The 54,379-nt window shown below is 71.6% G+C and carries 45 protein-coding genes and 1 pseudogene; 28 read left to right on the top strand and 18 right to left on the bottom strand.

Going from position 1 to position 54,379, the window contains the following annotated elements; translation table 11 throughout:
• Window positions 1–182 precede the first annotated feature (182 nt).
• Window positions 183–731, bottom strand: a complete 549-nt coding sequence (locus IEJ02_RS42105; RefSeq protein WP_191069606.1) for a dihydrofolate reductase family protein — start codon at window positions 729–731, stop codon at window positions 183–185.
• A gap of 236 nt (window positions 732–967) precedes the next feature.
• Here IEJ02_RS42105 and IEJ02_RS42100 point away from each other — a divergent pair, with 236 nt between their 5' ends.
• Entirely contained in the window at window positions 968–1,975 is a 1,008-nt protein-coding gene (locus IEJ02_RS42100) for a hypothetical protein (protein ID WP_191069605.1), read from the top strand.
• A gap of 95 nt (window positions 1,976–2,070) precedes the next feature.
• A complete protein-coding gene (locus tag IEJ02_RS42095) occupies window positions 2,071–3,621 on the top strand; it encodes a CoA transferase (protein WP_191069604.1) in 1,551 nt (516 codons plus the stop codon).
• A gap of 97 nt (window positions 3,622–3,718) precedes the next feature.
• Here the strand turns inward: IEJ02_RS42095 and IEJ02_RS42090 are convergent, their stop codons facing one another.
• Both IEJ02_RS42090 and IEJ02_RS42085 read right to left on the bottom strand, forming a co-directional pair.
• Complete coding sequence (locus tag IEJ02_RS42090; protein ID WP_191069603.1) at window positions 3,719–3,868, bottom strand: hypothetical protein; 150 nt, start codon at window positions 3,866–3,868, stop codon at window positions 3,719–3,721.
• A 127-nt stretch (window positions 3,869–3,995) separates the two neighbouring features.
• Window positions 3,996–4,391 carry a hypothetical protein gene (locus IEJ02_RS42085; protein WP_191069602.1) on the bottom strand — a complete coding sequence of 132 codons (396 nt, stop codon included), beginning with the start codon at window positions 4,389–4,391 and terminating at the stop codon, window positions 3,996–3,998.
• Window positions 4,392–4,820: 429 nt separating this feature from the next.
• Between IEJ02_RS42085 and IEJ02_RS42080 the strand changes: the two genes are divergently transcribed.
• Window positions 4,821–7,652, top strand: coding sequence for a non-ribosomal peptide synthetase (locus tag IEJ02_RS42080; RefSeq protein ID WP_223865342.1), 2,832 nt, complete (start codon window positions 4,821–4,823; stop codon window positions 7,650–7,652).
• An 11-nt stretch (window positions 7,653–7,663) separates the two neighbouring features.
• Window positions 7,664–8,608 carry an NAD-dependent epimerase/dehydratase family protein gene (locus IEJ02_RS42075; protein WP_191069600.1) on the top strand — a complete coding sequence of 315 codons (945 nt, stop codon included), beginning with the start codon at window positions 7,664–7,666 and terminating at the stop codon, window positions 8,606–8,608.
• Between the two features lie 48 nt (window positions 8,609–8,656).
• Here the strand turns inward: IEJ02_RS42075 and IEJ02_RS42070 are convergent, their stop codons facing one another.
• From IEJ02_RS42070 to IEJ02_RS42060, 3 genes are read right to left on the bottom strand one after another with little or no spacing between them, the layout of a single operon-like run.
• A complete protein-coding gene (locus IEJ02_RS42070) occupies window positions 8,657–9,904 on the bottom strand; it encodes an acyltransferase family protein (protein WP_191069599.1) in 1,248 nt (415 codons plus the stop codon).
• Window positions 9,901–11,310, bottom strand: a complete 1,410-nt coding sequence (locus IEJ02_RS42065) for a polysialyltransferase family glycosyltransferase (RefSeq protein WP_191069598.1) — start codon at window positions 11,308–11,310, stop codon at window positions 9,901–9,903. The genes IEJ02_RS42070 and IEJ02_RS42065 overlap by 4 nt, the downstream gene beginning before the upstream one ends.
• Window positions 11,310–12,287 (bottom strand): glycosyltransferase family 2 protein, encoded by a 978-nt coding sequence (locus IEJ02_RS42060; RefSeq protein WP_191069597.1) that lies wholly within the window; start codon window positions 12,285–12,287, stop codon window positions 11,310–11,312. Before IEJ02_RS42060 ends, IEJ02_RS42065 begins: the two co-directional genes overlap by 1 nt.
• A gap of 187 nt (window positions 12,288–12,474) precedes the next feature.
• Here IEJ02_RS42060 and IEJ02_RS42055 point away from each other — a divergent pair, with 187 nt between their 5' ends.
• The 19 genes and pseudogenes from IEJ02_RS42055 (at window position 12,475) to IEJ02_RS41965 (ending at window position 33,350) form a co-directional block, all read left to right on the top strand.
• Window positions 12,475–13,836, top strand: coding sequence for a DUF6716 putative glycosyltransferase (locus IEJ02_RS42055; protein ID WP_370467218.1), 1,362 nt, complete (start codon window positions 12,475–12,477; stop codon window positions 13,834–13,836).
• A 194-nt stretch (window positions 13,837–14,030) separates the two neighbouring features.
• Entirely contained in the window at window positions 14,031–15,230 is a 1,200-nt protein-coding gene (locus tag IEJ02_RS42050; RefSeq protein WP_191069596.1) for an acylneuraminate cytidylyltransferase, read from the top strand.
• Window positions 15,231–16,169, top strand: a complete 939-nt coding sequence (locus IEJ02_RS42045) for an N-acetylneuraminate synthase family protein (RefSeq protein WP_191069595.1) — start codon at window positions 15,231–15,233, stop codon at window positions 16,167–16,169.
• 116 nt (window positions 16,170–16,285) lie between these two features.
• Window positions 16,286–17,497, top strand: a complete 1,212-nt coding sequence (locus IEJ02_RS42040; RefSeq protein ID WP_191069594.1) for a hypothetical protein — start codon at window positions 16,286–16,288, stop codon at window positions 17,495–17,497.
• A gap of 253 nt (window positions 17,498–17,750) precedes the next feature.
• Window positions 17,751–18,971 carry an amidohydrolase gene (locus IEJ02_RS42035; protein ID WP_191069611.1) on the top strand — a complete coding sequence of 407 codons (1,221 nt, stop codon included), beginning with the start codon at window positions 17,751–17,753 and terminating at the stop codon, window positions 18,969–18,971.
• A gap of 95 nt (window positions 18,972–19,066) precedes the next feature.
• Window positions 19,067–19,201, top strand: a pseudogene (locus IEJ02_RS42030) (transcriptional regulator); the annotation flags it as partial.
• A gap of 110 nt (window positions 19,202–19,311) precedes the next feature.
• Window positions 19,312–20,508 (top strand): helix-turn-helix domain-containing protein, encoded by a 1,197-nt coding sequence (locus IEJ02_RS42025; RefSeq protein WP_191069593.1) that lies wholly within the window; start codon window positions 19,312–19,314, stop codon window positions 20,506–20,508.
• Window positions 20,509–20,610: 102 nt separating this feature from the next.
• A complete protein-coding gene (locus IEJ02_RS42020) occupies window positions 20,611–21,204 on the top strand; it encodes a hypothetical protein (RefSeq protein WP_191069592.1) in 594 nt (197 codons plus the stop codon).
• Window positions 21,201–21,392 (top strand): hypothetical protein, encoded by a 192-nt coding sequence (locus IEJ02_RS42015; RefSeq protein WP_191069591.1) that lies wholly within the window; start codon window positions 21,201–21,203, stop codon window positions 21,390–21,392. Before IEJ02_RS42020 ends, IEJ02_RS42015 begins: the two co-directional genes overlap by 4 nt.
• A 445-nt stretch (window positions 21,393–21,837) precedes the next feature.
• Window positions 21,838–22,926 (top strand): methyltransferase domain-containing protein, encoded by a 1,089-nt coding sequence (locus IEJ02_RS42010; RefSeq protein ID WP_191069590.1) that lies wholly within the window; start codon window positions 21,838–21,840, stop codon window positions 22,924–22,926.
• Between the two features lie 201 nt (window positions 22,927–23,127).
• Window positions 23,128–24,363, top strand: a complete 1,236-nt coding sequence (locus IEJ02_RS42005) for a cytochrome P450 (protein WP_191069589.1) — start codon at window positions 23,128–23,130, stop codon at window positions 24,361–24,363.
• Between the two features lie 7 nt (window positions 24,364–24,370).
• Entirely contained in the window at window positions 24,371–25,222 is an 852-nt protein-coding gene (locus IEJ02_RS42000; protein ID WP_191069588.1) for an SDR family NAD(P)-dependent oxidoreductase, read from the top strand.
• A gap of 219 nt (window positions 25,223–25,441) precedes the next feature.
• Window positions 25,442–26,152, top strand: a complete 711-nt coding sequence (locus tag IEJ02_RS41995) for a TetR/AcrR family transcriptional regulator (RefSeq protein ID WP_223865340.1) — start codon at window positions 25,442–25,444, stop codon at window positions 26,150–26,152.
• A 136-nt stretch (window positions 26,153–26,288) separates the two neighbouring features.
• Window positions 26,289–27,323: a BMP family lipoprotein gene (locus tag IEJ02_RS41990; protein WP_191069586.1), complete on the top strand. Its 1,035-nt coding sequence runs from the start codon at window positions 26,289–26,291 to the stop codon at window positions 27,321–27,323.
• Between the two features lie 128 nt (window positions 27,324–27,451).
• Window positions 27,452–29,140, top strand: coding sequence for an ABC transporter ATP-binding protein (locus IEJ02_RS41985; RefSeq protein ID WP_191069609.1), 1,689 nt, complete (start codon window positions 27,452–27,454; stop codon window positions 29,138–29,140).
• Window positions 29,137–30,270, top strand: coding sequence for an ABC transporter permease (locus IEJ02_RS41980; RefSeq protein ID WP_137978326.1), 1,134 nt, complete (start codon window positions 29,137–29,139; stop codon window positions 30,268–30,270). Before IEJ02_RS41985 ends, IEJ02_RS41980 begins: the two co-directional genes overlap by 4 nt.
• Window positions 30,267–31,562, top strand: a complete 1,296-nt coding sequence (locus IEJ02_RS41975) for an ABC transporter permease (RefSeq protein ID WP_137978325.1) — start codon at window positions 30,267–30,269, stop codon at window positions 31,560–31,562. Before IEJ02_RS41980 ends, IEJ02_RS41975 begins: the two co-directional genes overlap by 4 nt.
• Window positions 31,559–31,981 carry a cytidine deaminase gene (locus tag IEJ02_RS41970; RefSeq protein WP_191069585.1) on the top strand — a complete coding sequence of 141 codons (423 nt, stop codon included), beginning with the start codon at window positions 31,559–31,561 and terminating at the stop codon, window positions 31,979–31,981. The genes IEJ02_RS41975 and IEJ02_RS41970 overlap by 4 nt, the downstream gene beginning before the upstream one ends.
• Window positions 31,982–32,072: 91 nt before the next feature.
• On the top strand, window positions 32,073–33,350 hold the full coding sequence (locus tag IEJ02_RS41965; RefSeq protein ID WP_191069584.1) for a thymidine phosphorylase: 1,278 nt from the start codon (window positions 32,073–32,075) through the stop codon (window positions 33,348–33,350).
• A 340-nt stretch (window positions 33,351–33,690) separates the two neighbouring features.
• Here the strand turns inward: IEJ02_RS41965 and IEJ02_RS41960 are convergent, their stop codons facing one another.
• Window positions 33,691–34,644: a LysR family transcriptional regulator gene (locus IEJ02_RS41960; protein WP_191069583.1), complete on the bottom strand. Its 954-nt coding sequence runs from the start codon at window positions 34,642–34,644 to the stop codon at window positions 33,691–33,693.
• 92 nt (window positions 34,645–34,736) lie between these two features.
• Between IEJ02_RS41960 and IEJ02_RS41955 the strand changes: the two genes are divergently transcribed.
• Window positions 34,737–36,098: an MFS transporter gene (locus IEJ02_RS41955; protein WP_191069582.1), complete on the top strand. Its 1,362-nt coding sequence runs from the start codon at window positions 34,737–34,739 to the stop codon at window positions 36,096–36,098.
• A 990-nt stretch (window positions 36,099–37,088) separates the two neighbouring features.
• On the opposite strand, the gene IEJ02_RS41950 is transcribed toward IEJ02_RS41955, so the two are convergent.
• Window positions 37,089–37,853: an alpha/beta hydrolase gene (locus tag IEJ02_RS41950; protein WP_137978320.1), complete on the bottom strand. Its 765-nt coding sequence runs from the start codon at window positions 37,851–37,853 to the stop codon at window positions 37,089–37,091.
• 103 nt (window positions 37,854–37,956) lie between these two features.
• On the opposite strand from IEJ02_RS41950, the gene IEJ02_RS41945 reads away from it, so the two are divergent.
• Complete coding sequence (locus IEJ02_RS41945) at window positions 37,957–39,123, top strand: adenosine deaminase (RefSeq protein WP_191069581.1); 1,167 nt, start codon at window positions 37,957–37,959, stop codon at window positions 39,121–39,123.
• Between the two features lie 124 nt (window positions 39,124–39,247).
• Complete coding sequence (locus tag IEJ02_RS41940; protein WP_137978318.1) at window positions 39,248–39,499, top strand: ATP-binding protein; 252 nt, start codon at window positions 39,248–39,250, stop codon at window positions 39,497–39,499.
• A 106-nt stretch (window positions 39,500–39,605) separates the two neighbouring features.
• Here the strand turns inward: IEJ02_RS41940 and IEJ02_RS41935 are convergent, their stop codons facing one another.
• From IEJ02_RS41935 to afsQ1, 4 genes are all read right to left on the bottom strand, one after another.
• A complete protein-coding gene (locus IEJ02_RS41935; RefSeq protein ID WP_191069580.1) occupies window positions 39,606–40,181 on the bottom strand; it encodes a VanZ family protein in 576 nt (191 codons plus the stop codon).
• 113 nt (window positions 40,182–40,294) lie between these two features.
• Window positions 40,295–40,909 carry a hypothetical protein gene (locus IEJ02_RS41930; RefSeq protein ID WP_191069579.1) on the bottom strand — a complete coding sequence of 205 codons (615 nt, stop codon included), beginning with the start codon at window positions 40,907–40,909 and terminating at the stop codon, window positions 40,295–40,297.
• Window positions 40,906–42,489 (bottom strand): sensor histidine kinase, encoded by a 1,584-nt coding sequence (locus IEJ02_RS41925; protein ID WP_223865345.1) that lies wholly within the window; start codon window positions 42,487–42,489, stop codon window positions 40,906–40,908. Before IEJ02_RS41925 ends, IEJ02_RS41930 begins: the two co-directional genes overlap by 4 nt.
• A 232-nt stretch (window positions 42,490–42,721) precedes the next feature.
• Window positions 42,722–43,399 (bottom strand): two-component system response regulator AfsQ1, encoded by a 678-nt coding sequence (gene afsQ1 / locus IEJ02_RS41920; RefSeq protein WP_173963281.1) that lies wholly within the window; start codon window positions 43,397–43,399, stop codon window positions 42,722–42,724.
• Between the two features lie 202 nt (window positions 43,400–43,601).
• Between afsQ1 and IEJ02_RS41915 the strand changes: the two genes are divergently transcribed.
• The gene (locus IEJ02_RS41915; RefSeq protein ID WP_191069578.1) at window positions 43,602–44,384 is read left to right on the top strand and encodes a SigE family RNA polymerase sigma factor; all 783 of its coding nucleotides are present in this window, start codon (window positions 43,602–43,604) and stop codon (window positions 44,382–44,384) included.
• A gap of 238 nt (window positions 44,385–44,622) precedes the next feature.
• Here the strand turns inward: IEJ02_RS41915 and IEJ02_RS41910 are convergent, their stop codons facing one another.
• From IEJ02_RS41910 to deoC, 4 genes are all read right to left on the bottom strand, one after another.
• On the bottom strand, window positions 44,623–45,264 hold the full coding sequence (locus IEJ02_RS41910) for an ATP-binding protein (protein ID WP_191069577.1): 642 nt from the start codon (window positions 45,262–45,264) through the stop codon (window positions 44,623–44,625).
• A gap of 165 nt (window positions 45,265–45,429) precedes the next feature.
• Complete coding sequence (locus tag IEJ02_RS41905) at window positions 45,430–46,299, bottom strand: aldehyde dehydrogenase family protein (RefSeq protein ID WP_191069576.1); 870 nt, start codon at window positions 46,297–46,299, stop codon at window positions 45,430–45,432.
• The gene (locus tag IEJ02_RS41900; protein WP_191069575.1) at window positions 46,292–47,725 is read right to left on the bottom strand and encodes an aldehyde dehydrogenase family protein; all 1,434 of its coding nucleotides are present in this window, start codon (window positions 47,723–47,725) and stop codon (window positions 46,292–46,294) included. Before IEJ02_RS41900 ends, IEJ02_RS41905 begins: the two co-directional genes overlap by 8 nt.
• A gap of 6 nt (window positions 47,726–47,731) precedes the next feature.
• Window positions 47,732–48,727, bottom strand: a complete 996-nt coding sequence (gene deoC, locus IEJ02_RS41895; protein ID WP_191069607.1) for a deoxyribose-phosphate aldolase — start codon at window positions 48,725–48,727, stop codon at window positions 47,732–47,734.
• A 138-nt stretch (window positions 48,728–48,865) separates the two neighbouring features.
• On the opposite strand from deoC, the gene IEJ02_RS41890 reads away from it, so the two are divergent.
• Window positions 48,866–49,564 (top strand): PH domain-containing protein, encoded by a 699-nt coding sequence (locus tag IEJ02_RS41890; protein WP_191069574.1) that lies wholly within the window; start codon window positions 48,866–48,868, stop codon window positions 49,562–49,564.
• A gap of 666 nt (window positions 49,565–50,230) precedes the next feature.
• Here the strand turns inward: IEJ02_RS41890 and IEJ02_RS41885 are convergent.
• Window positions 50,231–52,072, bottom strand: a complete 1,842-nt coding sequence (locus IEJ02_RS41885; RefSeq protein WP_498067127.1) for a phospho-sugar mutase — start codon at window positions 52,070–52,072, stop codon at window positions 50,231–50,233.
• A gap of 1,215 nt (window positions 52,073–53,287) precedes the next feature.
• Window positions 53,288–54,115, bottom strand: a complete 828-nt coding sequence (locus IEJ02_RS41880) for a purine-nucleoside phosphorylase (protein WP_370467220.1) — start codon at window positions 54,113–54,115, stop codon at window positions 53,288–53,290.
• Between the last annotated feature and the right edge of the window lie 264 nt (window positions 54,116–54,379).

Here is a 54,379-nt window from a genome sequence, read left to right as displayed (position 1 = left end):
CCGCCCGCGCCCGCGCCGCCCGCGCCCGCGCTGAGCGCGTCGGGCGAAGTCCGCTCTGGTTCGGCAGCGCCCAGAAGGGGCGCGGGGCTGTGTCGATGTGCGGCTCCGCCGCGCGGGCGCGAACCAGCCACGACGGCGCCGCAGACGGCCGACGACGCATCGCGGCGCTTCCAGCGGAGCGCTTAGCCTCTCGGTTCGTACCGCATCGCCACTGCCCCCGAGCCGAGCTCCACTCGGCTCACGAGCTTCAAGTCGACATGCTTCGACAGTCCGGCGAACAACGTCGGCCCGTGGCCCGCGAGCTTGGGGTGAACCATGAACTCGTACTCATCGATCAATCGCAGCTCCGTCAACGCCAGCGCGAGCTTCACGCCTCCTACGAACAGGCCCTTGCCCGGCTCCCGCTTGAGCTGTTGAACGGCCTCGGCCAGATCCCCGCGCACGAGTTCCGCGTTCCAGTCGACCCGCTCCAGGGTGCTCGACACGACGTACTTCTTCGCCGCGTTGATCGTCTGGGCGAAGGGTTCCATCCACTCAGGTCTCGCTCCGGTCGGCGCCGGCGGCCGCCACGCCTCCTCCATCATTTCGTACGTCACCCGGCCGAAGAGAAGCGCATCGGCCTGGGCGAGATTCCCGGCGTGGTGACGATGCATCTCTTCGTCCGGGGCGATGACGCGGTGATCGCAACACCCGTCCAAGGTGACGTTGATGGAGTACCGAAGAGGCCGCATCGCGCAAGAGTACCGCCGAGGGGTAGAGGTCAACGGGTTGTTGTGGGCGGCGGACGGTGTTTCGAATGCCGGGATCGCTCGTCGCTGTTCGACGAGACACCACTAGGGGGATCCCTAATGGTGGCGTCCGGCCTTATGGCAGGTCTGGACCAGTCGTGGCACCCTACCGGCGACAAAGCGTCAGACAACGTTGTCCGACGCTCTCGGGCACCTCCAACGGACTTGGAGTCGACCGCATGAGACGTGTCGCCACCTTATTCAGCGCCCTCACCCTCGCCACCCTCAGCTGGACCGCCGGAACCGCCGCCCACGCCGCCACCCCCGCCCCGTCCCACCCTGCTCAGGGAACCTCCGCGCAGGGAACCTCCGTCTCCACCGAGGAGCAGCGCGCCGCCGTCCGCTTCTGGACGGCGGAACGGCTGCGCACCGCAAGGGACGTCACCACCCTGCCCGCCGCTCGCACCGCGAAGCTCGCGGCGCCCGCGCCCACCACGGGGGAGCGGATGACCGTGCCCCCGCTCCCGGGTCCCGCCGCCCCCGTCTCCGCGACCTCGCCCCGGGCCACGTCCCCCACCGCCTGGACCGGCGGCGGCCTGATCAGCACCACGGCGGGCAAGGTCTTCTTCCAGAACGCCTCCGGCGGCACCTTCGCCTGCTCCGCCACCGTCGCCAACAGCGACAACAAGTCCGTCGTGCTCACCGCCGGCCACTGCACCGTGGACGCGGCCACCGGCACCGGCTACCGCAACTGGGTCTTCATCCCGGGCTACAACAATGGCAACCGCCCCTACGGCACCTTCCCCGCCCGCCGCCTCTTCTGGGAAGGCCAGTACGTCTCCACCAGGGGCAACGCCAACTGGGACTACGCCTTCGCCGTGATGAACACGCTGAACGGCCGCACCCTGGCCGACACCGTGGGCGCCCAGGGCATCGCCTTCAACTCGCAGACCGGCCGCCACGTCCACTCCTTCGGCTACGGAGGCTCCGCCGCCGAGGGCAACGGCGAGCGGCTGAACCACTGCGAGGGCAATGAGTTCGCCGACGCGGGCCGCCCCGGCTCCACGATGTGGGGCATCGACTGCGTCCAGACCGGAGGGTCGAGCGGCGGCGGCTTCCTCGCCGACTTCTCCGGCGGCGCGGGCTATCTGATCGGCAACATCAGCGTCAGCGCGGGCACGAACGAATACCACCCGACGCTGGGCAACGAGGCCCTTGACCTCTACCGCCGGGCGGGCGCCGAGTAGGCCCGCCACCCACCTCGCACGGCCCGTCCCCTCCGTCCCCGACCAGGAGGAGGGGGCGGGGCTCGACGTCATGCGCCTCGGCGCACAATGAGCGCATGACGAGGAGCGATGTATCACCTGGGGACACGCGGGACGCGGCCACCGCCCATGCGTGGGCCGCCCTCGGCGGCGACCCCGCGCTGCTGGAGCGGGTGACGTACCGCTCGGTGAGCGGCGGACTGCCCGCCCGGCTGCCCGTGGCCGAGCTGGCCCGCGCCACCGTGGGCGCGTGCTCGCTGGCCGCCGCCGAACTGGGCGCGCGGCGCTCCGGCGGGGCCGTTCCGGCGGTACGGGTCGACGAGGGCGCCGTCGCCACCGCGTTCGTCAGCGAACGGCACCTGCGGATCGACGGCCGGAAGCCCACCAACTTCGCCCCGCTGTCCGGCTTCTGGCGTGCGGCCGACGGATGGGTCCGTACGCACGCCAACTACCCGCACCACCGCGCCCGGCTGCTCACCGCCCTCGGCCTGCCCGGCGACAGCGGGCCGGACGAACTCGCGGCGGCGCTCGCGGCCCGCCCCGCGCGCGCGATCCAGGAGACCGTCTACGCGGCGGGCGGTCTGGCCGTGGCCGTGGCGGAGCCCGGCGAGAGCGAGATCCCGCTGGCCGCGCTGCCGTTGATCGAGTCACGGCACGTCGGCGAGGGCGAGCTGCCCGCGAACGGGGCGCTGCCCGGGGATGCCGAATTGCCCGCCGGCGCGGGGCCCGCGAGTGAAAGGGTGCCCGGGGGTGGCGGGTTGCCCGTGAGCGCAGGGTCCGCGAACGGCGGGGTGCCCGCGAACGGCGGGGTGCCCGCGAGCGGTGGGTTGCTCACAGGCACCGTGCTGCCCGCGAGCGGCGTGCGCGTGCTTGATCTGACCCGGGTCATCGCCGGGCCGGTGGCCACCCGCACCCTGGCGCTGCTTGGCGCCGACGTGCTGCGCATCGACTCCGCCCGGCTGTCCGAGGACCCGGACGCCCACGCCGACACCGGCTTCGGGAAGCGCTCGGCCGCGCTCGACCTCGCCGCGCTCGAGGACCGCCGGACCTTCGAGGCGCTGCTCGCGGACGCCGATGTGGTGTTCACCGGCTACCGCCCCGGTGCGCTCGACCGCTTCGGACTCGCCCCGGACGCCGTGCTGGAGCGCCACCCCGGGCTGGTCGTGGCCCAGCTCTGCGCATGGGGCTGGTCCGGGCCCTGGGCCGGGCGGCGCGGTTTCGACAGCCTGGTCCAGGCGGCCACCGGCATCGCCGCGATTGAGGCGCAGGGCGATGGCGACGGCCGCCCGGGTGTGCTGCCCGCCCAGGCGCTCGACCACGGCACCGGCTATCTGCTGGCGGCAGCCGTACTACGGGCGCTGACCGAGCGCCTGGAGACCGGCGGCGGACACCATCTGCGGCTCTCCCTCGCGGGCACCGCGTCCTGGCTGATCCACGGCATCGCCCCCGCCGCCCTGGCGGACGGCCCCGCCCATGACCCGGCGCCGTGGCTGACCGAGACCGCCTCCGACCTGGGCACGCTGCACCACGCCCGCTCACCGGTCGCTTCCCCGGACGGCTCCCCGGACCCACTCGACTGGTCCCGTCCCCCCGGCCGTCTGGGCGCCGACGCCCCGCGCTGGCTCTGACGGTCCGGTCCGTCTTCCCGGACGAGCGGCGGCGGGACACCGGAATATGTCGCACTCCGCGCGTGCTCGGCCCTGACAAGGCTGACGCGCGGAGGAGTCACATGAAGTCGCGAACGGCTCGCTGGAGATGTTCCGGGAAATTGCTGCCTTTATCGGTGACCACGGTGTCACTACCGTGATCGATTCCGTCTACCTCGTCGAGCAGCTCCAGGAGGCATTGCGCCACCTTGAACTCGGCAAGAAACATGCGGGGAGTATGGCCGCGTTTCGGCTCGCTCGTCAGGTTTTCCCCGTCGGCGGGCCCGGGGTGTCGATCCGAATTCCCGGGTCCCGCCGACGCCGCAGCCGGTTTCCCCGCCACGCCTGGGGAGAGCTCAGCCGCCGAGGGCCTCGGTGGCTGCCCCGACGACCGGAGACAGGGTGTCGTCCAGCATCTTCCCGTGGACCTTGAGGTTTCCGGAGGGGTCGGTGAGCATGCTGGTCACCTCCCACGACGGGTCACTCAGGTGGTACATCTCCACGTGCTGCCACAGCGCGCCCACCGACTCGCCCACGGGGCTGGTGAGGCTGGACTCGGGCGCCGGCGCGTGGCTTGCCTCCGCGCTCGTCTCCGTTGCCGCGGAAGCCGTCCCGGTCCCGGCGATGCCCATGACCGCCACAGCGGCCACCAGTGTCCCGGCAAAGCCGACCCACCGCCGGCGCCCGGCCGGGCCCGATGCGGTGTCAGAGCCCTGAACCGCTTCTGCGTTCTTGCGGCGGTAAGCACTCATAAAATTGCCCCTTCCGTGCAGCGCGTCAACAGCCTGACGCTTCTGGATTGCGAGAGAATCCCAGCACGCTGTCAACTCGAGTGGGTTTCCCGGTCGTTGCGGCGAAAAGAAGGATGACTCACCGTCAAATTCCTTACGAATGCGGCCGATTTAACGCTCAAGTGACTCACGAGAAAAGGCGTGGCAACCGGCGGGACGTCTGATCCACATGCGGCGCTGCAATTCCCTCATCGCCCACCGGTAACGCTTTCGATCCAGGAATCCCGACAAAGCGCCGAGGAAACCGACAAAGCGCCGAGGAAACCGACGAAGCAGACTTCGCGGTTTTTGCCGCCGCTCAGTGCCTGCCCATCCTGGGGTGCATCAGCCCGGCTCGCCCCGCCCGGTGCAGGCTTTCCCGTGATGTCCCGTGTACTCAGGAAAGGGACGATGATGACGATTCAGGCATCCGCGATTCAGGCATCCGCGCCTTCTGCCACCCTGGCGGCTCCCCGGTCCCAGGAGGACGCCCCGCACCTGGCTGACCTGCTCCTCCAGGCTGCCGAGCACTATCCAGGCAACGGACTGCGGTACTGCCTGACGGACGATGTGGGGGAGAGTCGGCTCCAACCGTATCCCGAACTGCTGGACGAGGCTCGCCGGATCCTGGCGGGACTGCGCGCCCGTGGCGCGGAAGCCGGCCGCAAGATCGTACTGCTGCTGGAGCGGCCGGACGACTTCCTGCCCGCCTTCTGGGCCTGTCTGCTCGGTGGCATGACCGCCTGCCCCCTCGTTCCCCTACGCAACGACCACGAGAGGTGGAGCGCCCAACTCGCACACGTCAACACCCTGCTCGACGGGCCGCTGGTGGTCACCACGGCGCGGTTGTGTGACGAAATGCCCGAGGTCCCGGGCCTGGAGGCGGCGGTCCTCAAGGACCTCACCGCTCATGCGGGCGATATCGCGCCCGGGGACGTGACCCTCTTCGAGGCCCGTCCCACGGATGTCGCCCTGCTGGTCCTCACCTCGGGGTCCACGGGCAACTCCAAGGCGGTGATGCTCACCCATGCCAACCTGCTGGCCTCCATGGCGGCCAAAGCCGAAACGCAGGGCCTCACCTCGTCGGACATCACGCTCAACTGGATCTCGTACGATCACGTCGCGGCCCTGCTGGAGGCGCATCTGCTGCCGTTGTCGGTCGGTGCGACCCAGGTGCAGACCACGCCGGACACGATTCTCGGTGACCCGGTGCGCTTCCTTCAGCTCATCGACGCGCACCGCGTCACGATGACCTTCACGCCCAACTTCCTGCTCGGCTTGATCAACCAGGCCCTGGCGCAGCTGCCCGGCGAGTTGTCCCTGGACCTGTCCAGTCTGCGGCACATCGTCTCCGGCGGCGAGGCCAACCTCGTGACCACCGGCGTGACCTTCCTGCACAATCTCGCCCCGTACGGACTCGACCGCGGCGTGCTGTGGCCGGCGTTCGGCATGACGGAGACCTGCGCCGGCAGCATCTACAACCGTGACTTCCCCGACCAGGACCTCGACGCGGAGTTCGCGGCGGTCGGCCGCCCGGTGCCGGGACTCACCATCCGGATAGCCGCCGAGGACGGCGGGGACCGGACGCCGGCCGACGGCGAGGTCGGCGAGGTCGAGCTGAACGGGCCGATGGTCACCGGCGGATACTTCAACAACGCGCAGGCCAGCGAGGACGCCTTCACCGCCGACGGCTGGTTCCGCACGGGCGACCTGGGCCGCCTCGTCGACGGCAGGCTCACCCTCGTCGGGCGCAGCAAGGACAGCGTCATCGTCAACGGCGTGAACTACTTCAGCCACGAGCTGGAGTCGTGCCTGGAGGATCTCGACGGGGTACGGACGTCGTACGTCGCGGCCTTCCCGACCCGACCCGAGGGGAGCGACACCGAGCAGTTGGTGGTGGCTTTCGCGACCACCCTCGACGGGGACGACGAGGCCGGTCTGCACCGCCTGCTCATCGCGGTACGCAACAGCATCGTCATGACCTGGGGGTTCCGCCCGGCGCTGCTGCTGCCGCTGCCCGCGGACGCCTTCCCCAAGACCAGCCTGGGAAAGATCCAGCGTTCACTCATGCGAAAGCGCCTGGAGGCCGGCGACTATGCCGCGCACCGGGCGGCCGTCGACGACCTGGTCACCCGCCACCTCGGTGGATACGTCGCTCCCGAGGGCGAGATCGAGCGGGCCCTGGCCGGGATCTACGCGGAGCTGTTCGACATGGCGCCCGAGACGGTGAGCGCCACGGCCGGCTTCTTCGACCTGGGCGGCACATCGCTGGACATCCTGCGGATGAAGCGGCTGGCGGGCAGTCGGCTCGGCGCCGTGGACCTGCCGGTCCTCGCCATCCTCACCGCGCCGAGCGTCCGGGAGCTGGCCAAGCGGCTCGCGGTGGGCGAGGACGCCGGTCCGGCCGTGTACGACCCGATCGTGCCTCTGCAGACCAGTGGCGACAGGACGCCGCTCTTCTGCGTCCACCCGGGCGTCGGTGAGGTTCTCGTCTTCGTCAACCTGGCCAAGTACTTCGTACACGAGCGCCCGTTCTACGCGTTGCGGGCGCGCGGCTTCAACCCCGGCGAGAGGCCCTTCGAGTCCTTCGACGAGATGGCCCGTACGTACGCCGCCGCCATCCGCGAGAAGCAGCCGCACGGCCCGTACGCGCTGGCAGGGTACTCCTTCGGCTCAGCGGTGGCCTTCGAGATCGCCAAGATCCTGGAGGCCGAGGGCGAGCGGGTGGACTTCCTCGGCAGCTTCAACCTCCCGCCGCACATCAAGTACCGCATGGACGAACTCGACTACATCGAGACCGCCGTCAACCTGGCGATGTTCCTGGAGCTGGTCTCCAAGCAACAGGCCGCCGAGCTGCCTGCCCTGCTGCGTCCGCTCACCAAGGACGAGCAGCTCAAGCGCCTGATCGAGATCGCCCCGCCGGAGCGGCTGAGCGAACTGGACCTGGATCTGGCCCGGTTCACGGCCTGGGCCGACCTCGCCGACGGCCTGACCGGACTCGGCCGCACATACCACCCGAGTGGGACCGTGCGCTCGATGAGCGTCTTCTACGCCATCCCGCTGCGGGGGACCAAGGAGGACTGGCTCACCAACGAGCTGCGCCGCTGGGACGAGCACACCCGAGAAGCGAATCGCTACCTCGACGTGCCCGGCGAGCACTACACGCTGATGGGTCCCCAGCACGTCCCCACCTTCCAGACCATCCTCCGGTCCGAGCTCGACCGGGCCCTCCACGGCAAGTGAACCCAGGAGACATGGCTGTGACGCGTGGTAAGAAGATCCTGATCACCGGTGGCACGGGGCAGGCGGCCCGCCCGGTCGCCGAGGCCCTCGCCGCCGACAACGAGGTCTGGTGCCTCGGCCGCTTCACCACTCCCGGCGTCGAGAACGAGCTTCGCGCCCAGGGCATCACGACGTATCGCTGGGACATGGGCGAGGACACCCTGGACGCGCTGCCCGACGACTTCACCCACGTCATGCACTCCGCGGTGCACCGAGGCCACGACGGCGACTTCGACACCGCCATCGAGATCAACTCGGTCGCCGTAGGACGGCTCATGGCGCACTGCCGCACGGCTGAGGCCTTCCTGCACGTGTCGACCGGTGCCTTTTACAAGCGCCAGACGCTCGACCACCAGTACAAGGAGACCGACCCACTGGATGGCGTGGCCGAATGGCTGCCGGCCTACCCCGTCTGCAAGATCGCGGCGGAGGGTGCCGCCCGCGCGTACGCCCGTACGCTCGGCGTGCCCACCACCATCGCGCGCCTCAACATCTCGTACGGCCCCGCCTCCTACGGCGGCGTGCCCGTCATGTACTTCAAGAAGATGCTCGCCGGCGAGCCCATCCCGATCCCGCTGGAAGGCCAGAACTGGGCATCGCTGATCCACACCGATGACCTCGTGCACCAGGTCCCGCTGCTGTGGGGCATCGCGAGCGCGCCCGCGACGGTCGTCAACTGGGGCGGTGACGAGCCGGTCGGGATGACCGACTGCGCCGAGTACATGTCCGCGATCACGGGTGTCGAGGCAAAGCTCGAGAGGACCGCCGTCACCCGTGAGACGTATGCCTTCGACAGCACCAAGCGGCGGTCGCTGATCGGCGACTGCACCGTCGAATGGCACGACGGCATCCGCCGCACGCTGCGCGCCCACTTCCCCGACATCCCCCTGAAGGATCCGAAGGGGGTCTCCGCGTGAACGATTCCCGCGCTGCGGCAGGACGGCGGACGCCGCGGCGACGCGTTTTCAGCGCACGCGAGCCGCCGAGAGGGACCGTTTCAGCACCGGCGTGAGGCGCTGTTCCACGAAGCGGTAGAGGAGCCAGGCGAGGCCCAGCATCACCAGCACGGTCAGGGCGAACGTCCCGTAGGAGGGGATGCCCAGCTTCTGGTGGAGCACCCAGACGACCACCCAGCCCAGATGCTCATGGACCAGGTAGAACGGGTAGGTCAGGGCGCCCGCCACGGTGAGCCAGCGCCAGTCGGCCCAGTTCAGCTTGCCGAGCGCGATCAGCGTCACCGCCACATAGCCGAAGGCGACGACGGCGATGATGCCGGTGGCCGACCGGTAGGAGAAGGCGTCGACGTTGGCCGGGTGCCACAGCTCGCGGATCGCGTAGTGCTGGCCGATCAGGAAGCTGATCCCGATGATGCCCCAGGCCAGGGCGTCATGGCCGAAGCGGTGGAGCAGATAGATGCCCATGCCTCCGATGAAGTACGAGGAGTACTCCGGCATCAGGACCACGTCCAGCAGCGGCAGGTCCGACGCCTCGGCGAACGCCGACCCCAGCGTCCAGACGGCGCAGAAGAGCACCACGCGGTGCCGGGTCGCGCCCGGGAGCACCACGAACAGCGCGAAGAGGGCGTAGAAGCGCAGCTCCGCCCACAGCGTCCAGCACACGCCCAGCACCCGGTCCACCCCGAGTGGCTGCTGGAGCATGGTGAGGTTGACCAGCGCGTCGCTGGGCGACACCGCCTTGTAGGCGACCCAGGGCAGTGCGAAGACGCCGGTCACCAGGATGATCGCGACCCAGTAGGCGGGGTAGAGGCGGGAGACGCGGGAGGCGAAGAACGAGCGCAGCGGCCGTCCCCATCCGCTCATGCAGATGACGAAGCCGCTGATGACGAAGAAGATCTGGACGCCCAGACAGCCATAGGCGAAGTAGCTGGAGAGGGTGGGGAACTGGGCGCGGGGCGAGGAGCCCCACGCCTGGGTTATCTCGCCGTCGCGGCCGCCGTAGTGGTACGCGGCCACCATGAGCGCGGCGAGCAGACGCAGCCCGTCCAGCGCCCGCAGCCGCACCGGATGGCCACCGCCGCGCGCCGCCGCCTTGGCGGTGCGCTCGGCGGATCGCTCCAGGTCGGCGGATCGCTCCAGGGACAGGTCGGGGGCGCGCGGCGGCGTCGGCGTGGGAGCCGTCGCCGCCGCGTTGGATATCGGCCCGGTGTCGGCGTTGGATATCGGCCCGGTGTCGGGGGCGGGCGGCGCGCTCATCCGGTGACCGTCCGCTTGAGGGCGGCCCGCTTCAGGGCCCGGGCCCGGCGTGCCACCTTGCGCACCGTCTCATTGCGCGGGATGAACGCCAGCTGCGAGGGCACCGCCCCGGGCAGGGCGAGCGCGGTCAGCCGGCGCTTCTTGAAGTAGCGCCAGGTGTTGTTGTCCAGGTGGGCGGCCAGATAGCGCTCGGCCGCCGGCCGCAGATCCGGGTAAATCTTGGCCTGCATGCAGAAGCCGACCGCGGTGACCAGCCCGGTGAGCCGCTTGCCCGCCCGCTCGTCCACCGGCTGGGCGGCGGCCACCGCCTTGTGGTCCTCGAGGTCGGGCAGCAGCGCGTCTACGATCGTCACCGGCATCCGGTTGCTGTTCTGGTACGGGGTGAGCCGCTCCAGCAGCGTGTCGGTGCCGATCCGGGCCACCGGCAGCCCGTAGAAGACGTCGGCGGTGAGCAGCGCGGTGGAGAAGCAGCCGATGACCAGGGCCGGGCTCATCCGCTGGTACAGCACCTCGGCGAGGACCGGGGTGTCCATGACGGTCAGCTCCGCGCCCAGCTCCGCGGCCTTCTTCTCCAGCATCCGCGACCAGCGGGCCGGGGCGGTGGGGTGCGGCTTGAAGACGACGGTGCGGTGGCCCAGCGCCACGGCGCCGCGCAGCATCCGCAGATGCAGCTCTTCCTCCTCCTGCGGGGAGAGGATGTCCAGCGCGGACAGGTACTGGCCGAGCAACAGCGCCGGGCCGTTCCCGACCGCGATCCGCTCGCTGGCGGAGGCGACACCGCGCGGGGCGGCGTCGGCGACCTCGGTGAGCACCTTGGTGAACACCTCGGTCGGCAGGATCTCCGGCTCGACGCCGAACTCGGTCAGCAGCAGCGGCCGCAGCCCGGGCACCAGGTCGAGGTGGAGCAGCCGGCGGATGCGGGTGCCGATCAGCGGGTCCAGCTTGTTGCGGGTCGGGCCGTAGCTCATCAGCCCGTCCGCGTAGACGTCGATGGGCGCGCCCTGGAACACATTGGCGACCGCCATCGCCGGGTTGACCTGGATGGACTCCAGGATCAGCTCGACCTTGTCGTCGCCGAGGTTCCACAGCAGCCGCAGATGGCGCTCCCACAGCGGGGCGTCGTCGATGCGCGGGGCCCAGCCGCCGGGGTGGAACGGCGAGATCGTCTCGTTCCAGGACAGCACCCGGTCGAAGCGGCCGCGCAGCCGCTCGAAGCCGGGCATCTCGTCCACCCGCGGGGTGGTCTCGGGCGTCGCGGCGTTGTTGCTGATCAGCAGCAGCCGGCGGTCGGCCGGGCCGACGCTGCCCGCGTCGATCGCGGCCGCGAGGGTCGCCGCCCCGTAGAGGGTCGAGGCGAGGAAGATCTGGGTGCGCTTGCGCTCCGCCAGGGGCTTGTAGGCGGACATCAGGCCGCCACCTCCGCCCCCGCGGACCGGCGCTTGACTCGCCGCAGTCGTGCGGCGCGCTCGTAGTCCATGGAATCCAGTGCGTCCTTCAATACGTCCTGGGGCATGCGTTTCATCGCCGCCGCCGACATGGAACGGAGTTTGCGTGCCACTTGTGGTTCGAATCTCTCGATGTTGCCGAGGTGGTGGGAAATGATCGCGCAATAGGTGCGGACGGCCTTCGGCAGCAGGGTGTCGGCGTCGCGGTCCCGTGCGGTTTCCTCGATCACCTGGTCGAACGCGCGGATGAAGTCCAGCTGCCGCACATCGCCGATCTGGGTGAGCGAGGAGGAGACCCCGCGCCGGTAGAACACCCCGGCCAGGCCGAGGACGGCGAAGCTGCGGGCCTCGCGGTGCAGCCGCCAGATCCAGGGCCGGTCCTCGGCGGTGCGCAGCCCGTGGGTGAAGTGCAGCAACCCCTCGTCGACCAGGCGGCGGTGGTACATGCCCGCCCAGGCGTAGGGGTAGTCGACGGAGGTGGAGCGGTCGGCCGGGAGGATCACGTCCCGCGGGTTCATCACCTCATTGCGGCGGCCGTGCGGCACCCGGGTGATGGAGCGCGCCCGGGCGGTGCACTGGACATGGTCGGTACGGACGAAGTCGCACCCCAAGTCCTCGATCGCCGCGAGCAGTTGGGCGTAGTAGCCGGGGGCCAGCCAGTCGTCGCCGTCGAGGAAGGCGATGTACTCCCCCGTGGCGTTGTCCAGGCCGGTGTTCCGGGCGGTGGCCAGCCCACCGTTCTTCTCGTGCCGCACGTAGACGGCCCCCGGGAGGTCGCGTTCTGCCCGCTCCAGGATCTCCGGCGTCCCGTCGGTGGCACAGTCGTCGACGAGAATGAATTCGAAGTCCTCGCGCGCGTTCGCGCGCAGACTTCTGAGCGTGTCGGGGGCATAGGTCTGCACGTTGTAGAACGGCACGATGACGGAGAGCTTAACCACGCGGGTGACGCTAGGTCGCCGGTCGGCATTCGTCTTGACCTAGGGTGTACGTAAAGGTGAACGAAGAACGTCGGAACGGTTAACCCGCCGCTCCAGCCAGCCGATTCTCCAATCGTCGACGTTCTGTTAACCCTTTGTTGCTCTTGCGTTGGGCCGTGAATCGACAACGCTTCCTAGCGTCTGCGACGTGTCCTCACGTACCAAATCCCCTGTGCGAGTCGCCGTGCTCGCCGACTCCGACACCCGGTGGAAATGGGGCGCGCTCACCGCGCATCGCCTCGTACCGGACGGGTCGGGTTCTGCCTCGGAGCGCCGCCTCGACGGCTTCCTGCTGCGCGGCCGCGCCACGCCGACCGCCCGGCAGCTCACCGAGGTCGGGGTGCGCGCCGACGCGATGCGCGAGGTCACGGGCGTGGAATTCGTACGGGCGATGGACCGTGAGCGCTATGACGTGATCGTCCTCTCCCTGGTCGGCGGCGCCGTCCAGGCCATGCTGCACGGACTGCGCCACGCCTGGGAGGGCGCCGACCGCCGCCCCGTGGTCGTCACCGGCTACGTCGGTGTCGTCTACGAGAAGCTGGCCGACGGGCTGCTGCTGCGCCACGGCGCCGATGTGGTGCTGGCCAACTCCCGCCATGACGCCGAGCGCTTCCGTGACGTCTACCGGGGCGTCGGCGCCGACGCGGAGAGCGTCGTGGAGTGCGCGCTGCCCTTCCTCGGCGGCGACCGCTACGACGAGAAGGCGCGGCTGGGCCGGAAGTACCCCGGCGGCACGGTCGTCTTCGCCGTCCAGCCGTCCGTCCCGGACAACCGCGCCGACCGCACCTATCTGCTGCGCCGCGCGGTGGAGCACGCGCGCCGCCACCCGGACCGCGAGGTCGTGGTCAAGCTGCGCTCCAAGCCGGGCGAGCACACCACCCATATCGAGGAGCTTCCCTACCAGAAGCTGATCGCGAAGTTCGGCGACAACCCGCCCGCCAACTTCCGGCTCGCCTACGGCAACATGGGCGAGGTCCTGGACACCGCGGACCTGCTGGTCACGGTCAGCTCCACGGCCGCCCTGGAGTCGCTGCACCGCTCCATACCGACCGCTGTGCTCACCGACCTCGGGGTGCGGGAGACGCTCGGCAACCACCACTTCCTCGGCTCCGGCTGCCTGGCCTCCTGGGACCAGCTGGACGCCGGGCACCTGCCCGAGCCGGACGCCGAGTGGCTCAGCCGCCAGGGCGTGGCCGCCGACGGGCCGTACGAGACCTGGTTCGACGCCGCGCGGGAGCGGGTGGCCGAGCTGGCCGCCGCACCGGCCCTGCCGCCGCTCGCCCCCTTCTACACCCCCGTCACCGCACCCGGCTATCTGCCCGGCCGGCTCGCCCGGTACGGCTTCGAGCCGGACGGCTCACCACGCCCCGGGGCCTTGGCCGAGGACGAGGCGCAGGTCTCCGCGTTGCGGCGGGTGGTGCGCAACACGATGCGGGAAGCGGCCCGCGGCGCCTATCGCCACGGCGTCCAGCGCGTGGCTCCCGTCATCCGGCGGATGGGGGAGCTGTGAGCAGGGGGCACCGCCCAGCGGTAGCTGGGGGAGCACGCGCGGCCGCCGGGTCGCAGCCGACGACGATGCCCGCACCTCTGCGCCGCGCGGGCGGAGAAGCGAACAAAAAGACGGCAGTGAGCGGCGACCCGCGCGCGAACCAAGAGGAGGCCGGGACGGCCTCGATCACCTCCGCAACCCCTGAAGGAGCCGCCATGACCGCCTCGAGCCCGTGCGTGCTCGCCGTGATCCCCGCCCGTGGCGGGTCGAAGGGCGTCCCCGCGAAGAACCTCGCCGCCGTCGGCGGCGTGCCGCTGGTCGCTCGCGCGGTCATGGAGTGCCGGGCGAGCCGCCTGGTGACGGACGTGGTCGTCTCCACCGACGACACCGGCATCGCGGCCGCGGCGCGCGGTGCGGGCGCGGTGGTCATCCAGCGGCCCACCGACATCGCGGGCGACACCGCCACCAGCGAGGCCGCGGTCATCCACGCGATGGACGCGTACGAGGCGTCGCACGGCACCACCGTGGACGTGGTGCTCCTGGTCCAGTGCACCAGCCCCTTCATCATCAGCGAGGACATCGACGGGGTGGCCGCGGCGGTCGCCGAGAAGGGCGCCGACACCGCCCTGACCGTCGCCCCCTTCCACGGCTTCGTCTGGCGCGAGGGCGAGAACCCCGAGACGGACGGCGGCGACGGGGTCAACCACGACAAGTCGTACCGCCCGCGCCGCCAGGACCGCCCCCAGGACTTCCTGGAGACCGGCGCCGCCTACGCGATGGACGCGCGCGGCTTCCGCAAGGCCGGGCACCGCTTCTTCGGCCGCACCGACCTGGTGCGCACCGACCCCGCCCGGGTGCTGGAGATCGACGATCCGCACGATCTGGCCCGCGCCCGCGCGCTCGCCCCGCTGTTCGACGCCGAGCGGCCGGGCGCCCTCCCCACCCGCGACGACATCGACGCGGTGGTACTCGATTTCGACGGCACCCAGACCGACGACAGGGTGCTCGTCGACTCCGAAGGACGCGAACTCGTGGCCGTGCACCGCGGCGACGGGCTCGGGATCGCCGCCCTGCGCCGCGCTGAGCTGGCGCTGCTGATCCTGTCCACGGAAAAGAACCCGGTCGTCGCCGCACGGGCCCGCAAACTCCAGGTCCCCGTGCTCCACGGCATCGACCGAAAAGATCTCGCACTGAAGCAGTGGTGCGAGGAGCAGGGCATCGCGCCGGAGCGCGTGCTCTACGTCGGCAACGACGTCAACGACCTCCCGTGCTTCGGCCTCGTCGGCTGGCCCGTGGCGGTCGCAGGTGCGCACGACGTCGTGCGCGGCGCCGCACGTGCGGTCACCTCCACCCCCGGAGGTGACGGCGCGATCCGCGAGATCGCCTCGTGGATTCTCGGAAAGGAACTGTCTTAAGTGAGCTCCAACTCTCGCCTCCGCACCCTCGGTGACAAGATCGCCGGACCCGGCCACCCGGTCTACGTCACCGGTGAGATCGGCATCAACCACAACGGCGACCTGGAGAACGCGTTCAAGCTGATCGACGTCGCCGCCGAGGCCGGCTGTGACGCGGTCAAGTTCCAGAAGCGAACCCCGGAGATCTGCACCCCCCGCGACCAGTGGGACATCGAGCGTGACACCCCCTGGGGCCGGATGACCTACATCGACTACCGCCACCGCGTGGAGTTCGGCGAGGACGAGTACCGCGCCATCTCCGAGCACTGCGCCAAGCGCGGCATCGACTGGTTCGCCTCCCCGTGGGACACCGAGGCCGTCGCCTTCCTGGAGAAGTTCGACGTCCCGGCGCACAAGGTGGCCTCCGCCTCGCTGACCGACGACGAGCTGCTGCGCGCCCTGCGGGCGACCGGCCGCACGATCATCCTGTCGACGGGCATGTCCACCCCCAAGCAGATCCGCCACGCGGTGGAGGTGCTCGGCAGCGACAACGTCCTGCTGTGCCACGCCACCTCCACGTACCCGGCCAAGGCCGAGGAGCTCAACCTGCGCGTGATCAACACGCTGCAGGCCGAGTACCCCAACGTGCCGATCGGCTACTCCGGCCACGAGACCGGTCTGCAGACCACCCTGGCCGCCGTGGCGCTGGGCGCCGCGTTCGTCGAGCGCCACATCACCCTCGACCGCGCCATGTGGGGCTCGGACCAGGCCGCCTCGGTCGAGCCGCAGGGCCTGCAGCGCCTGGTGCGGGACATCCGCATCATCGAGGAGTCCCTCGGTGACGGCGTCAAGAAGGTCTACGAGAGCGAGCTCGGCCCGATGAAGAAGCTCCGCCGCGTCGCGGGCGTCGTCGCCGAGTCCGAGTCCGAGTCCGCCGACCGCGAGCCCGCCGCGGTCTGAGGCACTCTGCCGTGAATCCACCGGCCGGTGAGCCCGGCCCTCGCCCGGAAGCGGCGGGCACCCCTGACTCGTCGGGGGCTGCCCGCCGCTTCCGGGCCCTGCCTTTGGACGGTGCGATGGTCTCCGCTGCCCCCCTTGCTCCTCCTGCCACGCTCGCCTTCGTCGAGAGCCCGGTTCAGCTGCTGAACGTACTGGAGTGGGCGTACGCCGACGCCCAGCGCGCCGGGGGCCCCAAGGCCACGGCGCCCCAGGACCTCACCGTGGTGGTGCTCTCCCCGCACGATCCGATGACCCGCGGCCAGCTGCGCCGGATGGCCGAGCTGGCGCGGGACGAGGGCTTCACCGTGCGCTGGGAGGACGCGCGCGGCGGGGCCGGTGCGCCGATCAAGACCATCGGCGGACTGCGCGGACCGCTGCGCCGGGCCGGGCGGATCGTCATAGGCGATCCGTTCTCCCGCTATGTCCAGCTGCTGCTGACCCTCACCCGGGCCAAGGACCTGGTCGTGGTGGACGACGGCACGGCCACCATGGAGTTCATCTCCCAGCTGGCCAACGGCGAGCCCCTGGTGCGCTGGCACCGGCGCGGCAGCAAGGGGCCGCGCGACATGGTCTTCGCGCCGGTCTCCGCCACCGCGCGCCGCCGGCTCACCCCGGGCACCAAGCGCCGGGTCGAGGTCTTCAGCTCGATGCCGGTGGAGCCGCCCGCCGGGATCACCATCACCGCCAACGACTTCGCCTGGACCCGCGCCCGGTTCGGCCCGCCCCGGCTCACCGGGGGCACCGACCTGGTGGGCACGTCCCTGGTCGAGACGGGCGTGGTGGACCTGGAGCGCTATCTGGAGGCGGTCGGCTCGCTGGCCCGCGCCCACGGCGCCACCCGCTACTTCGCCCACCGCCGGGAGAGCGCCGAGAAGCTGCACCGGGTCTCGGCCGAGGTGGGTCTGGAGATCGTACGGCCCGATCTGCCGCTCGAGCTGATAGCCCGCCGCGGCCCCATCGGCCACACGATCGTGAGCTTCCCCTCGACCGTGGTGCACACCCTGCCGCTCGCGCTCGTGGGCACCGGCGTCCAGGTCGCGGTCTGCGATGTGGACCCCGCCTGGCTGACCAGTGACGCCTCCCCGCGCGCCCAGGGCTTCCTGTCCGGGGTCACCGGGACGGCGCGCGATGTGCGCCGACTGGGCTCGGGGCCGCGGGCGGGGTCGCCCCCGCCGAGGGACGCGGCCCCGCCCAGGGACTCGATCCCGCAGCGGGACGCCGCTCCGCAGCGGGACGCGGCCCCGCCGGTGAACCCGGGACCGCCCGCGGCACCGGTCGCGGCGTCCTGAGACCGGTCGGGTGGCGTCCTGAGACCGGTCGCGCGGCGCCCGCGAGGCATCTCAGGTTCTGAGCTCGTCGCCCGTACGGCCGTGTGGCACATCTCACCTCGCGGCCGACCGGGAAATGCACTGTTATACCCCCTGACTAGGGGGATCATGCAGCGGGACGGGTACTTTTGCGTACCCGAACAGATTGAATTTTTGTTGATCGACATTCGGCGGACCCACCTGGCGTTCTACGCTTCTTCAGGTGAAGCAATTGATGTCCCTCGATGCGACCGATGTCACACCCGCCGACGCGCCCGCGCTGCCCGGCACGCTCCCCGAGGAGCTGCGTGCCGAACTCATCGCCTTCCGGCGCGACTTGCACATGCACCCCGAGCTCGGCAACTGCGAGTTCCGCACCACCGCCGCGATCAAGGCGCGGCTGGAGCAGGCGGGACTCGAGCCGCGGGTGCTGCCCTCCGGCACCGGTCTCATCTGTGACATCGGCCCGCGCGATGGCGTAGCGCCCCTGCTGGCGCTGCGCGCGGACATCGACGGGCTGCCCATCCCCGACACCAAGACGGTCGACTACCGCTCGACCGTCGCCGACCGCGCCCACGCCTGCGGCCACGATGTGCACACCACGGTGGTGCTCGGCGCCGGTCTGGTCCTGGCCGAGCTGGCCCGCGAGGGGCGGCTGGCGCGTCCGGTGCGGCTGCTGTTCCAGCCCGCCGAGGAGGTGCTGCCCGGCGGCGCGGCCGACGCGATCGAGGCGGGCGTGCTGGACGGCGTCGGCCGGATCCTGGCGCTGCACTGTGACCCGAAGGTCGAGGTCGGCCGGATCGGGCTGCGGGTCGGGCCGATCACCTCGGCCTGCGACCGGCTGGAGGTCTCGCTGGACGGGCCGGGCGGCCACACCGCGCGCCCCCATCTGACCACCGACCTGGTGACCGCCGTCGCCAAGGTGATCACCGAGGTGCCCGCGCTGCTGGCCCGCCGGGTGGACGCCCGCTCGGGCCTGGCCGTCACCTGGGGCCGGGTGGAGTCGGGCCACGCCTGCAATGTGATCCCGCAGCACGCCGAGCTGTCGGCCACGGTCCGCTGCCTGGACCTGCCCGCCTGGCGGGAGGCGCCCGACCTGGTCCACGCCGCGGTGGACGAGATCGCCACCCTGCACCGCGCCAAGTCGGAGATCAACTACATCCGCGGGGTCCCGCCGGTGGTGAACGAGGCGAGCTCCACCGAGCTGCTGCGGGACGCGATGATCGCCCGCCGGGGCGCGGACGCGGTCGAGGGCACCGAGCAGTCCCTGGGTGGCGAGGACTTCTCCTGGTACCTGGAGCGGGTGCCCGGCGCGATGGCCCGCCTCGGCGTCCGCAAGGTCGGCGACACCACCCGGCGCGACCTCCACGCGGGCGACTTCGACGTGGACGAGGGCGCGATCGCGGTGGGCGTGGAGCTGTTCACGGCCGCGGTGCTGCTGGACCGGAACGCTTAAGCCCCGGCGGGGGCGTAAGCGTGGCGGGGGCGCGCCTGGCAGGGGCGCGCCGCCCGGCCACCCGGTCGTCGGCACCGTCTGGCGCGTCGGCGCCGGCCGCCAGGGTACGGATCAGCCAACCGTCCGAGATTGCCCTGTACGTGAAGGCGTTCGAGCAATTGCGCGGCATGGCCGTGTACGGGGCCGAGGCGCGGGCGTTGATCCTCAAGGCCATCGAGGCCCTGCACTGACCCGGGGCGCGGCGGGCCCTCGAATCCGCCAAACGGGGGACCGATCACCCGTACCGGCCGGGCCGACCGCGGGTACCGTTCTGAGTGTCGAGGTCAGAACGGAGTTCGGCATGCCACAGAGCATTGAAGAACACACCGGTGCACGCATCGCTCGTATCCGCCGCGAACGCGACCTGACCCAGCAAGGTCTGGCCATGCGCGCCAACGTCTCGAAGTCCCTGCTGTCCAAGGTCGAGTGCGGGCAGCGGCCCGCCTCGCCATCACTCGTCGCGGCCTGCGCACGCGCGCTCAGCGTGACCACCTCGGACCTCCTCGGCCAGCCCTACACCCGGGAGCTTCGGCGCGAGCGGCTCGACGAGGTGATACAGCCCATCCGAGTCAGCATGGAGAACTGGGACATCCCCCTCGATTGGCAGGTGCCGACCCGCCCGGTCGCGCTTATCCGTGCCGATATGGAGAGGGTGTTGGCGCAGCGGCGGCAGGCCGAGTACCTGCCGATGGCCGTCGACCTCCCAGCGCTCATCGACGAATGCGTGCAGGCCATACACACCACCAGCGGCGAAGAGCAGCGGCAGGCACACGAATGCCTGGCATGGGCGTTCCGGTGCGTCTTCACGCTGGCCTGGTCCTTCGGATACGTGGATCTGGCCGCCGTTGCCCTGCAACGCCTGGACTGGGCGGCACCTCGCGCCGACGAACCGGGCCTTGCCGCCATGTACGGCTACCTGCGTGCCCAGACCACCCTCTCCTCCAGCCGGTACGACCTGGGCATGCGCATCGTGGACGGCACGCTCCGGGATCTGGAAGGGCAGGATGCGCGGAGTAGGGACGGTCTGGCCGCGATGGCTGGTGTCCTTCAGCTGCGGGCGGCTGTGATCGCCGGCCGAATGAAGGATCCCCACCAAGTGGAGGCCCGCGTCGCCGAGGCCCGCGAACTGGCGGAACGGACCGGCGAGACCGCCGCCTACGGCGTGGGGTGGGGGCCGACGAATGTCGGCGTCCACGCCGTCGCGATCGCCTGCGACCTGGAGGAGTACGACCAGGCTGTCCAACTGGCGGACGACGTGCGGTTCCCCAAGCGCTGGGACCGGTCCCGGGCGGGGCATCACTGGCTGGACCTGAGCAGGGCCAACGTTTGGACTGGGGATTCGGCGCAGGCACTCGGCTGCCTGCAGAGGGCACGCCGGACAGCGCCGCAGCAGACGCGGTATCACCCCACCACCCGCGAGGCGGTCATCGCCCTGCGGTCGCGTGAGCGGTCGCGCAGCAGCGAGCTTGCCGAATTCGCGAACTGGATCGGCCTGTAGCACGGGCAGTTGCTGTCGAGTTGCACAGTTCAGTGCAACTCGACGCTCTGTCAGGTCGACACGATGTGACGGTAAGGACACAGAACGTGCACGGAGCCGACCATGACGACCAGACCCCTGCCGTGGACACCGCCGAACACCGAGGACGCCGAGGCGTTACCGGTGGGCACATGGTGGGATGCCGTCAGAGCCGCCCCGACCGTCGGGGAACGCGCCCTCGAACTGCTCGGCGACGAGACCGGCGCCGTCATCCAGGACAAGCACGGCCCCCTCTACTGGCTCGTCGCCGTGGGCTCCGCTACGAGCTGGCACCTGAGGCAGGTTCGCGTCCTCACCGAGCTGACGGATGAGCGCACCTACCTGGGCGTACCGCCTATTTCCAGGACGGAGGGTCCCGGCATCCACTGGCGTGTGCCGCTCTCGGCCGAGCACTACCTCACCGACGCCGTCAAGCTATGGGGAGCGCTGGCCGAGGCCGACCGGGCCGAGCTGGGCCCGGTCCCGCAGGGCCGCCAGACCTGCTATCGCTGCCAACTGCCCACCGACGAGCCGGTCATCATCGCCATCGAGCACAGCGGCAGCGTCGCCAGCGCGACCATCTACGCCTGCCCCTCTCACGCCCGGGACCACCCGCGCGACGCCGTCGCCCAGGCCGCCGCAAGGCGCCGTGCCCTCGACCGCGGCAGGGTCCGATGACGGCCGCCGAGCAGACCGCCGAGCAGGCCAAGGACCCGTTCGTCGACGAGGCGTGGCGCGCGGCCATCGAACACGCCGCGGGCTGCCTGACCTGCCGGACGCCCGGCGCCGGGTGCGAGACCGGGGAGCGGCTGCTCCGCGCCTACGAGGGGGCCATGCGGCAGGCCCGAGCGGAAGAGGCTCCATGAGGCTCTGCGCGGTCCCCGCGCTGCTGGTGCTCCCCGTCGCCCTCTGCGTCGCAGGCGCCCCGGACCCATAGACCGGGTGGGTCGCTGGTGTTCCGGGCCCCCGTACCGGACGACGGCGCCAGCGGCCCACCCTCCCCGGCAACCTGCGGTCGGTGCGGCCAGACACGGCCGCCGCCCGCAGGGCAGAGACTCCGGCCCCGACCTGGGGACTGTGGGCCGGAGTTCCCACATGAGAAACCCCCCGCCCCGGCCGCCCCCCTTATCGGTGAGGACGGACCGGCCGGAGCGGACCTTTACGCAGGCGCCCAAGCGCCCGTACTCAGGAGGTGCAACCGTGACCGTCGAGAACAAGCACAAGGGCGATCCCGCCCCGATCAAGCCGTGGACGCCCCCGCCGCCGCCCCCGCCGGACGGCACGCCGCCCCCGAGGGAGAAGTGAGGGCCCATGGCCGAGGACTGGCGACCGCGTCACGCGGCGTTGCTGGAAGCCCTCGCCGCGTCCGGCGAGCTGCCGGACGCCTGGCGCCCGGCCTTCGACGCCGTCCCGCGCCACCACTTCATCCCCGGCGAGATCTGGGAGCAGCGGGCCACCTGCGTTCCCGTGACGACGGACGCGGCCTGGTGGGACCTCGTCTACCGGGATGTGCCGATCGTGACGCAGGTGGACGACGGGCTAAGGGACGGCCCGTCCATCGCGACCTCGTCCAACTCCATGCCCACGATGGTGGCGCGCATGCTCACCGCGCTGGAGGTCGCGGACGGGCAGCGCGTGTTGGAGATCGGCACCGGCAGCGGCTGGAACGCCGCGCTGCTCGCCGCGCGCCTGGGGAGCGGGAACGTCACCACCGTCGAGGTGGATCCGGTGCTGGCGGAGAAGGCCGCGAAGGTTATCGAGGAGGCCGGGTACAGCCCCGATGTGGTCTGGGGCGACGGCGCACGGGGGTGGGAGTCCGGGGCGCCGTACGACCGGATCATCGCGACCTGTTCGGTGCGCCGCATCCCCTACGCATGGGTACGGCAGACCGAGCCGGGCGGGCTCATCCTCGCCCCGCTGGCGGGGGACTTCTGGTCCGGGGTGCTGGTGCGGCTCGACGTGGGCGGCGATGGGGTGGCCTCCGGCCGGTTCGTGGGCGGTGCCCGGTTCATGCCGATGCGCTCGGAGCGCCCTGGCCCGGACGTCCCGGTGGACAGCGGAACCGGGCGGCGCGGCCGCACCGGCGCGTTTCCCGCCGGCACCATGGCGGGCCTCGGTTTCGCCCTTTACGCGGGTGCGAAGCTGCCGGGTGTGGTCATGGTCGACGGAGCACCGGACGGCAGGTACCAGATCTGGCTCCACGATCGAAAGGGGTCGGCGGCCACGGTCACCCAGGAGGAGGTGTGGAGTTACGGCCCACGTCAGCTGTGGGAGGAGGTCACCGCCGTGCACGAGGCGTACGTGAACGACGGCAGCCCGGACTCCGGCGACTTCGGGTTGACCGTCTCCCCCGGCGGACAGCGGCTCTGGCTCCGCTCGCCTGACGCACCCCTCGACTGAGCGTTCGGACCGACCCCGGCCCCGTCCGTGCGCGACCGCCGTGGCGCGCGGACGGGGCTTTCGCGTGTCCGAGCCCACCCTCATGTCCTAGCTGCCGCATCCCACGCCCAGAACCAACTGACAATCGTCAGGTGACATCTGTAAGGTCATCTGCGCGAGCGCCCGGAACCCGCACGGACCGCTCTGATCGAGGAAGGCGATATGACCACCACCACGCCCGAGGCCGCCGGCACGGCGGACGCGCCGTTCTTCCCGGCCCCGCGCAGCTGCCCGTTCAGCGCGCCGCCGCGGCACACCGAGTTCCGGGAGGCCGGAGGGTTGCACCAGGTCACCATCTGGGACGGTTCCCGGCACTGGCTGGCCACCCGGCACGCGGACATCCGGGCCGTTCTCGCCCACCCGGCCCTCAGCGCCGATGTCCGCAACCCCGACTTCCCGCTGGTCCACTCCAACCAGCCCGAGCACGAGGGCGGACTGTTCCTGCGCCTGGACGACCCCGAGCACGCGCGGCTGCGGCAGATGCTCACCAAGGAGTTCAGTGTCAAGCGCACCCGGGCGATGCGCGAAAAGCTGCTGGAGATCACGGACGAGCTGATCGACGGGATGCTCGCCAAGGGCGGCCCCGTGGACTTCATCCAGGACTTCGCACTGCCGCTGCCGTCCCGTGCCATCTGCCTCATCCTGGGCGTCCCCTACGAGGACCACGATCTCTTCCAGCGGCACGCCAACGCGGGTACGGACCTGGGCGTCGGCCACGAGGAGCGCGCCCGGCTCCAGCGCGAGGCATTCGCGTACTACTCGGCCCTCGTGGAGCGCAAGCGACGCGAGCCGGCCGACGACATGATCAGCCGACTGCTGGCCGACCACACCGGCCCGGACGGCTTCGCCCCCGAGATGCTGCCCGTCCTGGTGGGAATCCTGGTCGGCGCCGGGCACGAGACGACGGCCAACATGCTCGGCCTGGGCACCGTGGCGCTGCTGCTCAACCCCGACCAGCGCGACCGGTTGCGGGAGCGTCCGGAGCTGGCCCCGAGCGCCGCCGAGGAGATGCTGCGCTACTGGAGCATCGTCTCCACCGACCCGCGGCGCGTGGCCCTGGAGGACGTCGAGATCGGCGGGCACCTCATACGCAAGGGTGAGGGCGTCATCGTCTCGCTGATCGCCGGGAACCGCGACCCGCGGGTCTTCGGCGCCGGCGAGGGCGAATGCCCCGCGGACACGCTCGACATCGGGCGCAACGCGCGCAACCACGTGGCCTTCGGTTTCGGTTCGCACCAGTGCCTGGGCCAGAACCTGGCCCGGGTGGAGATGCAGGTCGCCTGGCCACGGCTGTTCGAGCGGATCCCCGACCTACGACTCGCCGCGGCGAAGGACCAGTTGGACTTCAAGAAGAACTCGATCGTCTACGGACTCACCTCCCTCCCGGTCACCTGGTGACGGCGTCATGACCGAGACCCGGACCTTCCCGGTCGGCGGCTACGCCGACGGCCGGGGCACCCGCATGGCGGGAAGGGCGGCACTGGTGACCGGTGCCGGAAGCGCGGGCGATTTCCTGGGCACCGGAGCGGCCACGGCCATGCTGCTGGCCGCTCAGGGCGCCACCGTCGGCATCCTCGACATCGACGGGGATCGCGCGGCACACACCGGCGAGCGCATCGAGAGCAGCGGCGGACGGGCCATCCCGCTCACCGCGGACATCACCGACGAGGACGCGGCACGGGCGGCGGTGGACGGCTTCGCCGCGCGGGCGGGGCGGCTCGACGCGGTCGTCAACAACGCGGGCATCGCCGACGAGGGCGGCCTCGCGGCCACCACCCGCGCGGGCTGGGACCGGGTCTTCGCCCTCAACGTGACCGCGGCCATGCAGGTCGCCCGCGCCGCTCACCCGCACCTCGTGCGCAGTGGTAGCGGCTCCATCGTCAACATTTCCTCCATCGCGGCGCTGCGCGGCTTCGGCAGCGGCGCGTACGGCGCCAGCAAGGGCGCGCTCCAGTCCCTGACCATCGATCTGGCCTACGCCTGGGGGCCGGACAACATCCGCGTCAACTGCCTCGTCCCCGGCCATCTGCACACCCCCATCGGCGATCACGGCGGGGAAGAGGGGCGGTGGATACGCCGCGCGGCCAACCTGCTCGGTGTCGAGGGCACCGCCTGGGACCTGGCCTGGGCCGTCCTCTTCCTCGCCGGCGCGGAATCGCGCTGGATCACCGGCACCGTCATCCCCGTCGACGCGGGTACGACCACGGCCACCGTGCTGGGCATGCTGCCCCGCCTGGCCGCATCCGAGCCGAGGTGAGCGGGTCGTGCGGGAGACGCCCGGACGGTGGCCCGGCCCGGACCGGACCGGACCGTCCCGTCCCGGACTGGACTGGTCCGGACCGTCCCGGGCCGGACCGTCTCGACCCGGACCCGTCCCGTCCCGGACCGACTCGTCCCGCCCCGACCCGGCCCGACCCGGCCCCGCCCGGGACGACCGGGAAACCGTCCGGCATCGAGGTGTCGCAGAATGAGGACCATGAACGACGACACCGGGAGCGCCGTCGGCATCGCACGCCGCCGCAATCCCCGCGGCCAGGGAGAGCGGCTTCGCGCGGAGATCCTGGCCGCCGTCGCACGGCTCCTCGACCAGAAGCTCACCGACAACGCCCTGCCGATCTCCTTGCGGGAGGTCGCCCGTGAAGTCGGCATCGCCGCCCAGAGCATGTATCTGCACTTCGCCGACAAGGACCAACTCGCCCGCGCCGTCGCCGAGGACGGCTACCAGCGCGCGGTCGCGGCCATGCGCGACGCGGACGCCGAGGCGGCGGCGAACGGCGCCGACGCCCCCGGACGCCTGCGGGCCCAGGCCAACGCCTTCTACGGCTTCGCCCGTGCGGAGCGCGGTGTCGTGCGCATGATGTTCGGCCACAACGCGTCGAGCTTCGGCGAGCCGGGCCAGGCCCACCCGGCCCGTCTGATGTGGGAGCAGTGGCTCGACGCCGTCCGCGCCTGCGAGAAGGAGGAGGGGCTGCGATGGCCGGACGGCGCCGAACAGACCGCGATGGTCCTGTGGTCCGCCCTCTTCGGCCGTTTCGTCCTGTGGAGCTCCACCTTCGAACGGCACGACGCGCGGGAACTCACCACGTTCGTCGACCGCGTCGTCGGCACCCTCCTGCGCGACGCACGCCGCTTCGCTCCCGGTGCCTCATCCGCCGGGTCGGATTCACCTGCTCGCAACAGTCCGTAGACCTGGCGGTAACGAGAGGTTCGCGACGATCCGATAACGGCTTCCGAGGGGGCCTTTATCTGGCATCTACGCGCGTTACGATGCGGCGGAGCCAGCGCCGCAAGGGGCGCTTCGAGATCATCAGAGGGGAACCCTCGTGCGCCGGGTATCCACGATAGCTGTCGCGGGCATTGCCACCGCGGCTCTCGCATTCTCCGTCACCGCGTGTGGCAGCAGTTCCGAAGAGGGAAGCAAGGACGCCGGTGTCGGCCTGGCCTACGACGTGGGCGGCCGCGGCGACCACTCCTTCAACGACTCCGCCGCCAAGGGCTACGACAAGGCCCTGAAGGACTTCGACGTCAAGGGCAAGGAGCTGACGGCGAAGGACGGCGACACGGACGCCGACCGCTACGACAAGCTGGCGAGCCTCGCCGAGGCGGGCTACAACCCCGTCATAGGCGTCGGCTACGCGTGGACCCCCTCGCTCACCAAGGCCGCCAAGAAGTACAAGGACACCGACTTCGCCATCGTCGACTCGGTCGTCGACGCCAAGAACGTGGCCAGCCTGGTCTCCGCCGAGCACGAGGGCTCCTACCTCGCCGGCGTGGCGGCGGGGCTGAAGACCAAGTCCAACAAGGTCGGCTTCATCGGCGGCACCGACAGCGCGCTGATCAAGAAGTTCGCGGGCGGCTTCCAGCAGGGCCTGAAGGACACCAACCCCAAGGCGTCCCTGGACGTCCAGTGGGTGCAGGTCGGTTCGCCCAAGGGCTTCGGCATGCCGGACCGCGGCAAGGACATCGCCGAGGGCATGCTCTCCAACAAGGTCGACGTGATCTTCTCCGCGGCGGGCGGCTCCGGCGCGGGCGCCATCGAGGCGACCGCCGGGAAGAAGGGCACCTGGTCGATCGGCGTCGACGGCGACCAGTACTACGACAAGGGCCTGGCCCAGTACAAGAACTCGATCCTGACCTCCATGGTCAAGACCGTGGACGGCTCGGTCTACGACTTCATCAAGAGCGTCGTGAAGGACAAGAAGCCCGAGAGCGGCGTCCAGTCTTACGACCTCAAGCGCGGCGGCGTCTCCCTCTCCTACTCCGGCGGCTTCATCAACGACATCAAGCCGAAGATCGAGGCGGCCAAGAAGAAGATCATCGACGGTCAGATCAAGGTCCAGGACACCTACAAGGACTGAAGCCCAGCGCCACGGACCCGCGACGAGACCCCCGGGCGTCCGCCCCGGGTCCGCCCGGGTCCGTGGCGTACCCCGGCCGGTCCGGCCCCCGGCCAGCCCCACCCCCCTCCGCCCCTCAGGAGTGCGCCATCAAAGCCGCCAGCCCACCCAAGGGCGCTCCCGCCGGTGCCGTCACCGACGTCGCCGTAGAACTCCACGGAATCACCAAGCGGTTCCCCGGAGTCGTCGCCAACCACGACATCGACATCACCGTGCGCCGCGGCACCGTGCACGCCCTCGTGGGCGAGAACGGCGCGGGCAAGTCGACCCTGATGAAGATCCTCTACGGGATGCAGCGCCCGGACGAGGGCAGCATCGCGATCGACGGCGAGACGGTGGAACTGCACTCCCCGGCGGACGCCATATCCCGCGGTGTGGGCATGGTGCACCAGCACTTCATGCTCGCCGACAACTTCACCGTGCTGGAGAACGTGGTCCTCGGCGCCGAGAAGCTGTACGGCATCGCCGGCAAGGCGCGGGCCCGGATCAAGGAGATCTCCGACGCCTACGGTCTTGGCGTCCGTCCCGATGTCCTCGTCGAGGACCTGGGCGTGGCGGACCGTCAGCGCGTGGAGATCCTCAAGGTCCTCTACCGGGGCGCCCGGACGCTGATCCTCGACGAGCCGACCGCCGTGCTCGTCCCGCAGGAGGTCGACGCGCTCTTCGACAACCTCCGCGAGCTCAAGTCCGAGGGCCTGACGGTGCTGTTCATCTCGCACAAGCTGGGCGAGGTGCTGTCCGTGGCCGATGACATCACCGTCATCCGGCGCGGCACCACGGTCGCCTCCGTCGTGCCGTCCGAGACCAACCCCCGGCAGCTGGCCGAGCTGATGGTCGGCAGCGAGCTGCCCTCGCCCGAGACCCGCGAATCCACCGTCACCGACACCGACATGCTCGTCGTGGACGCGCTGCGGCTGACCGCCACCGATGTGGACGGGGTGGAGCGGGCCGTGCTCGACGACATCGACTTCCGCATCCGCAAGGGCGAAGTCCTCGGCATCGCCGGTGTGGAGGGCAACGGCCAGGCCGAACTCGTCGAGGCCATCATGGGCATGCGCGACCCCGACGCCGGCACCATCACCCTCGACGGCGCCGACATCTCCCACGCGCCCACCCGCAAGCGGCGCGAGGACGGCATCGGCTACATCCCCGAGGACCGCCACCGGCACGGACTGCTGCTGGAGGCGCCGCTGTGGGAGAACCGCATCCTCGGCCATGTCACCGAGGAGCCCAACAGCAGGGCCGGACTGCTCAACCCGGCCGCCGCCCGGCGCGACACCGAGCGGATCGTCGCCGAGTACGACGTGCGTACGCCGGGGATCGAGGTCACCGCGGCCTCGCTGTCGGGCGGCAACCAGCAGAAGCTGATCGTCGGCCGGGAGATGAGCCACCACCCCAAGCTGCTGATCGCCGCGCACCCCACCCGGGGTGTGGACGTGGGCGCCCAGGCGCAGATCTGGGACCAGATCCGCGCCGCGCGCCGGGACGGCCTGGCCGTGCTGCTGATCTCGGCCGACCTGGACGAGCTGATCGGCCTGTCCGACACCCTGCGGGTGATGTACCGCGGCCGGCTGGTCGCCGACGCCGACCCCGCCACGATCACCCCGGAGGAGCTGGGCTCGGCCATGACCGGCGCCGCCTCCGGCCATCTGGAGGGCCCGGCGGACGACGGGACCGAGGCCGCGACCGGGGCTGCGGCCGGGGCCGCCTCTGGTACCGAGGCCGGAACCGCGACCGATGCCGGGACCGAGGCCGCGACCGGGGGAGAGGACCGATGAAGAAGCTGGACAAGGAGCGGGTGCTGCTCGCGGTCGCGGCCCCGGTGCTGGCGCTCGCCGCCGCGTTCGTGCTGACCGCGCTGGTGCTGCTGGCGACCGGCAAGCAGCCGTTCAACGCCTTCGGCATCATGTTCGACTACGGCGTGAAGGCCGACAGCCAGGTCTACATCCTCAACAAGGCGACCACGTACTACCTGGCGGGGCTCGCGGTGGCCATCGGCTTCCGGATGAACCTCTTCAACATCGGCGTCGACGGCCAGTACCGGCTCGCCGCCTTCTTCGCCGCCGTCGTCGGCGGGGCGCTGAAGCTGCCCGGGCTGGTGCAGATCCCGCTGATCCTGCTGGTCGCCATGCTCGTCGGCGCCATGTGGGCGTCCATCGCCGGTCTGCTGAAGGTCTACCGGGGCGTCAGCGAGGTGATCAGCACCATCATGCTGAACTCCCTCTCGGGCATCGTCATCAGCTATCTGCTGGTGGACGGGCGGCTGGCCGACCTGGACAAGCAGACCAACATCGTGGCCACCGACCCGCTGCCGTCCTCCAGCCACTTCTTCACCATCCCGGCGGGCGGCGACCTCGACCCCATCTGGGGCTTCATCGTCGTCGCGGCGCTCGCGGGCGTCGGCTTCTGGTTCCTGCTCGGCCGCACCCGGTTCGGCTTCGACCTGCGCGCGGTGGGCCGCTCCGAGTCCGCCGCCCAGGCCAGCGGCGTCAACGTCAAGCGCATGGTGCTCACCAGCATGCTGCTCTCGGGCGCGATGGCCGGTCTGATCGGCATGCCGACCCTGCTCAACGACACGTACCAGTTCACCTCCGACTTCCCCACCGGCGTCGGCTTCACCGGTATCGCCATCGCGCTGCTCGGCCGCAACAACCCGGTCGGCATCGGCCTGGCCGCCGTGCTGTGGGGCTTCCTCGAGCGCGGCGCCAACCGCCTGGAGTTCGAGGGCTACGACAAGGAGATCGTCGGCGTGATGCAGGGCGTGATCGTCCTGTGCGTCGTCATCGCGTACGAACTGGTGCGCCGCTACGGGCTCAAGCGCCAGCAGCAGAGGGTGGGCGCGGAGCTCGCCGCCCAGGCCAAGGCCGACAAGGGTACGGACAAGCAGGAGACGGAGGTGCCGGCATGAGTGCCACGGTGACCACCACCAAGAGCACGAGCACGCCGGGCAAGGGGAACGGGCCCGCCTCCCGGATGTCCCTGGGCAAGGTGCTGCTGATCGTCGCCGGCGCGCTGATCGCGCTGTCGGTGCTGCGGACGCTCGTCGACGCCGCCCAGCAGGCGGACTTCGACCGCGTCACCTCCTCCGGGCAGATCGGCGCCGCGCTCTCCATGGCCGTGCCGATCGGCCTCGCGGGCCTCGGCGGGCTGTGGTCCGAGCGGGCCGGTGTGGTCAACATCGGCCTCGAGGGCATGATGATCCTCGGCACCTTCTTCGGCGCCTGGGCCGGCTACCAGACCAACCCCTGGGTGGGGGTGCTCGCGGGCGTCCTCGGCGGCGCGGTGGGCGGTCTGGTGCACGCGGTGGCCACCGTCACCTTCGGGGTGGACCACATCATCTCCGGTGTGGCGATGAACATCCTCGCCCTCGGCGCCACCACCTATCTGGCCAAGCGCTGGTTCGAGCCGCTGGCCGACATCGGCGGCTCCCCGAAGAACTCCCCGCAGGTCGACCCCATCCAGTCGTTCACCGTCCCCGGACTGTCCGACTGGCTCGCCGACCTGGAGAACCACCACTGGTTCCTGGTCTCGGACGTCGCGGGCATCCTCGGCGGCCTGGTCACCGACATCTCGGCCCTCACCGTCGTCTCCGTCCTGCTGGTCGTGGGCAGCTTCTTCGCCCTGTGGCGGACCTCGTTCGGGCTGCGGCTGCGGTCCTGCGGTGAGAACCCGACGGCGGCCGAGTCCCTCGGAGTCAACGTCTACCTCTACAAGTACGCGGCCGTGGTGATCTCCGGCGCGCTCGCCGGGCTCGGCGGCGTCTTCCTCGCCCTCGTCCGCTCGCACATCTACAACGAGGGCCAGACCGGCGGCCGCGGTTACATCGGCCTCGCCGCCATGCTCTTCGGCAACTGGCGGCCGGGCGGGCTCGCGATGGGCGCCGGTCTCTTCGGCTACTCCGACGCGCTGCAGCTGCGCAACGGCGGGGCCACCGTGCACGCCCTGCTGCTCCTCGTCGCGCTCGGCCTCGCCGCGCTGGCGGCCTGGCGTATTGTCCGCAAGAGTTATGTCGCGGGCGCGGTGTCCGGCGCCGCGGCCGTCGCGCTGCTGCTGTGGTACGCCCTGACCGACACGGTCCCCAACGACCTGGTCAGCGCCACGCCGTACATCGTGACCCTGCTGGTCATGGGGCTCGCCTCACAGCGGCTGCGGATGCCCAAGGCGAACAACAGGCCCTACCGGAAGGGACAGGGCACATGACCACTTCCGCCGCCGCGGCCCCCGACTGGGAGGGCTTGCGGGTACAGGCCCGGGACGCCATGTCCCGGGCCTACGCCCCCTACTCCGGCTTCCCGGTGGGCGCCGCGGCGCTCGTCGACGACGGCCGCACGGTCAGCGGCTGCAATGTGGAGAACGCCGCGTACGGCGTCGCGCTGTGCGCCGAATGCGGGCTGGTCTCCTCCCTCGTCGCCTCCGGCGGCGGCCGCCTCACCGCCTTCACCTGCTGCGACCGCGAGGGCACCGTGCTGATGCCCTGCGGCCGCTGCCGTCAGCTGCTGTGGGAGCACGGCGGCCCGGAGCTCCAGGTGGACACCGCCACGGGCATCCGCCCGCTCGCCGAACTCCTCCCGGACGCCTTCGGCCCCGCCGACCTCCGCCGCGCCGCGGCCCACGGCTGACGCCCCGCGCCGCCTCGGCCCGCCCGGTCGGGCCCCTGAATCGGCCCGCCCGGTCGGCCCCCCCGAACACGAAAGGCCCCGTACAGCCCCCATGGACGCCATCTCCGTCATCCGCGCCAAGCGCGACGGCACCCGCCTCACCGACGCCCAGATCGACTGGATCATCGACGCCTACACGCGCGGCGAGGTGGCGGACGAGCAGATGTCCGCCCTCGCGATGGCGATCTTCCTCAACGGCATGGACCGGGCCGAGATCGCCCGCTGGACCGCCGCGATGATCGCGTCCGGTGAGCGGATGGACTTCTCCTCCCTGCCGCGCCCGACCGCCGACAAGCACTCCACCGGCGGCGTCGGCGACAAGATCACCCTGCCGCTCGCCCCGCTCGTGGCCGCCTGCGGAGCCGCCGTACCGCAGCTCTCCGGCCGCGGCCTGGGCCACACCGGCGGCACCCTGGACAAGCTGGAGTCCATCCCCGGCTGGCGCGCCCAGCTGTCAGGCGGCGACATGCTGGCCGTCCTCCGCGACGTCGGCTCGGTCATCTGCGCGGCGGGCGAGGGGCTGGCCCGGGCCGACAAGAAGCTGTACGCGCTGCGCGATGTCACCGGCACGGTCGAGTCGATCCCGCTCATCGCCTCCTCGATCATGTCCAAGAAGATCGCCGAGGGCACCGGCTCCCTGGTCCTGGACGTCAAGGTGGGCTCCGGCGCCTTCATGAAGGACATCGACTCCGCGCGCGAGCTGGCCGGCACGATGGTCGGCCTCGGCAATGACCACGGCGTCCGTACGACCGCCCTGCTCACCGACATGTCCACCCCGCTCGGCCGGACGGCGGGCAACGCGCTCGAGGTCCGCGAGTCCGTGGAGGTCCTGGCGGGCGGCGGCCCGGCCGACGTCGTCGAGCTCACCCTCGCCCTGGCCCGCGAGATGCTGGACGCGGCGGGCCTGAAGGACGCCGACCCCACCAAGGCCCTGGCCGACGGCACCGCGATGGACCACTGGCGCCGCATGATCGCCGCCCAGGGCGGCGACCCGGACGCCCCGCTCCCGGTGGCCCGCGAACAGCACGTCCTCCGCGCCGAGTCGACCGGCGTGCTCACCCGCCTCGACGCCTACGCGGTGGGCCTCGCCGCCTGGCGCCTGGGCGCGGGCCGCGCCCGCAAGGAGGACCCGGTACAGGCGGGCGCGGGCGTGGAGCTCCACGCCAAACCGGGCGACCACGTCACCACCGGCCAGCCCCTCCTGACCCTCCACACCGACACCCCCTCCGCGTTCGCCTACGCCCTTCAGGCCCTGGACGGCGCGATCGCCTACGCCCCCGCGAACACGGAATTCACCACCACCCCGATCGTCCTGGACCGCATCGCCTGACCCGGCGGCCCACCACCCACGCGCCCGCGGCCGCTACCGGGTGTCTGGCGGGGGCTTCGCCCCCGGACCCCGGGGTCTGGGGCTTCAGCCCCAGTTGAGGGAAGGGGCGGGGAGGGGACTAGCCCGCCGCGGACCGGCGTCACCATCCGTCGGACGCCCCCGGTCGCGGTCGCAAAGTCACCGGTATCGGGCCCAAGCGCTCCGCTGGAAGTGCCGCGATGCGTCGTCGGCCGTCTGCGGCGCCGTCGTGGCTGGTCCCACGCGGCGGAGCCGCACATTCGACACAGCCCCGCGCCCCTTCGGGGCGCTGCCGAACCAGAGCGGACTTCCTCCGACCTGCTCAGGTCAGCAGCTGGCCCCGGCGGCTCAGCAGGAACTTCTTGAAGGCCGCCACCGGGGGTGTGTCGGGGTGGCCGTCCAGCCAGGCGACGCCGATCTCGCGGACGGCGCGTGGGGCGGTGACGGTCAGCTCGGCCACTCCGGGGCGGGGCACCGCCGGGGGCGGCAGGAGGGCCACGCCGAGACCGGCGGCGACCAGGCCGCGGAGGGTCTCCGCCTCCTCGCCCTCGAAGGCGATCCTCGGGGTGAAGCCCGCCTCGGCGCACAGCGCGTCCGTGATGCGCCGCAGCCCGTAGCCCGGTTCCAGGGTGACGAACAGCTCCGAGGCGGCCTCGGCGAGCCGGACCCGGCGGCGTCCGGCCAGCCGGTGGTCGTCGGGGACCACCAGCCGCAGCCGCTGTTCGTCCAGGCGGCGGGCGACCAGATCGGGGGCGTCCGGCACCGGGGAGGTCAGGCACAGGTCGAGGCCGCCCGCGCGCATGCGCTCGATCATCGCCTCGCCGTAGTTCTGGACCAGCTGGAAGCGCACCCGCGGATGGTCCACCCGGAAGGTCCGGATCAGGCCGGGCACGGTCTCGGTCCCCAGCGTGTGCAGGAAGCCGAACGAGACCCGGCCCGCCGCGGGGTCGGCGTCGGCCCGTACGGACTCGGCGGCGCGGTCGACCTCGGCGAGGGCCCGTTCGACCGAGCGCAGGAAGGTCCGCCCGGCCGGGGTGAGCGCCACCGTGCGGCCCCGGCGGGCGAAGAGCGCCACGCCCAGGTCCTCCTCCAGCCGGACCATCGCCCGGCTGAGCGTGGACTGGGGCACCCCCAACTCCTGTGCGGCGCGGGTCACATGCTCATGGCGGGCGACGGCGGCGAACTGGGCGAGGCGCGGGGTGAGCGCGGCGGCCCAGGACTCCGCCTCGACATCTGCTGTCACCGGAATGTCGTTTTCGTAACTGATGCGTGACACGGACGACCCTGACCTTTACTCATGCGGCAGTGGATCGATTATCACCATTCCGTGCATTGGACGCATCAACCGTGGATACGTACGGTCGAACCATGCCTCCTGCTGATACCAGGGCGTCCACCGGGAACCACCGCGTGGACGCCTCCGCCTCGCTGTCCTCGAACCGGAACTCGGACCCGAACCCGAACCGGAACTCGAACCCGAACCCGAATTCCTCCGCGTCCGAGCGGATGAGCCCGGGCCACCCCGGCTACCTCCGGATGCGGCTCGCCCTCTTCACCGCGGGACTCGCCACCTTCGCCCTGCTCTACTCGACCCAGGCGCTGCTGCCCGCGATCTCCGACGATCTGCGGGTCCAGGCGGACCAGGCCAGCTGGAGCGTCTCCGCGGCCACCTTCGGCCTGGCGCTCGCGGTGGTGCCGCTGAGCGCGCTGTCCGAGCGGTTCGGCCGACGCGCGATGATGACCGTCTCGCTCACGGTCGCGGTCGCCCTCGCCCTGCTGGTGCCCTTCGCACCGAACCTGGGCTGGCTGATCGGGCTGCGCGCGGTCCAGGGCGCGGCGCTGGCCGGGATCCCGGCCTCCGCGATGGCGTACCTCTCGGAGGAAGTCCACCCGAAGGCACTGGTCGGCGCGATCGGGCTGTTCGTGGCCGGTAACAGCGTCGGCGGGATGAGCGGCCGGATCCTCACCGGCTGGGTGGCGGACGCCTGGGGCTGGCGGGCCGCGCTCGCCGCGGTCGGCGTGATGGCGCTGCTGTGCGCGGCGGCCTTCCGGGCGCTGCTGCCCAAGGCCCGGCACTTCACCCCGGCCTCGGTGAGCCCGCGGGCGCTGGCCCGCACCCTCGCCGGGCATCTCTCCGATCCGCTGCTGTGCCGGCTGTACGCGATCGGCGCGCTGTTCATGACGGTCTTCGGCGGGGTCTACACGGTCATCGGCTACCGCCTGGTGGCCGAGCCCTTCGGGCTCTCGCAGAGTCTGATCGGCTCGATCTTCCTGATCTACCTGGTCGGCACGGTCTCCTCGGCGGCCACCGGCAAGCTGGTCGGCCGGCTCGGGCGGCGCGGCGCGCTGTACGTGGCGGTGTCCACGACCGCGGCCGGGCTGCTGCTGTCCCTGCTGAACTCGATCCCGGCGGTGCTGGCCGGTCTGGTGCTGATCACCGCGGGCTTCTTCGCGGGCCACGCGGCGGCGTCCTCGGCGGTGAGCCGTACGGCCAAGACCGGACGCGCCCAGGCCGCGGCGCTCTACCAGGCGTCGTACTACATCGGCAGCAGCGTGGGCGGTGCGCTGGGCGCGCTCGCCTTCCACGCGGCCGGGTGGGGCGGCACGGTCGCCATGGGCCTGGTGGCCGTCGGCGGCGCGGCGGCGATCACGGTGTACGCGACGCGGAAGGCGCGTGCGGAGCGGCGCGCGGAGGCGGCGCGGCGCGAACTGGTCGGCGTGCCCGCCTAGGGCGCCCGCGGCGGGCTGCTCCCCTCCCCGGCATCAATATGCGGCTCCGCCGCGTGGTGGAGCTCCGCCCCAGACCCCGGCCCGGGTTCCGGTGGTTGGCCCCAGGCAGTGGGGTGGTTCCGGTGCTGGGCTCTAGGTCTCGGGTGGGTTCGGTGCCCGGCCCCAGGTCCTGGGGTGGGTTCGGTGCTCAGCCCCAGACCGGTCGGTTCTGGTGATCGGTTCCGGGCCCTGGGGTGGTTCTGGTGCTCGCCCCAGACCCCGGCCCGGGTTCCGGTGGTTGGCCCCAGGCAGTGGGGTGGTTCCGGTGCTGGGCTCTAGGTCTCGGGTGGGTTCGGTGCCCGGCCCCAGGTCCTGGGGTGGGTTCGGTGCTCAGCCCCAGACCGGTCGGTTCTGGTGATCGGTTCCGGGCCCTGGGGTGGTTCTGGTGCTCGCCCCAGACCCCGGCCCGGGTTCCGGTGGTTGGCCCCAGGCAGTGGGGTGGTTCCGGTGCTGGGCTCTAGGTCTCGGGTGGGTTCGGTGCCCGGCCCCAGGTCCTGGGGTGGGTTCGGTGCTCAGCCCCAGACCGGTCGGTTCTGGTGATCGGTTCCGGGCCCTGGGGTGGTTCTGGTGCTCGCCCCAGACCCCGGCCCGGGTTCCGGTGGTTGGCCCCAGGCAGTGGGGTGGTTCCGGTGCTGGGCTCTAGGTCTCGGGTGGGTTCGGTGCCCGGCCCCAGATCGGGTCGGTTCCGGTGCTCGGCCCGGGCCCCGGGTGGTTCGGACCTCGGCCCAGGCCCCCGGGCCGGTCTCGGTGCTCCGGCCCAGATCCTGGGGTCCAGGGGCGGAGCCCTTGGTATCGGGAAGGGGCGGGTAGGGGAAAGACCCGCCGTCGATCGTCCGCGGCGCCGTCGTGGTTGCTCGCGCAGTTCCCCGCGCCCCTTCGGGGGCGCACCCCCTGAACGCGAAGGGGCCGCCCCGCCACTGTCCGGCGGGACGGCCCCTTCGTCCGTGGGGGTCAGCGCCCCAGGTTCGCCCCGAAGCCCGCAGCCAGCGGCATCCGCAGCCCCAGTGGCGGCGGAGCCGCCAGCGCGTCGGCGACCGGGCGGGAGAAGCCGGAGTGGAAGAGGGAGCCGAGGAGGAAGTCCGCGGCCAGCGCCTGCACCTCGGAGCGGTGCTGATGCAGCCCATGCCCATCGGTGTGCACCTCGAAGCGGCACACATCGCGGTTGGCCTTCTTCGCCCGCTCCGCCAGCCGGTAGGACAGCTCGGGGTCGGTGCGCTCGTCGTTCGTGCCGTGGGCGATCAGCACCTGCCGCCCGACCAGCTGTTTCACTGGCTCGGGTGCGAGCACCTCGTCCGGCGCCGGAAGCCAGGGCGCCAGGGCCACCACCGAGGTGACGGCTTCGTGCCCGGCGGCGCGGAGGGCGGCGCGCCCGCCCATGCCGTGGCCCACGAGGCAGACCGGTACGTCGCCGTAGCGCCGCACCACCTCCTCCACGGCCCAGGTCGCATCGGACGCGGCATCGGCGGCGGCCCCGTTCCAGCCCCGGCACCGGTAGTGGACGACATGGGCGGCCAGCCCCTCCTCCCGGCCCGCCCGGACCAGCCGCCGGGCCAGCGGCAGCGTGGCGGCCACCGAGAGTCTGGACGGCCGTCTCGTCCCGCTGGGCTCCCCCTCGGGGAGCAGCAGCACCACACCGTGTACGGTCCTTCGTGCGGCGGCCGCGCCCATCGGCCGCCCCAGCCGTGCGCCCCGCTCGGGCAACGCTTGCTGAACCATGCCGACACGATCGCAGAAGGACTGGTGTACTCCACTACCCGTGCGGGTCACTGTTGCGTATCTATCCCTCATGTTCTACGCGCGTAGGGGCTACGCTGCCCAGATGACGAGCGAGCACACCCATGAGCCGACCCCCGACCAGATCCGCCGCGCCCCCAAGGTGCTGCTGCACGACCACCTCGACGGTGGGCTGCGCCCGGGCACCATCGTCGACCTCGCCAGGGAGACCGGGTACGACGCGCTCCCGGAGACCGAGCCCGACAAGCTGGGCATCTGGTTCCGCGAGGCGGCGGACTCCGGGTCGCTGGAGCGCTATCTGGAGACGTTCTCCCACACCGTCGGCGTGATGCAGACCCGCGACGCGCTCGTCAGGGTCGCCGCCGAATGCGCCGAGGACCTCGCCGAGGACGGCGTCGTCTACGCCGAGATCCGCTACGCCCCCGAGCAGCACCTGGAGGGCGGGCTGACCCTGGAGCAGGTCGTCGAGGCGGTCAACGAGGGCTTCCGCGAGGGTGAGCGACGGGCCCGGGAGAACGGCCACCGCATCCGCGTCGGCGCGCTGCTGACCGCGATGCGCCACGCGGCCCGCGCCCTGGAGATCGCCGAACTCGCCAACCGCTACCGCGACCTGGGCGTGGTCGGCTTCGACATCGCGGGCGCCGAGGCCGGCTTCCCGCCCACCCGCCACCTGGACGCCTTCGAGTACCTGAAGCGGGAGAACAACCACTTCACGATCCACGCGGGCGAGGCGTTCGGACTGCCGTCCATCTGGCAGGCGCTCCAGTGGTGCGGCGCAGACCGGCTGGGCCACGGCGTCCGCATCATTGACGACATCGAGGTCGGGGACGACGGCTCCCTCACCCTCGGCCGCCTCGCCTCGTACGTCCGCGACAAGCGCATCCCGCTGGAACTGTGCCCGACCTCCAACCTCCAGACCGGCGCGGCCAGTTCCTACGCCGAGCACCCCATCGGGCTGCTCCGCCGGCTGCATTTCCGCGCCACCGTGAATACGGATAATCGTCTGATGAGCGGGACGAGCATGAGCGGGGAATTCCAGCATCTTGTATCAACGTTCCATTACACGCTCGACGACATGCAATGGTTCACGGTCAATGCGATGAAATCGGCCTTCATTCCTTTTGACGAACGTCTGGCGATGATCAATGACGTGATCAAGCCCGGATACGCCGAGTTGAAGTCCGAATGGCTGTTCCGTGATGTGGCCCCCGCGTCGGCTGTGACCAGGGATTCCGCGCCCAAGAGCAGCTGAGCGGGCGGACCCGGCACACGACCTGGGCGGGGTGACGGAGGCCGTTTTCGGTGTTTGCGGGAGGCCGAAATCCATGGCTACGTTTCCGTATCGGTCAAGCCCCCGTATCAAGGACAGATTTCTGATGAAGCAGGGAACCCTCAAGACTCTCGGTGTCATTGCCCTCGGTGCCGCCGCCGTCGTCGCCGGAGGCAGCGCCGCGTCCGCGGCGCCGGTCCCCGGTGGCTCCGCGGGCCGTGTCGCCGCCCCGGGGCAGCCCACCGCCGGCCAGCCCGCGGCGAATCCCGCCGCCCCCCAGGCCAAGCCCGCCCAGGGCATGCTGGGGCAGCTCCCGCTGGGGAACCTGCCCACCAGCAACCTCCTCAAGCTCGGCTGAACCCGCCTGGGCACACGGCCGGGCCGCACACCCCGCTGGGGGTGTGCGGCCCGGCCGCTTCCGTATGAGTGGGCTCGGGAAGAGCTGGTTCCCGATGTCCTCAACGCTAGGTCCGCGAGCTGGAGGAGACGTCGCTCCACGGTGCGATCCCGACCCTGGGGATCGTCGGGGTCGGGGCCTGGGCGCCGTCGTTCCGGGGGAGGGGGGCCGCCCGGCCCCGGTCGGCCCGGCGGCGGAGCCGCGCCCGTACGGCGGGGACCACCAGCACATGCACGAGGGCGACCCCGACGGTGTTCAGCAGCACCGTGTCCACGTTCATGATCTGCCCGGTCACCTCGCTGCGCAGCAGCGCGAACCCCATGGCCACCATCGCCCCGGTGAAGGCCGTACGGACCAGCGAGGCCAGCGGATACGCCTCCACCCGGCCCCCGGCCAGCGGCAGCAGCACCCCCAGCGGCGCGAGCAGCAGCAGCCCGCCCCCGATGGAACGGGCGGCCGACCAGGGGCTGAGCGCCAGATCGGCGCGGATGGTGGCCAGTGGTTCGAGGGTCGCCGCGGACACCCAGGGGACGTTCACCGGTCGCAGGGTCAGCCAGCAGACGAACGAGAGGTGTGCCACGAGTAGCACGAAGCCCGCGACGCGGTAGCGGAAGGCGGCCCTGCGGCCGAAAGGACCCTGCACGAAAATCAGGACGCCGCGCGCGGGGGTCGCGGTTCCGTCCCCACCCCGCTGGTCAGCACCTTGTTACCGACAAGTCGCCGACCTGGGACGGGGCGGTACCGACAGGTAACGAATCAGGACACCAGGACCCCGGAGTTGACCGCGATCACCGGATTGCGGCGCATCTCCTCCGTGCACCGGTACGCCTTCAGCGGATCCCGCTGGCTGTCCGGGCCGCCGAGCACCACCTTGCCGTCGTCACCGGCCACCGCGGTGTCCGCGAAGGTGCAGACGATCTGGGCGAGCGCCAGGGACTGGATCTCCTCCGGCGGCCGGTTCAGCCGCAGCGCGCTGTCCGGGTCGCCCTTGGCCGGACCGGAGATCTCCACCCAGTCCTCGACCGCCGTGGAGAACCCGGCCGACGCCTCGGCCGCCGTCGGCGGCAGCCGCAGCTGCTCCAGCAGCGCCTGGGCGACCCGCACCGGCTCCCGGGACGTCTTCTCGTCGCCCTGCCGGGTGGTCCGGCTCACCGACAGGATGCGCGAGGAGCACAGCAGGTAGATCCGTACGGAGGCCCGGCCCGTCCCCTCGGCGGCCCCCTCCGACTCCGGCGCCCGGCAGGACGCCCGCGAGGGCGCGGCCCCGGCGTCCACCGGCACCGAGGTGCCCCGTATTCCGCACCCGGCCGCCAGCAGCGCGACCGCGCCGGTCAGCAGGAGGGCGGCCGACCGGGTCCAGCGCGCGCTCATGGCCTGCCCTCCTCGTCCCGGCCCGTGCCTGAGCCCGTGCCCTTGCCTGTGTCTGAGCCCTTGGCCTTGCCCGTGTCTGGGCCCTTGGTCCCGCCGTCGCCGCGCTCGCCCCCGGAGGAGCCGTCGCGGTCGTGATCGGGGTCGCGCTCGTCCCCGGCCTCGTCGGAGGCGATCCGGGAGGCGTCCATCGGCAGCCGCAGCGTGAAGACGGCCCCGCCCTCCGGCGAGTTCGCGGCGCCGATGTCGCCGCCGTGGATATGCGCGTTCTCCATCGCGATCGACAGCCCGAGCCCGCTGCCCTCCGAGCGCGGGCGGGACGCGCTCGCCTTGTAGAAGCGGTCGAAGACATGCGGCAGCACATCCTCGGGGATGCCCGGACCGTGGTCCCGGACCTTGATCAGCAGCTCATCGCCCTCGGTGCGCACCGAGACCCGCACCGGCGAGCCCCCGTGCTTGAGCGCGTTCCCGATCAGGTTCGCCAGGATCACATCCAGCCGCCGGGGATCCAGCCGGGCCACGATCCCGCGCGCCGCGTCCAGCTCCACCGCGTCCAGCCAGGCGCGGGCGTCGATGCACGCCGTCACCTGGTCGGCGACATCGACATCGTCGAGCACCAGCCGGGCCGTGCCCGCGTCGAAGCGGGTCACCTCCATCAGGTTCTCCACCAGGTCGTTCAGCCGCCGGGTCTCGCTCACCACCAGCTGCACCGCCGGAGCGATCATCGGGTCGAGCGAGTCGGCCTCCTCCTCCAGCACCTCCGTGACGGCCGTGATCGCGGTGAGCGGGGTCCGCAGCTCATGCGACATGTCCGCGACGAACCGCCGGCTGGACGCCTCGCGCGCCGACAGCTCCGCCACCCGTTTCTGCAGCCGCTCCGCGGCCCGGTTGAAGGTGTGCGAGAGATTGGCCAGCTCATCCGAGCCGGAGACCTGCAGCCGGGTGTCGAGATGCCCCTCGCCCAGCCGGTGCGCCGCCTCCCCAAGACGCTGCACCGGCCGGAGCACCGTGGCCGCGGCGGCCTGCGCCAGCAGCGCGGCGCCGATCAGCGCGAGCCCGGTGGCGATCCCCAGCGACCAGGCCAGGGAGTTCAGATCCTGGCGCTCGGTGTCCAGGGACTTGAGCATGTAGCCGGTCGGCCCGCCGCCGTTCACCTTGGCCCCGCCGACCAGGTACGGGGTGCCGTCCAGCGTGATCCGCTGCCAGTAGAGGTGGTACGGGGAGGTGTTCCCCTTGCCCACCGGGCGCTTCTGGTCCACCGCGCGCCGCAGCGAGGAGGGCACCACATCGAGGGTGAACAGAGGCTTGTCCGAGGCCGCCGGGCAGCTTCCGGCGTCCTTGGTCCGGGTGATCAGCAGCACCTCGTACTTCTGGGTGTTGTCCGCCATACGACCCGCCGCTTCCCGCAATTCGGAACAGGTGGGGAGGGAGGGCAGCGGGTCGGTGTCGTCCTTCAGGGCCTTGCGGAACTCGTCCAGCGCCGCGTCCTGGGTACGGGTCAGCACCGCGTCCCGGTTCAGCCAGTACGCGATGGCGGACGCGGACACGGCGGCGGTCAGCGCCACCAGGCCGAAGACCAGCATCAGCCGGAGCCGGAGGCTGAACCACCGCAAGAGCCCCGCGGCCCAGCCCCGGGCCCGACCGGGCTCGTCGCTCACTGCGCTCAATTCCGTACTTCTCCGCCCCCGTGCGCGCCGCACACCGTATGACTCACCGCGGCACTGCTCACTGTGCTGATCCGTTCGCTTCTCCGCCCGTGCGGCGAAGGTGCGGGTATCGCAGTCGTCCGCGGTCCGGCGGCCGCACGTGCGTCGCTCACTGTGGCGCGTCCAGCCGGTACCCGACCCCGCGCACCGTACGGATCAGCGTCGGCGACGACGGCACGTCCTCCACCTTCGCGCGCAGCCGCTGTACGCATGCGTCGACCAGCCGCGAGTCCCCGAGGTAGTCGTGCTCCCACACCAGCCGCAACAGCTGCTGCCGGGACAGCGCCTGCCCCGGACGGCGGCTGAGCTCCAGCAGAAGCCGCAGCTCAGTGGGGGTGAGCTGGAGGTCCTCGCCGTTCTTGGTGACCGTCATGGCCGCGCGGTCGATCAGCAGATTGCCGAAGGCCGCGGAGTCATTGGCCTCCCGCTCGCCACGCCGCAGCACCGCGCGGATCCGGGCGTCCAGCACCCGGCCCTGGACGGGTTTGACCACATAGTCGTCGGCGCCGGACTCCAGGCCGACCACGACGTCGATGTCATCGCTGCGCGCGGTCAGCAGGATGATCGGCAACTGGTCGGTACGGCGGATCCGGCGGCACACCTCGAAGCCGTCGATCCCGGGCAGCATCACATCGAGCACGATCAGATCCGGCCGCTGCTCACGCAGCAGTTTCAGGCCGTCCTCGCCCGTCGCCGCGGTCGCCACACGGTGGCCCTGGCGAGACAGCGAGAGTTCGAGGGCCGTGCGGATGGCGTCATCGTCCTCGATCAGCAACAGGAAAGGCACGTTGGTCATTCTGGCCTACAAGGGGCCTGTAGTTCGACCGTCAGGGGTTTATCGGCCCGATCCCCTGTGACGAGCCTGTGACAGTCGGCAGACACCCCCATGAAACTGACCCGGCAGAGTCTTGTCGTGCACCGGGCGGAACACCACCGGCCGGGGCAGCCAGAAGCCAGACCGACCAGGCTCCATCGACGGGGGGCGCGAAATGGGCACACTGCACTTCTCCACCACCAGCGCAGTTCGCACACGCCTCCACGACGCCGGGCGGGGCAATGAGAAGTCCGGTGCCGTGAGCGGGCGGGGGTGCGCTCGCGGCGCCGGGCGTCAGCGGCCTCCTTACATGGTGGCCATTGACGCGATCACGGGGGACAAGGAGGCCGGTCACGGCCTCGGGGGGGACAACGGGGGACCAGGGGGCCTCGGGGGAGGCTCGTACGGGGAGGCAGAGGGGGAGCGGCGCACCACGTCGGAGGCGGAGTTCACCGCCTATGTCCAGGAGCGCCGCGCCTCCCTGTACGCAACCGCCTACCACCTGACCGGTGACCGGTTCGAGGCCGAGGACCTGCTGCAGAGCGCGCTGTTCTCGACCTACCGGGCCTGGGACCGGATCAGCGACAAGGCGGCGGTCGGCGGCTATCTCCGCCGCACCATGACCAATCTGCACATCAGCGCCTGGCGTCGGCGCAAGCTCAACGAGTACCCGACGGAGGAGCTGCCGGAGACGGTGGGCGACCACGACGCGATGCGCGGCACCGAGCTGCGCACCGTGCTGTGGCAGGCCCTGGCCCGCCTTCCCGAGCTGCAGCGCACGATGCTGGTGCTGCGCTACTACGAGGGCCGGACGGATCCGGAAATCGCGGACATCTTGAACATCAGCGTCGGAACGGTCAAGAGCAGCATCTGGCGCTCACTGCGCCGGCTGCGCGAGGACGAGATCCTCAGCTTCGGCCGTGACGAGGAGGAGTCCTTCGGCGAACTGGTCGCCTGACGGCGGCGGGGACGTTCGAAGGCGGGGGGAAATCGGGGGATACGGGGGAAAAGGGGAGGGAACAGAAAACGGGGGAAATAACGGGGGAAACAGGTGCGAGGCCGGACAGCCGAGGGGGGATGTCCGGCCTCGCACCTTTTTGGCTGCGTGGCTATGCGGCCGTGAGGTCATGGAGGTCATGGGGTCATTGAGCCATGAGGCTGTGAGGTCATGAGGTCGTGATCACGACCTCATGCCGTCATACGGACGCCTTCGGGCCGGCCGCGGGGATCCGCTCTCCCGCCGCCGCGGCCGCTATCCGGCCCAGCGCCACGTCCTTGCCGCACGCGTACGCGCCCAGTGCCGTCTGCCGGGCCACGATCCCGCGCTCCGCGCGCATCAGCCGCAGGCCGCGCCGCAGCAGGTAGAGCGCGGGCTTACGGCCCTCCCGCAGATCGCGCAGCAGTCTGCGCCGGAAGGTGGTGGACGGGCGGCCGCGCAGACAGATCGCGTCCGCGAGCACCCCGAGGTCGGCACACCGCCCGACGATGTCGGCGGCGAAGATCCCCTCGGCGATGAACAGCGGCGCCCGCCCGATGGTCAGCGCCTCCTCGCCGACGCGGGCGCTGGTGGCGATGTCGTACAGCGGCACGGTCGTACCGGACGTACGGCACAGCTCCTCGATGGCCGCGACCGCCGCGTCCGCGTCCCAGGACAGCGGCGAGTCCCAGTCGGCGCCCCCGCCGTCGGGGAGTTGGGGGAGCGTCGGGTCGCCGCCCTCCTTGTAGAAGTCGTCGAGGTTGAGCACGGGCAGCCCGGTGCGGGCCGCGAGGGAGGACTTGCCCGAACCCGAGGGGCCGGAGAGCAGGACGACACGGGCGGAAGGCGGTTGGCTGGTCACGGAACACCAGTGTGACGCATCCTTTCGCCCGCGTGACCCCCGCGTGACCCCCGCGTGACCCCCGCATGACCGGCGGCCTGACCGCCGACCCCACCGCCCATGTGGCCCCCGGCCCGCCGTAGGCCTATCGCCCCCTGGACGGACCGGCACTTCGACGACCCCCGCCTAGACGCCCATGGGGTGCCAGACGGTCTTGGTCTCCAGGAAGGCGAGGAGGCGGCCGGTGCCGGGGTCGGCCGACCAATCCACAGCCTGTGGACGCAGGACGCGCTTGAGGTTCTCCGCGGCGGCCTTCTCCAGCTCGGTCGCGAGTTCCGCGTCCGCGCCCGCGAGGTCGATCGCGTTCACGTCCTGGTGCGCGGCGAGCGGGGCGGCGATCTCGGCGGTACGGCCGGAGAGCAGGTTGACCACGCCGCCGGGCAGATCGGACGTGGCCAGCACCTCGGCGAGGGAGAGCGCGGGCAGCGGGGCGCCCTCGGCGGCGATGACCACGGCCGTGTTCCCCGTGACGATCGCCGGGGCGATCACCGACACCAGGCCCAGGAACGACGAGTCCTGGGGCGCGAGGAGCGCGACCACGCCGGTCGGCTCGGGGGAGGAGAGGTTGAAGTACGGCCCGGCCACGGGGTTGGCCGACCCGGCGATCTGGGCCGTCTTGTCGGACCAGCCCGCGTACCAGACCCAGCGGTCGATCGCCGCGTCGACCTGGAGGCCCGCCTTGGACTTCGACAGACCCTCGCCGTCGGCCACCTCGTGGATGAACTGGTCGCGGCGGCCCTCCAGCATCTCGGCGACGCGGTAGAGGATCTGGCCCCGGTTGTAGGCGGTGGCCCCGGACCAGCCGCCGAACGCCTTGCGCGCGGCGACGACCGCGTCCCGGGCGTCCTTGCGGGACGCCAGCGGGGCGTTGGCCAGCCACGTGCCCTTTGCGTCGGTCACCTCGTACACCCGCCCGCTCTCGGACCGGGGGAACGTGCCCCCGACGAACAGCTTGTAGGTCTTGAGCACGGAGAGTCGGTCGTTGCGGTCAGACATCGAGGTACGCCTCCAGGCCGTGGCGACCGCCCTCGCGGCCGTATCCGGACTCCTTGTAGCCGCCGAACGGGGAGGCCGGGTCGAACTTGTTGAAGGTGTTGGACCACACCACGCCCGCCCGGAGCTTGTTCGCCATCCACAGGATGCGCGAGCCCTTCTCCGTCCAGATGCCCGCCGACAGTCCGTACGGCGTGTTGTTGGCCTTGGCCACGGCCTCTTCGGGGGTGCGGAAGGTGAGCACCGACAGCACCGGGCCGAAGATCTCCTCGCGGGCGATCCGGTGGGCCTGGGTGACGCCGGTGAAGAGGGTGGGCGGGAACCAGTAGCCGGAGCTGGGCAGTTCGCATGCCGGTGCCCAGCGCTCGGCGCCCTCCGCCTCGCCCGCGTCGGCCAGGGCGCGGATCCGGGCCAGCTGCTCGGCGGAGTTGATGGCGCCGATGTCGGTGTTCTTGTCCAGTGGGTCGCCCACACGCAGGGTGCTCATCCGGCGCTTGAGCGCGTCGAGCAGCTCGTCCTGGACCGCCTCCTGGACCAGGAGGCGGGAGCCCGCGCAGCAGACATGGCCCTGGTTGAAGAAGATGCCGCCGATGATGCCCTCGACCGCCTGGTCGATGGGGGCGTCGTCGAAGACGATGTTCGCGGCCTTGCCCCCGAGCTCGAGGGTGACCTTCTTCCTCGTACCGGCCACCGTACGGGCGATGGCCTTGCCGACCTCGGTCGATCCGGTGAAGGCCACCTTGTCGATGCCGGGGTGGGCGACCAGCTCGGCGCCGGTCGAGCCGTCGCCGGTGACGATGTTCACCACGCCCTTGGGCAGGCCCGCCTGACGGCAGATGTCCGCGAAGAACAGGGCGCTCAGGGGTGTCGTCTCGGCGGGCTTGAGGACGACCGTATTGCCGGTGGCGAGCGCCGGGGCGATCTTCCAGGCCAGCATCAGGAGGGGGAAGTTCCAGGGGATGACCTGACCGGCCACGCCCAGGGGCCTCGGATCCGGACCGTAGCCAGCGTACGCCAGCTTGTCGGCCCAGCCCGCGTAGTAGAAGAAGTGGGCCGCGACCAGGGGCAGGTCGGCGTCGCGCGACTCGCGGATCGGCTTGCCGTTGTCCAGCGACTCCAGGACGGCCAGTTCGCGGGAGCGCTCCTGGATGATCCGCGCGATGCGGAAGAGGTACTTGGCGCGCTCGGAGCCGGGGAGCGCGGACCAGGTCTCGAACGCCTTGCGGGCGGCCTTGACGGCGCGGTCCACGTCCTCGGCGCCTGCCTGGGCCACCTCGGAGAGGGCCTCCTCGGAGGAGGGGGAGAGGGTCTTGAAGACCTTGCCGTCGCCCGCCTCGGCGAACTCCCCGTCGATGAACAGGCCGTAGGACGGGGCGATGTCGACGACCGCGCGGGACTCGGGCGCGGGTGCGTACTCGAAAACTGGCATGGCGTATCAGTCCACCGTCACGTAGTCGGGACCGGAGTACCGGCCGGTGCTCAGCTTCTGGCGCTGCATCAACAGGTCGTTGAGCAGGCTGGAGGCGCCGAAGCGGAACCACTCCGGGGACAGCCACTCGTCGCCCAGCGTCTCGTTGACCATCACCAGGTACTTGATCGCGTCCTTGGAGGTGCGGATGCCGCCCGCGGGCTTCACGCCCACCCGCACACCGGTGGTGGCGTGGAAGTCGCGGACCGCCTCCAGCAGGACGAGGGTGACGGGCGGGGTCGCGTTGACGGCCACCTTGCCGGTGGAGGTCTTGATGAAGTCCGCGCCCGCGAGCATCGCCAGCCAGGAGGCGCGGCGGACGTTGTCGTACGTCTGGAGCTCACCGGTCTCGAAGATGACCTTGAGGTGGGCCGCGGTGCCGTCCTCGCGGACGCACGCCTCCTTCACCTGCCGGATCTCCTCGAAGACCTGGAGGTAGCGGCCGGAGAGGAAGGCGCCGCGGTCGATCACCATGTCGATCTCGTCCGCCCCGGCGGCGACCGCCTCCCGGGTGTCGGCCAGCTTGACCGGCAGCGCGGCCCGGCCGGAGGGGAAGGCAGTGGCGACGGCGGCCACATGGATGCCGCTGCCGGTCAGGGCCTCCTTGGCGGTGGCCACCATGTCGCCGTAGACGCAGATGGCCGCGACCTTCGGGGCCGTACGGTCGGTGGGGTCGGGGGTGATCCCCTTGGCGCAGAGCGCCCGGACCTTGCCCGGGGTGTCGGCACCCTCGAGGGTCGTCAGGTCGATCATCGAGATCGCCAGGTCGATGGCGTACGCCTTCGCCGTGGTCTTGATCGAGCGGGTGCCGAGGGTCGCGGCACGGGCCTGCAGCCCGACCGCGTCGACGCCCGGCAGGCCGTGCAGGAAGCGGCGCAGTGCGCCGTCGCCGGCGGTCACGTCCGCCATGGACGCGAGTCGCTCCGCGGCCTCTTTGCCGTATGCGGGAACTGTGGTGGGCATGGTCACCAGATGAGCATATCTACGCGCGTAGTCGGATGTCACCCCCGGGCCCGGAATCGATCGGGGGCCGGGGGATGAGCGATCCCGGGCCTCCCCTGGGCGCCCCCCGCCCCCCGAGTGTGGTGCACAATCGGGCGCATGACGAGCCCGGACGACGACTCCGCCCCCGCTGCCTCCAGCTCAGCTTCCCCTGCCTCCTCCTCTGCTTCCTCCGCCTCCTCCGATGGCGAGACCTTCTCGGACCGGATCTACCGCTCCCCGAGCGGTATCGCGGGCGGGGTGCTGCTGCTCGGGCTCAGCGGCTGGCTGGGCATCGACGCGATGATCCGGGGCGAGGGGCGGACGCCGTGGCTGGCGCTGGCCGGGCTGCTGTTCGCGGTGCCGGTGGTGATCGCCTTCACGGTGCGCCCGGCGGTGTACGCGGGGCAGGACCGGCTGCTCGTCCGCAACCCGTTCCGTACGATCACGCTGCCCTGGGCCTCGGTCGAGGGGTTGCGCGCCGGGTACACCAGCGAGGTCCTGGCGGGCGGGGCCACGTACCAGCTGTGGGCGATCCCGGTCTCGCTGCGCCAGCGCAAGCGGGCCGCCCGGCAGCAGGCCAGGGCGGCCTCCGAGGACCCCTTCGGCACCACGTCCGCCCACGTCTCGGCGAACAAGCCCGACGAGGACCGCCGGGCCCCCTCCGACGCGGCGATCGGCGACCTGCGCGAGATGGCCGAACTCAACGCCCAGCGCGAGGGCGCCCAGGGGGCGCCGGAGGTGCGATGGGCCTTCGAGGTGATCGCGCCGACGCTGGCGGGCGCGGTGCTGTTGGGCATCATGCTGGCGATCGGCTGACCGCTGGGGCCTGGGGGGGCTTCGGTTTCGGGTCTCCGGTTGACCGCTGAGGTCGGTAGCTTCGGTTTCGGGTTCCTGGCTGACCGCTGGGGTCCGGGGGCTCCGGGCCCGGTTCCCCGGCTGAGCGCTGGGGCCCGAGGGGCTTCGGCTGTGGGACTTCGGTTTCTGGTCCCCGGTTGACCGCTGGGGCCGGGCGGCTCCGGTTCCGGCTGACTGCCGGGCCCGCGCGGCCCCGGTTTCCGGCTGGCGCCGGGTTTCCCGGCCGCCCGGCCTCCGGCCCGTACTTGCGGACGTGTGGCTTTCGGGCCCCGGCCTGGGCCGACTCCGGCTCCCGGTGGCCCGGCCCCGGCCCCTGGCCCAGTGTTTCCGGCCGCTGGCCTTCAGCTACCCGGCCTCCGGGCCTCGGGCCCGTGCTTCCGCCGCCTGGGTCTCCGGGGGCGGGACGTGGGCGTCGCCGGAGGTGTGGTCGGCCCCTGGCGGCCGGGACGGCCGTCGCCGTGACCGGCCACGCGGTACGTTCCGCCGCCGCGTCCACGCCCACTACGTGGCCCCGGAGCGCGGCGCCCCCGCCCATGGCCCTCCTGGGGCGACCTCACTTCCAGTCCTGCATCGGACGCGGCACCGGGTTCGGCTATCTCGGCCGGGCCCGATGCCGCTCCGGCGCCGTCACTGATCGCCGTGGGCGGCGGCGACGGGCTCGGCAGCTGAGACGCCCGAGCCCGCGTCCGAAGCCGCAGCCGCGTCCGAGGCCGAAGCCGCGTCCTCGCCCGCGGCTTCCGGGGGATGGATTCCCGCCGCCTCCGAAAGGTCCGCCTTCAGCGCGGCCAGCACGGTGTCCGCCGTGGCGCGGGCCGGGGCGAGTGAGTCGGCGGCGGGGACGTCGACGACCACCTCCAGGTAGCACTTCAGCTTCGGCTCGGTGCCGCTGGGCCGGACGACCACACGGGCGCCGCGGACGTTCCCCTTCCCGGCGAGCTGATAGCGCAGGCCGTCCGTCGGGGGCAGGGTGTCCGTACCCCGCGTCAGGTCCTCCGCCGAGGTCACGGCGAGCCCCGCGAGCTCGGTGGGCGGCTGTTCGCGCAGCCGCTTCATCGCGGTGCCGATCACGGAGAGGTCGGTGACGCGGACGGACAGCTGGTCGGTGGCGTGCAGCCCGTGGGCCACCGCGATGTCGTCCAGCAGATCCGCGAGGGTGCGGCCCTGCTCCTTGAGCTCGGACGTCAGCTCGGCCACGAGCAGCGCTGCCGTGATGCCGTCCTTGTCGCGTACGCCCTCCGGATCCACGCAGTAGCCGAGCGCCTCCTCGTACGCGTAGCGCAGCCCGTCCACCCGGGCCAGCCACTTGAAGCCGGTCAGCGTCTCGGCGTACGGCAGCCCGGCGTCGTCCGCGATCCGGGACAGGAGCGACGACGAGACGATCGTGGTCGCGAAGGCGCCGCGGGCGCGCTTGTGGACGAGGTGGGTGGCGAGGAGCGCCCCGACCTCGTCCCCGCGCAGCATCCGCCAGCTCGCGGCGTCCGTGGGGGCCGTGGGGTTGGTGATCGTGGGGACGGCGACGGCGCAGCGGTCGGCGTCCGGGTCGTTGGCGATGATGATGTCCGGCGCGACCTTGCGGGCCGTGGCGAAGGCCAGGTCCATCGCTCCCGGCTCCTCCGGGTTGGGGAACGCGACGGTCGGGAACGCCGGATCGGGCTCGGCCTGCTCGGGCACGACGGCGGGCTCGGGGAACCCGGCGCGGGCGAACGCGGCGGTGAGCGTCTCGCGGCCGACGCCGTGCAGCGGGGTGTAGACGACGCGGGCGTTCCGGGGCGAGCCCGGGGTGAGGACGGCGTCGGTCCGCGCGAGGTACGCCTCCAGGACGTCGTCGTTCAGCGTCTCCCAGCCGGTCTCGGGGCGGGGCACGTCGTCCAGGCTGCGGATCGCCGCGATCTCGGCGGCGATCTCGGCGTCGGCGGGCGGCACGATCTGGGAGCCGTCGCCGAGGTAGACCTTGTAGCCGTTGTCGCGGGGCGGATTGTGGCTCGCGGTGACCTCGACTCCGGCGATCGCGCCGAGGTGGCGGATGGCGAACGCGAGGACGGGCGTGGGGAGGGGGCGGGGCAGAACGGCGGCGCGGAAGCCGGCGCCGGTCATGACGGCGGCGGTGTCGCGGGCGAACTCGGCGCTCTTGTAGCGGGCGTCGTACCCGATGACGACGAGACCTTGACCGTGCTGATCGTTCTGGCCGTCCTGGCCGTCCTGGCCGTCCCGGCCGTGATACGTGCGCAGATACGCGGCGAGCCCGGCGGCGGCGCGGATGACGACGGCGCGGTTCATCCGCATGGGCCCGGCCCCGAGCTCACCCCGGAGACCGGCGGTACCGAACTGCAACGTGCCGGAGAACCGCTCGGCGATCGCGTCGACGGCATCGTCCTGGAGCAGCTTCCCGAGCTCATCCCGCGTCTCGGGATCGGGATCCTCGGCAAGCCATGCGCGAGCCTGGGCGATGAGATCGGGCTCCGTGGCCATGGGGGCCTCCTGGGGGTGGTCGTATGGGGGGTGGGTGCGAGGTGCGGTGTGGTTGCGGGTGCGGGTGCGGGTGCGGGTGCCGGTGCCGGTGCCGGGGCGGGGCGCCGGTGCCGGGGCGCGGTGCCGGGGCGGGGCGCCCGGGAGCGCGGGGTGGGCCGGGGTGCGCGGCCGGTTTCGTTGTGGGTACGGGGGCGGGGCCTCCGGGGCGGCGCCCTGGACCGCACATTTACGGCGCCGACGGACGATGATCGTTGGGTTGGCCGGAGATTGGCGCCACAAATATGCGTGAGCGTCCAGGACACCACCCCTCCGACCCCACCCCCTCCCGCCGCCCCGCGGCTCCCCGCCGGTGGCACGGGCCCCGGCCGGTTTCCGGACCGCCCAGGGGCCGGGTGCGTCCCTCGCGCCTAGTCGGCGACCGTGCCCGGTCCGGTTCCGGACCTGTCCGGAGGTGGGTGCGCCTCCATCCGTTGGCCTCGTGGGCATCCGTACCCGTCGAGGGCGAGCCCGGGAGCCGCCGAGGAACGGCAGGGGCGCCACCAGGCCCCCACCGGGCCGGAGTCTGTGCCACCGATGGTGGCCGCTGCCCCCGGCGAGCCGGAGACGGACAAGGCGCTCGTGCCACTTGCGGGTACCCGTGGGGCGGCGCCCCCGGCACCCGGCCCCCGGGCGGGCCGGGGACGGACAGGCGCCCGGGCCACCGGCGGGGAGCCGCCCACGGGACGGCGGGAGGGGGCTGGGGCGGCGTCCCCGGCCCCCGGGCCGGGCCGGGGACGGCCGAGGCGTCCGTGTCACTCCCGGGTAGCCGTGAGTGACGGGAGGGGGTGGGTGCAGTGCCCACCCCGTCAGGTACCCGACCCCCGGGCCGGGGACGGACAGGCGTTCGGGCCACCGGCGGGGAGCCGCGGGACGGCGGGAGGGGGTGGGGTCGGAGGGGTGGTGTCCTGGACGCTCACGCATATTTGTGGCGCCAATCTCCGGCCCACCCAACGATCATCGTCCGTCGGCGCCGTAAATGTGCGGTCCAGGGCGCCGCCCCGGAGGCCCCGCCCCCGTACCCACAACGAAACCGGCCGCGCACCCCGGCCCACCCCGCGCTCCCGGGCACCCCGCACCGCCCCGCCTGCCCCGCGTACCTCGTATACCTCGCGCATCGCTGTTCAGTTAGCCAAAAGGTGAGTACCCGCGCAGGGCGCCGTGACGCCGCCCCCGGGATCAGAGGCGGTCGAGGACCTGGGCCAGCAGGCTGCCCATGCGGGAGGCGGAGTCGCGGCCCGCCTGGAGGACCTCCTCGTGGTTGAGGGGTTCGCCTGTCATCCCGGCCGCCAGGTTCGTCACCAGGGAGATCCCGAGAACCTCCGCGCCCGCCTCGCGCGCCGCGATGGCCTCCAGCGTCGTGGACATGCCCACCAGGTCCGCCCCTATCGTGCGGGCCATGTTGATCTCCGCCGGAGTCTCGTAGTGCGGCCCGGGGAACTGGGCGTAGACGCCCTCCTCCAGGGTCGGGTCGACCTGCTGGCACAGGGCGCGCAGCCGCGGCGAGTACAGGTCGGTGAGGTCGACGAAGTTGGCGCCCACGATCGGCGAGGTGGCCGTGAGGTTGATGTGGTCGCTGATCAGTACCGGCTGGCCGGGGCGCATGCCCTCGCGCAGGCCGCCGCAGCCGTTGGTGAGGATGATGGTCTTGCAGCCCGCGGCCACGGCGGTGCGTACGCCGTGTGCGACGGCGGCGACACCACGCCCCTCGTAGTAGTGCGTACGGCCGAGGAAGACCAGCGCCCGCTTGTCGTTGATCCGGTACGACCGGATCCGGCCCGCGTGGCCCGCGACGGCGGGCGGCGGGAAGCCGGGCAGCTCGGTGACGGGGAACTCGTGCTCGGGCTCCCCGAGGGCGTCGGTGGCGGGGACCCAGCCGGAGCCCAGGACCAGCGCGACGTCGTGGGTTTCCGCGCCGGTCAGCTCGCGCAGGCGGGTGGCGGCGGCGTCGGCGGCGGCGTGCGGGTCGCCCTGACTGTCCCAAGAAACTGATGCGTTCACGCGCACGAGGGTAGCCGGTAACTGCCTACGCGCGTAGACGGAGTCCACCAGGTGTTCGGATCGTTGCATTGCCGCCAAGCCCACGGCTGGACCCATGCGTCGCGCTGCCACTGGACCCAGCAGGGTCAGGTTGCTCCCCTGGCCCCCTCGGACCCGACAGGGCCACGACGCCCCGGCCCCCGGCCCCAGACCCGGCAGGGCCAGGTTGCCCCCGGACCTCCGGCCCCCGGGCCCTACCGGGCCCCCGGGCCCTACCGGGCCCCCGGGCCC

Origin of the sequence: Streptomyces sp. 5-10 (assembly GCF_014712245.1) — a bacterium.
GTDB classification, from domain to species: domain Bacteria; phylum Actinomycetota; class Actinomycetes; order Streptomycetales; family Streptomycetaceae; genus Streptomyces; species Streptomyces violaceusniger.
The sequence above is the reverse complement of the archived record's forward strand: the minus strand, read 5'-3'. Positions and strand labels throughout refer to the sequence as shown.

Coding starts and splice junctions, on each gene's coding strand:
- IEJ02_RS42105 (WP_191069606.1), bottom strand. CDS start 731: ATGCGGCCTCTTCGGTACTCCATCAACGTCACCTTGGACGGGTGTTGC.
- IEJ02_RS42100 (WP_191069605.1), top strand. CDS start 968: ATGAGACGTGTCGCCACCTTATTCAGCGCCCTCACCCTCGCCACCCTC.
- IEJ02_RS42095 (WP_191069604.1), top strand. CDS start 2,071: ATGACGAGGAGCGATGTATCACCTGGGGACACGCGGGACGCGGCCACC.
- IEJ02_RS42090 (WP_191069603.1), bottom strand. CDS start 3,868: ATGTTTCTTGCCGAGTTCAAGGTGGCGCAATGCCTCCTGGAGCTGCTC.
- IEJ02_RS42085 (WP_191069602.1), bottom strand. CDS start 4,391: ATGAGTGCTTACCGCCGCAAGAACGCAGAAGCGGTTCAGGGCTCTGAC.
- IEJ02_RS42080 (WP_223865342.1), top strand. CDS start 4,821: ATGATGACGATTCAGGCATCCGCGATTCAGGCATCCGCGCCTTCTGCC.
- IEJ02_RS42075 (WP_191069600.1), top strand. CDS start 7,664: ATGGCTGTGACGCGTGGTAAGAAGATCCTGATCACCGGTGGCACGGGG.
- IEJ02_RS42070 (WP_191069599.1), bottom strand. CDS start 9,904: ATGAGCGCGCCGCCCGCCCCCGACACCGGGCCGATATCCAACGCCGAC.
- IEJ02_RS42065 (WP_191069598.1), bottom strand. CDS start 11,310: ATGTCCGCCTACAAGCCCCTGGCGGAGCGCAAGCGCACCCAGATCTTC.
- IEJ02_RS42050 (WP_191069596.1), top strand. CDS start 14,031: ATGACCGCCTCGAGCCCGTGCGTGCTCGCCGTGATCCCCGCCCGTGGC.
- IEJ02_RS42040 (WP_191069594.1), top strand. CDS start 16,286: ATGGTCTCCGCTGCCCCCCTTGCTCCTCCTGCCACGCTCGCCTTCGTC.
- IEJ02_RS42035 (WP_191069611.1), top strand. CDS start 17,751: ATGTCCCTCGATGCGACCGATGTCACACCCGCCGACGCGCCCGCGCTG.
- IEJ02_RS42025 (WP_191069593.1), top strand. CDS start 19,312: ATGCCACAGAGCATTGAAGAACACACCGGTGCACGCATCGCTCGTATC.
- IEJ02_RS42020 (WP_191069592.1), top strand. CDS start 20,611: ATGACGACCAGACCCCTGCCGTGGACACCGCCGAACACCGAGGACGCC.
- IEJ02_RS42015 (WP_191069591.1), top strand. CDS start 21,201: ATGACGGCCGCCGAGCAGACCGCCGAGCAGGCCAAGGACCCGTTCGTC.
- IEJ02_RS42010 (WP_191069590.1), top strand. CDS start 21,838: ATGGCCGAGGACTGGCGACCGCGTCACGCGGCGTTGCTGGAAGCCCTC.
- IEJ02_RS42005 (WP_191069589.1), top strand. CDS start 23,128: ATGACCACCACCACGCCCGAGGCCGCCGGCACGGCGGACGCGCCGTTC.
- IEJ02_RS42000 (WP_191069588.1), top strand. CDS start 24,371: ATGACCGAGACCCGGACCTTCCCGGTCGGCGGCTACGCCGACGGCCGG.
- IEJ02_RS41995 (WP_223865340.1), top strand. CDS start 25,442: ATGAACGACGACACCGGGAGCGCCGTCGGCATCGCACGCCGCCGCAAT.
- IEJ02_RS41980 (WP_137978326.1), top strand. CDS start 29,137: ATGAAGAAGCTGGACAAGGAGCGGGTGCTGCTCGCGGTCGCGGCCCCG.
- IEJ02_RS41975 (WP_137978325.1), top strand. CDS start 30,267: ATGAGTGCCACGGTGACCACCACCAAGAGCACGAGCACGCCGGGCAAG.
- IEJ02_RS41970 (WP_191069585.1), top strand. CDS start 31,559: ATGACCACTTCCGCCGCCGCGGCCCCCGACTGGGAGGGCTTGCGGGTA.
- IEJ02_RS41965 (WP_191069584.1), top strand. CDS start 32,073: ATGGACGCCATCTCCGTCATCCGCGCCAAGCGCGACGGCACCCGCCTC.
- IEJ02_RS41955 (WP_191069582.1), top strand. CDS start 34,737: ATGCCTCCTGCTGATACCAGGGCGTCCACCGGGAACCACCGCGTGGAC.
- IEJ02_RS41950 (WP_137978320.1), bottom strand. CDS start 37,853: ATGGTTCAGCAAGCGTTGCCCGAGCGGGGCGCACGGCTGGGGCGGCCG.
- IEJ02_RS41945 (WP_191069581.1), top strand. CDS start 37,957: ATGACGAGCGAGCACACCCATGAGCCGACCCCCGACCAGATCCGCCGC.
- IEJ02_RS41940 (WP_137978318.1), top strand. CDS start 39,248: ATGAAGCAGGGAACCCTCAAGACTCTCGGTGTCATTGCCCTCGGTGCC.
- IEJ02_RS41930 (WP_191069579.1), bottom strand. CDS start 40,909: ATGAGCGCGCGCTGGACCCGGTCGGCCGCCCTCCTGCTGACCGGCGCG.
- IEJ02_RS41925 (WP_223865345.1), bottom strand. CDS start 42,489: ATGCTGGTCTTCGGCCTGGTGGCGCTGACCGCCGCCGTGTCCGCGTCC.
- IEJ02_RS41915 (WP_191069578.1), top strand. CDS start 43,602: ATGGGCACACTGCACTTCTCCACCACCAGCGCAGTTCGCACACGCCTC.
- IEJ02_RS41905 (WP_191069576.1), bottom strand. CDS start 46,299: ATGTCTGACCGCAACGACCGACTCTCCGTGCTCAAGACCTACAAGCTG.
- IEJ02_RS41900 (WP_191069575.1), bottom strand. CDS start 47,725: ATGCCAGTTTTCGAGTACGCACCCGCGCCCGAGTCCCGCGCGGTCGTC.
- deoC (WP_191069607.1), bottom strand. CDS start 48,727: ATGCCCACCACAGTTCCCGCATACGGCAAAGAGGCCGCGGAGCGACTC.
- IEJ02_RS41890 (WP_191069574.1), top strand. CDS start 48,866: ATGACGAGCCCGGACGACGACTCCGCCCCCGCTGCCTCCAGCTCAGCT.
- IEJ02_RS41885 (WP_498067127.1), bottom strand. CDS start 52,072: ATGGCCACGGAGCCCGATCTCATCGCCCAGGCTCGCGCATGGCTTGCC.